The following is a 57671-nucleotide window of genomic DNA, read 5'->3' as shown; positions in this document are numbered from 1 at the left end:
CCGACATCATGGTCAACTCCATGTACGACCCCGTGGACGGCGAGGTCCTGGCGTTCGAGGAGCAGATCGGTTCGCACGGCGGGCTCGGCGGCGCCCAGAGCCGTCCCTTCCTGCTCTCCCCGGCGGAGCTGTCCGAACCGGTGCCGGGCGGCGGTGAGCTGGTCGGCGCCGAACAGGTGCACAAGGTGCTGCGCCGCTGGCTGCGCGAGGAGCACGGCCCGCAGGTCCCGCTGGAAGATCCGGAGGATTCGCTTCCGGAAGTGCCCGGCGTCGCATCTTTTGTCGCCGGACCCCCCGAGGCGCGGGACGATTCCGCCTGATTTGGAGCCCGGTGCCCTCTCGCCGGACCATGGAGTGCCGCCCCGGCGATCCCGTGACGGCGTCAGCACTTCCGAGAGGCGCACCACCCCATGCACGACACCGGGCCCGCACCCCTGACGGCTCCGGCCGAGGACACCGACCACGGCGACCAGGACAGCAGGCACGCCCGCAGGTTCGGACTCCCGATCGCCACCGCCCTGGTCATGGGCAACATCATCGGCGGCGGCATCTTCCTGCTCCCCGCCTCCGTCGCCCCGTTCGGCACCGTCAGCCTCGTCGCGTTCGGCGTCCTGACGGTCGGCGCCATCGCGCTGGCCCTGGTCTTCGGGCGGCTCGCGCACCGGCATCCGCAGACCGGCGGCCCGTACGTCTACGCCCGTGAGGCGTTCGGCGACTTCGCCGGGTTCCTGGCCGCCTGGTCGTACTGGATCACCACCTGGGTCTCCAACGCGGCGCTCGCCGTCGCCGCCGTCGGCTACCTCGACGTGCTCCTGCCGATCCACGGCTCCACGTTCTGGACGATCGTCGCGGCCCTGAGCTGCCAGTGGCTCCCCGCACTCGCCAACCTCGCGGGCACCCGGTACGTGGGCGCGGTGCAGCTGATCTCCACCGTCCTGAAGTTCGCGCCGCTGCTGCTCGTCGCGGTCGGCGGCCTGTTCTTCTTCCACGCCGACAACCTCGGCCCGTTCCGCGCGACGAACGACTCCCCGCTCGGCGCCGTCTCCGCGTCCGCCGCGATCCTGCTCTTCAGCTACCTCGGCGTCGAGTCCGCCTCCGTCAGCGCGGGCGAGGTCCGCGACCCGCAGCGCAACGTCGGCCGCGCCACCGTCCTCGGCACCGGCCTCGCGGCCCTCCTCTACCTCCTCGGCACCGTCTCCGTCTTCGGCACGGTCGCGCACGACAAGCTGGTGGACTCCACCGCCCCGTTCTCCGACGCCGTCAACGCCATGTTCGGCGGCACCTGGGGCGGCACCGCCGTCGCCGTCGCCGCGCTCGTCTCGATGGTCGGCGCGCTCAACGGCTGGACGCTGCTCAGCGCCCAGACCCCGTACGCCGCCGCCCGCGACGGACTGTTCCCGCAGGCGTTCGCGAAGAAGCGGCGCGGGGTGCCGACGGTCGGCGTCCTCGTGGCCGTCGTCCTCGCCTCGCTGCTGACCGTCTACAACTACACGGCGGGGTCGACGGGCGTCTTCGAGACGCTCGTGCTCGTCACGACGTTCACCGCGACCGTGCCCTACCTGCTCGCCACCGCCGCGCAGATCTACTTCCTGCTGTCCGGGCAGGGCGAGCGCGTGAACCGCTCCCGCCTGGCGCGGGACATGGTGCTCGCGGTCGCCGCGTTCGGGTTCTCGATGTGGCTGGTCGGCGGCGCCGGGTACGCGGCCGTCTACCAGGGCGTGCTCTTCCTGTTCGTCGGCGTCCTCGTCTACGCGTGGATGGCAGCCCGCAAGAAGCGGACCGCCACCTCCTGAGCCGCGTCGGTCACCTCGCCAGAGGCGCGACCACCCAGCGCAGCTTCTTGAACATGCTGTCCCGCGAGCCCAGCTCGATCAGCTTGCGGGCGGCCGGGTACGCCTCGTTGCCCTCGATCTCGTAGCCGACCTCAAGGGTGCCGGGGACGTCCCTGACCTCGAGCTGTGCCTCGATGTCGGCGGCCGAGTGCTCGCTGTCGGACGCCATCGCCGTCAGGTGCGCGATCCGCCGCTGCTGCGCCTCGTCGAGCGCCTGGCGCGGGTCGCGCGAGCCCGGCGACGCCAGCGCTTCCTCGCCCTTCCCGGACGGCGGGGCGACCGCCGAACTCGGGGTGCGGACCTCACCGGTCGGCTGCCGCGTCGACAGCGTCGCCTGAACCACGGTGCCGTCGTTGTCCAGCGCCACACGGAACTCGCCGCGCCCCGGCGTGATCACCGGTACGCCGTCGAAGACCTGCCGGAACGTGACGTGCGTCTGCAACGACACCGGCTCACCGATCTGCGAGCCGTCCTTCTTGCCGCTGTTCTGCATCAGGTCGTGCACGCCCTCCACGACCAGTTCGGCGCCGCCCGTCGCGTCGCTGTGCTGCTCGACGAAGGCGCGGGCCAGCTCGACCGCGCGGTCCGTCGGCAGCTGCTCGGTGTTGCGGTGGTTGGCGTCGGCCAGCTTCACCCAGCGCACCGCGCCCGGCGCCGTCGACACGTACTTGTCGCCCGAGCTGGCGCTGAGCACGCCCTGCCGCTCGACGTGCACCTCTTGCAGCGCGGCCTGCGGGAAGTGCGCGAGCTGCCCGAGCTGCGTCAGCTCCTGGCTCGGCTGGCGCGGCGCGAGCTGCACGATCCGCGGCTCGGCGGGCGCCTGCGTCATCGGGTCGCGCAGCCCCTCGCGCGCGTAGTACCAGCGCCAGGCGTACCAGGCGTCGGAGACGTGCTCGCGGAAGAAGTTGCGCTCCTGGTTGAGGCGGTTGGTCGCCTCGGCCTGCGTCGCGCCGGTCGCGGCGACGGAGGGGGCCTGGCCGTGGTAGATGTCCCAGCTCGCGTTGAGCCACGCGTCGCAGTACGTCTGCCCGGCGCGCCACTTCTCCCAGAACTTCTTGCCGTAGTCGCCGCTGTCGATGCTCGTCGTCTCGAAGCCGAAGATCATCCGGGAGCCGAGGTTGGGCCCGGCCCACGTGCGGACGGGGGAGTGGCCGTCGAGGACGCGCAGCGAGTTGCACGTCGACCAGAACACGTAGTTGGCGCGCTCGTTGCCGAACGCCATCCGGTTGGAGACCGCGTCCGAGCGGTTGTCCCACACGGCGCCGAGCGGCGCGAAGAACACCCCGTTGCCGTCCATGCCGCCGTGGCCCGAGTGGTACACGGCGACGACCGCGTCCATCCCGTACCGGTCCTGCCAGTTGTCGTACGTCTCCTCGTACGCCCACACCTGGGCGCCCGCGTCCGCGAACCAGAAGTTGCGGTCGTAGAACTGCTGGAGGTAGGCGAGCCAGCCCGTGGCGTCCTCGTGCGTGTGCGAGAGCGGGTTCTGGTTCACGAACTTCTGGATGCTGAACGCACCCCACCAGCCGAACGTCGAGTCGCGGTCGGCCGCGCCGGGCTTCCCGGTCTCCAGCGGCGACGGGCCGCGCTCCGAATAGATCATGCGCATGGCTGAACCCCCTGCGAAACCCCGTGAGGATCCCCCTGGTCGGGTGGGCCAAAGTGTCACCGTCGTGCCGGTTTGCCCAGCGCGTATTCCGGCCATTGGGCAGTGGCGCGGTCTTCCCCGTACAGCGGGGACGGATGTGGTCGGATAGGGGACAGAGACAATCGGGAACGGTCCCGTCCAGGGGCCGTACGGAAGGGAAACAACGTGGCAACCACGCGCTCCGCACACACCGTGTGGGAAGGCAACCTGCTCGAGGGCAACGGCGTCGTCACCTTCGACTCCTCCGGCATCGGCGAGCAGCCGGTGTCGTGGCCCTCGCGCGCCGAGCAGGCGAACGGCAAGACGAGCCCGGAGGAGCTGATCGCGGCCGCCCACTCGTCCTGCTTCTCGATGGCGCTCTCGCACGGCCTGACCGGCGCGGGCACCCCGCCCACCAGGCTGGTCACCTCCGCCGACGTGACGTTCCAGCCCGGCGAGGGCATCAAGGGCATCCACCTCACCGTCGAGGGCACCGTGCCGGGCCTCGACGAGCAGGGCTTCACCGCGGCCGCCGAGGACGCCAAGAAGAACTGCCCGGTGAGCCAGGCGCTCGCCGGTACGGAGATCACCCTGACGGCCAAGCTGGCCTGACAGCGGGCCTGTTGACGTTCGTCCCCTTGACGCGGGCCCGCTCAAGATTTGTGCTTGATGACTGAGCGGGCCTGCTTCCGCGAGAGCTGCGAGCTGCGAGAGGGGACGCGTCATGGCGCGTGCGGTCGGGATCGATCTCGGTACGACGAACTCGGTGGTGGCCGTCCTCGAGGGCGGTGAGCCCACCGTCGTGGCCAACGCGGAGGGCGCGCGCACCACCCCCTCCGTCGTCGCCTTCGCCAAGAACAAGGAAGTCCTGGTCGGCGAGGTCGCCAAGCGGCAGGCCGTCACCAACGTCGAGCGCACCGCACGCTCCGTCAAGCGCCACATGGGCGACGGCGGTTGGCACTTCCCCGACAGCGGCACCATCGACGGCGCCCGCTACAGCGCCCAGGAGCTGTCCGCCCGCGTCCTGCAGAAGCTCAAGCGCGACGCCGAGTCCTACCTCGGCGAGGACGTCACCGACGCCGTCATCACCGTGCCCGCCTACTTCGACGACGCGCAGCGCCAGGCCACCAAGGAGGCCGGCGAGATCGCGGGCCTGAAGGTGCTGCGGATCATCAACGAGCCGACGGCCGCCGCCCTCGCCTACGGGCTCGACAGGGGCGACGAGCAGACCGTCCTCGTCTTCGACCTGGGCGGCGGCACCTTCGACGTCTCCCTCCTGGAGATCGGCGACGGCGTCATCGAGGTCAAGGCCACCAACGGCGACACCCGGCTCGGCGGCGACGACTGGGACCAGCGCGTCGTCGACCACCTCGTCAAGCAGTTCAGGAACGGGCACGGCATCGACCTCGGCGCCGACAAGATGGCCGTGCAGCGGCTGCGCGAGGCGGCGGAGAAGGCGAAGATCGAGCTGTCCTCGTCGAGCGAGACGACGGTCAACCTGCCGTACATCACCGCGTCCGCCGAGGGACCCCTGCACCTGGACGAGAAGCTGACGCGCGCGCAGTTCCAGGAGCTGACCGCCGACCTCCTGGACCGCTGCAAGAAGCCGTTCCACCAGGCCGTGAAGGACGCGGGCGTGGACCTGTCGGACGTCGACCACGTCATCCTCGTCGGCGGTTCGACGCGCATGCCGGCCGTCACCGAACTCGTACGGGAGCTGACCGGCAAGGACCCGCACAAGGGCGTCAACCCCGACGAGGTCGTCGCGATGGGCGCGGCCCTCCAGGCGGGCGTCATCCGCGGCGACGTCAAGGACGTGCTGCTGCTCGACGTGACGCCGCTGTCCCTCGGCATCGAGACCAAGGGCGGCGTCATGACCAAGCTCATCGAGCGCAACACGACGATCCCGACGCGGCGTTCGGAGACGTTCACCACCGCCACCGACAACCAGCCCTCGGTCGGCATCCAGGTCTTCCAGGGCGAGCGCGACATCGCCGCCTACAACAAGAAGCTCGGCGTCTTCGACCTGACGGGCCTGCCGCCCGCGCCGCGCGGCGTCCCGCAGATCGAGGTCACCTTCGACATCGACGCCGACGGGATCATGCACGTCTCCGCGAAGGACATGGCGACCGGGCGTGAGCAGAAGATGACGGTGACCGGCGGCTCGGCCCTGCCCAAGGACGAGATCGACCGCATGATGCGGGAGGCCGAGGCCCACGCCGAGGAGGACCGCACCCGCCGCGAGGCCGCCGAGGCGCGCAACGAGGCCGAGCAGCTCGTCTACCAGACGGAGCGGTTCCTGCGGGAGAACGAGGAGCGCGTCCCGTCGGGCATCCGCACGGAGGTGGAGGCGGCCATCACCGAGCTGAAGGCGACCCTCGCCGCCGACCCGCCGGACACGCACGCCCTCCGCGAAGGGGTACGGAAACTGGCCACCGTCAGTCAGAAGGTGGGGCAGGCGATGTACCAGGACGCGCAGGCGGGCGGCGCCCCCACCGAACAGGAGGGAACCACGGAGGAGCCCCGGGAGGACGTGGTGGACGCCGAGATCGTGGACGACGACAAGGGTGAGAGGGGCGAGAAGGGCGAGAGGGGGGACAAGGACGCGGGTTCCGCGTCATAGGTCCTCGGCGGAGCCCAGCCGCTCCCGCCACTCGGCCATCAGCTCAAGGGTCCGCTCCGCGCTCGCCGCCTGCGCCACCAGATGGTCCAGCACCTCCAGGTGCGTGCCCACCTCGTCCCGCGAGTCGAGGTACAGGGCCCCGGTGACGTACTCGCTGTAGACCATGTCGGGCAGCTCACGGACGGGGAAGCGGAACAGGGTGAACGGGCCGAACGTGCCGGGGTGCGGCCCGCTGGAGAACTCCGCTATCTGGAGCGTGACGTGCGGCAGCCTGGCCACGTCGAGGAGGTGGTCGAGCTGGTCGCGCAGCACGTCGGGGCCGCCGGGCGGGCGGCGCAGCACCGTCTCGTCCATGACGACCCACAGGTGCGGCGCGTCCTCGCGGGTGAGCAGGGACTGGCGGGCGAGGCGCAGCGAGACGTGCCGCTCGATCTCGTCGGGCTTGGAGCGGCCGACGGTGCCCGCGTCGAAGACGGCCCGCGCGTACGCCTCGGTCTGGAGCAGGCCCGGCACGAAGTGCGGTTCGTAGGCGCGGATCATCTCCGCCGCGCCCTCCAGGCTGACGTAGAGGCTGAACCAGTCGGGCAGCACGTCGTGGAACCGCTGCCACCAGCCGGGCAGGTTGGCCTCCTCGGCGAGCGCCACGAACGCCTCGATCTCGCCCTCGGGGACCTCGTACAGCTCCAGGAGCATCTGGACGTACGGGATCTTCAGGGAGACCTCGGCGGTCTCCATGCGGCGGATCGTGGCGCCGGCCACGTGCAGGGCGCGGGCGGCCTCGTCGCGTTTGAGTCCGGCCGCTTCTCGCAGGTCGCGCAGGCGGCGGCCGAGCACCACCTGGCCCACGGTGGGGGCGGGCCGTCGTTCACTCACGTCACACGTCTCCCCACGTGGCGCTCCTTCACCGCAGCGGCTATGAGCCGGTGCGCTCCCACCCCCGTCGCTCCGGCCGCGCGGTCAGACGCCGCGGATCACGGCTGCGGTAGACCACGTACGGCCGGAACAGATACTGCAACGGCGCGCTGAACATATGCACGAGCCGGGTGAACGGTACCAGCGCGATGAGTGACATGCCCACTACCGCATGGATCTGGTAGAGCACGGGCACGCCCTCCATCCGCCACACGTCCGGGCTCAGCGTGAACAGGCTGCGGGCCCAGGGGCCGATGGTCTCGCGGTAGTTGTAGCCGTCGCCGGAGGAGTGGGCGAGCTTGGCGACCATGCCGAGGACGATCGAGGCGAGCAGGACGACGTACATCAGCTTGTCGTTGCGGGTCGTCGCGAGGAAGACCGGGGCCTTGGTGCGGCGCCGGTAGATCAGCAGCAGGATGCCGGCGACGGCCAGGACGCCCGCGAGGGTGCCGCCGATCAGCGACAGCAGATGGTACGCGTGCTCGCTGACGTGCACCGCGTCCGTCCACGACATCGGGACGAACAGGCCGATGAGGTGGCCCGCGAGGACGAACAGGATGCCGTAGTGGAAGACGGGCGAGGCGATGTTGAGGAGCTTGGACTCGTAGATCTGCGAGGAGCGCGTCGTCCAGCCGAACTTGTCGTAGCGGAACCGCCAGACCGTGCCCGCGACCAGCAGGACGAAGGCGATGTAGGGCAGCGCGCCCCAGATCAGCGTGGTCACGGGGCGTGCTCCTTCACGAACAGCGGCAGGGGGTCGCGGCCCCCGGGACCGCCGAACGGCTCCAGGCCCACCTCCTCGCGCGGCGGGCCCGAGCGGGCGAGCGCGAGCGCCTCGGCCCGGTCCCTGGGGGAGGGCCCCGGCAGGGAGGCGCAGACGGCGTCGAGCACGGTCGCGTACGGGGTCCCGTGCTCGGTCAGGGCGATGCGCAGGAGCTCCAGGCCGCCGCGGTGCTCCTCCAGGAGGAACGGCCCCGCCTGCGCCGAGAACTCCAGGACGGCGGGCAGGAAGTCCGGCAACTCCTCGCCGGTGAACTCCATGCCGTGCTCCCGGTAGACCTCCTTGAAGCGGACCAGGGACATGCCGCGCCGCCGGGTGTCACCGTCGCGCCACCAGGTCAGGTACAGGCTGTGCCGGTTCTTGAAGTCGAAGACCTGGACGTAGTGCGCGGCCAGGTCCTGGAGCGGAGTGCGCTCGGCGTGGTCGACGAAGGGGGCGAGCCGCGGCGCCGCCGCCCGGACCAGCGGAAGCCGCTCGTACAGCTCCTCGTCGGGGTAGGTGAGACAGAGCGCCGCCGCCTGGTGCAGGAGCGCTGAGGGGCCGGTCACGGGCTCTCCTTGGGGGTGTCGGCGGTCTGGCGGCGCCTGGTGAGGTGGAAGTTCTCGACGGAGACGACGGGCAGCAGCTTCCGCCCGCCCGCCATGGTGTTCCCGGAGTCGCCGCCGAAGGGGCCGTCGCCGCCCATGCCGGGCCCGTCGGCGTGGTCGAGGCTGCACGCGTCGGGCACCGCCGTCTCCTCCAGGCGCTTCGCGTCCCCGACGGCCGCCGTCGGGATGACGTACCGCTCCTCGTACTTGGCGATGGCGAGCAGCCGGTACATCTCCTCGACCTCGTGCGCCTCCATGCCCACCGACGCGGCGATGGACGGGTCCGGCTCGTCGCCGAGGTTGATGGCCCGCATGTGCGAGCGCATCGCGGCCAGCTTCTCCAGGGACGCGCGTACGGGACCGGTGTCACCGGCGGTGAAGATCTCCGCCAGGTATTCGAGCGGGATGCGCAGGGTGTCGATCGCGCCGAAGAGGTTGGCATGGTCCTCGCCGTCGTGCCCGGTCTCGGTGAGCGCGTCGACGACGGGGGAGAGCGGCGGGATGTACCAGACCATCGGCATCGTCCGGTACTCCGGATGCAGCGGGAGCGCCACCTTGTACTCGCTGATCAGCGCGTGGACCGGGGAGCGGCGCGCCGCCTCCATCCAGTCGTACGGGATACCGGCCTCCTCGGCGGCCCGCTGCACGGCAGGGTCGTGCGGATCGAGGAACACCCCGAGCTGCGCCTCGTACAACTTCGTGTCGTCCTCGGTCCGCGCCGCCGCCGTCACCTTGTCGGCGTCGTAGAGGATGACACCGAGGTAGCGCAGGCGGCCGACACATGTCTCGGAGCAGACGGTCGGGAGCCCCACCTCGATGCGCGGGTAGCACAGGGTGCACTTCTCGGCCTTGCCGGTGCGGTGGTTGAAGTACACCTTCTTGTACGGGCATCCGGTCACGCACATCCGCCAGCCCCGGCACTGGTCCTGGTCGACGAGGACGATGCCGTCCTCCGCGCGCTTGTACATCGCCCCGGACGGGCACGAGGCGACGCACGACGGGTTCAGGCAGTGCTCGCAGATGCGCGGCAGATAGAACATGAAGGTCTGCTCGAACGCGAACTTCACCTTGTCGGCGGCCTGTTGCCGGGTCTTCTCCACCATCGGGTCGAGGTCGCCGTACTGCGGGGCGCCGCCGAGGTTGTCGTCCCAGTTCGAGGACCACTCGATCTTCATCGGCTTGCCGGAGATCTGCGAGCGCGGCTCCGCCACCGGGAAGTCGTCGCCGAGCGGCGCCTCGGTCAGGTTCTTGTAGTCGTACGTCCAGGGCTCGTAGTAGTCCTTCATCTCGGGCAGCTTCGGGTTGGAGAAGATGCCCGCGAGCTTCTTGAACCGTCCGCCGTTCCTCAGCTTCAGGGCGCCCCTGCGGTTCAGCTCCCAGCCGCCGCGCCACTTCTCCTGGTCCTCGTAGCGGCGCGGATAGCCCTGGCCAGGGCGGGTCTCGACGTTGTTGAACCAGACGTACTCCATGCCGGTGCGGTTGGTCCACGCCTGCTTGCAGGTGACCGAGCAGGTGTGGCAGCCGATGCACTTGTCGAGGTTCATGACCATCGCGATCTGAGCCATGATGCGCATGAATCAGTACTCCACCTTCTGGCTGCGGCGCCGGATCACCGTCACCTCGTCGCGCTGGTTGCCCGTCGGGCCCAAGTAGTTGAACGCCCAGGAGAGCTGGGCGTAGCCGCCGATAAGGTGGGACGGCTTGAGGATGAGCCGAGTCAGCGAGTTGTGGATGCCGCCGCGCTTGCCGGTGGCCTCCGCCTTGGGGACGCTGACGGTGCGTTCCTGCGCGTGGTGCATGTAGACCGTGCCCGCCGGCATCCGGTGGGAGACGACCGCGCGGGCCACGACGACGCCGTTGCGGTTGACCGCCTCGATCCAGTCGTTGTCCTTGACGCCGATGGCGTCGGCGTCCTGCGGGGCCATCCAGATCGACTGGCCGCCGCGCGACAGCGCCAGCATGAACAGGTTGTCCTGGTACTCGGAGTGGATGGACCACTTGTTGTGCGGGGTGAGGTAGCGGACGGTCACCTCCTTCTCCCCGTCCGGGCCGAGGCGCGGTTCGCCGAAGAGGCGGTTCATGTCGAGTGGCGGCCGGTAGACGGGCAGCGCCTCGCCCAGCTCGTGCATCCAGTCGTGGTCGATGAAGAAGTGCTGGCGCCCGGTGAGCGTGTGCCACGGCTTGGCGTGCTCGGTGTTGATCGTGAACGCCGTGTACCTGCGCCCGCCCGACTCGCTGCCCGACCACTCCGGCGAGGTGATCACCGGCACCGGCGCCGCGACGGTGTCCGCGTAGGTGACCCGCTTGCCCTCGTGCTCGGCGGAGAGGTGCGCCATCTCCTGCCCCGTACGGGCTTCGAGTGTGCGGAAGCCCTGGGTGGCGAGGCGGCCGTTGGTGGTCCCGGACAGGGCGAGGATGGTGTTGGCCGCCTTGATCGCCGTGTCGAGGCTGGGCCGTCCGTCGGCGGGTCCGCCGCGCACGACGCCATTGCGCTCGCGCAGCTCGGCGACCTCCTGGTCGGGCTTGAGCGTGATGCCCTTGGCGGGCAGGCCCAGCGTCTCGACCAGCGGCCCGAGGGCGCCGAACTTCGCGCCGATCGCGGTGTAGTCCCGCTCGACCACGACCAGGTTCGGCATCGTCCTCCCCGGAACCGGCTCGCACTCGCCCTTGCGCCAGTCGAGGACGACACCGCCGGGCTGCGCGATCTCCCCGGGCGTGTCGTGCTGGAGCGGCGCCGCCACCAGGTCCTTGCGCACCCCCAGATGACCGACGGCCAGCTCGCTGAGCTTGTGCGCGAGCGCCTTGAACGTGTCGAAGTCGGTCCGCGCCTGCCACGGCGGGTCGACGGCCGGCGAGAACGAGTGCACGTAAGGATGCATGTCCGTGGAGGACAGATCGTGCTTCTCGTACCAGGTCGCGGCGGGCAGCACGACATCCGAAAGGAGCGTGGAGGAGGTCTGCCGGAAGTCGAGCGAGAGCAGCAGATCGAGCTTGCCCTCGGGCGCCTCGTCGCGCCAGGTGACGGTCGTCGGCCGCTCCTCCGGCGCCGCCTCCTCGGCCCGCAGCGAGGAGTGCGTGCCGAGGAGGTGCTTGGTGAAGTACTCGGCGCCCTTCGCGGAGGAGCCGAGCAGGTTGGCGCGCCAGAGGGTGAGGACGCGGGGCCAGTTCCCGGGGGCGTCGGGGTCCTCGCAGGCGAACTTCAGCGTGCCCGCCTTCAGCTCGTCGACCGTGGCCCGGACGTCCTGCTCACCGAGGTCGAGGGAGCTGCGGTCGAAGGTCGGGTACGACGGCATCCACCCCGTCCGCGCGGAGAGGGCGAGGCAGTCGGCGCCGGTCATCCCGCGGAAGGCGCCCTTGCCGAGCGGTGAGGCGAGCACGTCCGCGCCGAACCGGTCGTAGCGCCACTGGTCGGTGTGGGTGAACCAGTACGCGGTGCCGATCATCTGCCGGGGCGGCCGCGACCAGTCATTGGCGGAGGCCAGCGAGGCCCAGCCGGTGTTCGGGCGGCACTTCTCCTGCCCCACGTAGTGCGCCCAGCCGCCGCCGTTCCTGCCCTGGCAGCCGGTGAGCTGGAGCAGGGAGAGGAAGCTGCGGTAGATGGTCTCGGAGTGGAACCAGTGGTTGGTCCCGGCGCCCATGAGGATCATGCACCGGCCGCGCGACTTCTCGGCGGTCGCCGCGAACTCCCGCGCGATCTTCACGCACTTCGCGGCCGGCACCGAGGTGTGGACCTCCTGCCAGGCCGGAGTGCCGACCGCGTCCGCGTCCTCGTACGAGGCGGCCCACGCGCCCGGCAGCCCCTCGCGCCCCACCCCGTACTGGGCGAGCAGCAGGTCGAAGACGGTCGTGACCAGCGGTCCGTCCTGTCCGCCGAGCCGCGTCGCCGGAACCCCGCGCTGAAGGACCTCGCCGCGGCCCTGCCCGTGCGCGCCGCCGTCGGTGTCGAAGCGGGGCAGGAGCACAGGCACCCCGACGGCGACGTCACTCCCGTACAAGGACAACTGAGGGCGCACGTCGCCCAGTTCGAGATTCCACTTCCCCTTGCCGGACTCGGTCCAGCGGAAGCCGAGGGAGCCGTTGGGGACGGCGGCCTGTCCCGTCGCCTCGTCGAGCACGACCGTCTTCCACTCGGCGCCCTCGTCGCTCTGCCCGAGGTCGGCGGCGCGCAGGAACTTCGCCGGGACGAAGCCGCCATCCCGCTCCTCCAGGGTCACCAGGAACGGCAGATCCGTGAACTTCTTGACGTAGTCGGTGAAGAACGGGGTCGGCCGCTCGACGAAGAACTCCTTCAGGATCACGTGCCCCATCGCGAAGGCGAGCGCGCCGTCCGTGCCGGGGTGCGGGTGCAGCCACTCGTCGGCGAACTTCGCGTTGTCCGCGTAGTCCGGCGCCACGACCACGACCTTCTGCCCGCGATAACGCGCCTCGGCCATCCAGTGCGCGTCCGGCGTCCGGGTGACCGGCACGTTCGAGCCCCACATCATCAGATACGCGGCGTCCCACCAGTCACCCGACTCCGGAACGTCCGTCTGGTCGCCGAAGACCTGCGGCGAGGCCACCGGCAGATCCGCGTACCAGTCGTAGAACGACAGCATCGGCGCGCCGATCAGCGACATGAAACGGGCCCCCGCCGCGTGCGACACCATCGACATCGCGGGGATCGGCGAGAACCCGGCGACACGGTCGGGCCCGTACGTCTTGATGGTGTGCACGTGCGCGGCGGCGACGATCTCCACCGCCTCGTCCCACGTGGCCCGCACCAGGCCGCCCTTGCCGCGCGCCCGCTGGTACCGCCTGCGCCGCTCGGGGTCGCCCTGGATGTCGGCCCAGGCCAGCACGGGGTCGTGCAGCCGCGCCTTCGCCTCCCGGTACATCTCCAGGAGCAGCCCCCGGACGTACGGGTAGCGGACCCGGGTGGGGGAGTACGTGTACCAGGAGAACGCCGCACCGCGCGGGCAGCCGCGCGGCTCGTACTCCGGGCGGTCCGGGCCCACGCTCGGATAGTCGGTCTGCTGGGTCTCCCACGTGATGATGCCGTCCTTGACGTACACCTTCCACCGGCACGAGCCCGTGCAGTTCACCCCGTGCGTGGAGTTCACGACCTTGTCGTGGCTCCACCGGTCCCGGTAGAAGACGTCACCGTCCCGGCCGCCCTCGATCCGCACACTGTGCAGGTCCGCGGAGGCGGTCCCCCGCCGGAAGAACCGCCCGGCCCGCAGCAGCGCGGCGTCCGGCTCGGTCGGGCGGTGCGTCGTGTCTGTCACCGTGCGTGCTCCCTCGCTGTGCCGTAACTACGCACGCTAGGGGCGCCGGGGGCCGCCCACCTGCCGGCGGCGGCCGTACGGGTGGGCCCGCGGTTCAGCCGATCTCGGACTGGAGGTACTTGACCGTCGCCGGATCGGCCGGGAGCAGGGTCTCGATGGCCAGTTCGGCGACCGTCACGTCCATCGGTGTGTTGAACGTGGAGATCGACGACACGAACGACAGCACGTGCCCGTCGTGCTCGATCACCATCGGCAGCGCGAGGTACGGCACCGCCTCGTCCGGCTCGTGCCCCGGCGCGTCCTTTGGCACCGGGTACGCCGCGACCTCGTCGTACAGATTCCGCAGCTCCTCGGAGCGGGCCAGCGCGATGTGCCGCTCCATCTGGGCCAGCAGGTGACCGCGCCACTCGCGCAGGTTCCTGATCCGGGGCGCGAGGCCGCGCGGGTGCAGGGTGAGCCGCATTGCGTTCAGCGGCCGCTGGGCGAGCAGCTCCTCGGGGAGCGACGACAGCAGCGCGGCGAGGCCGCGGTTGCTCGCGACCACGTTGTACGTCGCGTCGACGATCAGCGCCGGATACGGTTCGTAGCCGCGCAGCAGCCGCTCCAGACCGTCGCGCAGCGCGCCCATCGACGGGTCGTCGAGCGGCGTCTGCGTGAACCGGGGCGCGTAACCCGCCGCCAGAAGCAGCGAGTTGCGCTCCCGCATCGGTACGTCCAGGTGCTCGGCGAGCCGCAGGATCAGCTCCTCGCTCGGGCGCGAGCGGCCGGTCTCCACGAAACTGATGTGGCGCGCGGACGAGTCCGCGCGCAGCGCGAGCTCCAGTTGGCTGACCCGCCGCTGCTCGCGCCAGTCGCGCAGCAGACGGCCCACCTCGGAAGCGTTTTTGCGCGTCGACGTCGTCATGGGGAGACCGTAACCCGCTACGGGTGGCACGCTGGAGCCATGCCTACGGAACCGCTCTCCCAGAAGGACATCGAGGACCGCCTCGCCGAACTCCCCGGCTGGTCGCTCGACGGCGACCGCATCACCCGTACGTACCGTCTGTCCGGGCACTTCGCGGCGACCGCGCTCGTCGTGCACATCGCGCAGGTCCAGGAGGAGCTGGATCACCACTCCGATCTGACGCTCGGCTACGACACGGTGAGCCTCGCGGTGCACACGCACAGCGCCGGGGGCTCGGTGACGGAGAAGGACTTCGCCCTGGCCGAGCGGGTCGAGGCGCTGGCGCCGGGGCACGGGGCGAGCTGACCCGGTGCCCGCTTGTTAGGGTCCTGCCCGTGCTCGACTACGACGCGGAAGCCGTACGGTACGACGCCACTCGCGGCGGGGAACCCCGCGCACAGGCCGCCGCCGAGGCGGTCCTCGGCCTCGTCCCGGACGGCGCGCGCACACTCTTGGACCTATCCTGCGGCACCGGCATCGTGACGCGCCGCCTGACCCGTCCCGGTCTGCGCCCGTTCGGCGTGGACCTGGCGGACGGGATGCTGCGGGCGGCGGCGCCGCGCCTCGCGGGACGGGTGGCGCGGGCCGACTGCCGACAACTGCCGTTCCGCGACGGCGCGTTCGACGCGGTCACCTCGGTCTGGCTCCTGCACCTCCTGGACGACGCGGCGCCCGTCGTCGCCGAGGCGGCTCGCGTGCTGCGCCCCGGCGGCGTCTACGTCACGACGGTCGACAAGAACGCCGCCCACCTGGTCGGCAGCGACCTGTGCGCCGTGGTCGGGCCGTACCGTCCCCGCCCGCCTGCCGACGCAGCCGACCTCATCACCTCGTACGCGGTCGGGCACGGTCTGCGCCCGTGCGGCCGGGCGACGTTCGTGGGCCATGGGCAGGGCCGCACCCCCGCCCGGGTCGCGCGGGAGGTACGGGCGGGGCGGATCTACGCGGCGGGCGGCGAGAAGCTGGCCCGGCGCCTGGAGCAACTGCCCGACCAGGACGTCTCGCGCCCCGACCCCACGTACACGGTGCTCGCCTACCGCCGCTGACCCCGGACCACCGCCGGATCACACCGCGTCGAGGCGGGCCCGCTCGTCCTCCGTCAGCTCCAGGTCGACGGCGGCCAGACTCTCCTCGATCTGCGCGACCGAGGACGCGCCGACCAGGGGGATCGCCGGAACCTCGTGCCCGATCATCCAGGCGAGGACGACCTGGTTGACGGTGGCCCCCGACGACTTCGCCACCTCGCGCAGCGCGGCGAGCCGGGGCTGCGCGCTGCCGTGGTCGTGCCCGACGCCGAGCGGCTTGTCGGCGCGTACGTAGGCGCCGCCGAGCAGTGGGGAGTAGGCGACGAGCGTGAGGTCCTCCTCGGCGCGGACCATGCTGAGCAGGTTGCCGTCGGCGGTACCCAGCTCGCCGTCCGGGGAGAGCGGGCTGGGGGTGTCGACGCGGTGCCGCAGATAGCTGTGCTGGTACTGGAGCACCTCGTACCCGGGGAGGCCCTCGGCCCGCGCGAGGGCGCGGGCCCGCTCCACCTGCCACGCCCAGTGATTGGAGACGCCGAGCAGACCCACACGTCCCTCGTTCACGAGCGCCCCGAACTCCCGCACCGTCTCGGCGAGTTCGACCTTCGGGTCGGGGATGTGGGCGTAGAGCAGATCGAGCCGCTCCATGCCGAGCCGGGCCGTGCTGCCCGCCACCGCCCTGCGGATCGCGGCGGCGGAGAGCCCCTCGGCGTTGTCGACGTACCCGGTGCCGGGCGCGAGCGGCGCCGCGCCCAGCTTCGTGGCGATGGTGATCTCGTCGCCGACGCCACGGCTGCGCCGCCAGTTGCCGAGCACGGTCTCGCTCTCCCCGCCGACACTGCCGGTCTGCCAGAACGCGTAGTTGTCCGACGTGTCGACGAACGTGCCGCCCGCCTCCACGTACCGGTCGAGGATCGCGAACGCCGTCTTCTCGTCCGTCACCGTGCCGAACAACATGGCGCCCAGGCTGAGCACACTCACCTCACGGCGCGTCGCCGGGTCGGTGCCGATGGTGCGGTACTTCATACGGGACTCCCTCACATCTGTGCCACGGGCGCGGGCCGGGCTGTCGGACAGGAGTCAACGTGTTGAAGCGCACGCGAAGTCAAGAGACCGTACGGCGGGCCCCGGCAACTGACGGCGTGACCTGTCCGCGCGTTCCCACACCCAGGAGCCCCGTACATGCCCGGGACCGGCCTCTGAGCCCGCTTCTGTCGCAACCTGTACAGGGACGGCTGTTCCGGTTCAGACCTGGAAGGAGGACGAGAACTGTGCGTGTACTGCGGTCGGCCGCGCAGGTCGATGCCTGGCTGGGGAGCGCCGGATGGTATCCGGGGCGTCGATGCGACGAACTCGCCGCTACGAAGATCGAGTCCGTTCTGGCGGCGTTCCACGACGACGGGGGCGGTCTTGAGATCATCGACCCCGCCCTTGAGTTCATCCGTGAGCACGTCGGTCTGGAGTTGCCCGTCAACGAGAAGCCCAAGGACATGCTGTTCTTCGAGCCGCTTCTCACGTACACGGGCGCGGCCGAGGACGTCCAGGAACTCGCCGACGGACTCGGCCAGAAGGTGTTTCCCGTCGCACACGACTTGTATGACGCCGCGACGGTCCTGATCGATGAGGCGGGGCGATTCTTCTATGTGCACAGCAGCGGTGAGTACTACCTCGGCGAGGAGAAGTACTCGGCGCTGATGAGTTATTCGCGGGGTTATCCACTTGAGTCCGCGGAGAACTACTACGCCTGAGCACGTACCGATGGCCGCCCGTCCATGCTGGTGCCGCCCCTCAGCCGCTGGTCCAGCGCCAGGCGCTGCCGCTGTACCGGCAGGTGATCGCCGTTCCGGCCGCGGTGGTCGTGGAGGCGCCGTGGTCGCTGTTGCGGCAGTACTGGCCGGCCGCGTAGCAGTTGCCCGCGTTCGAGGTGATGGAGCAGGTGCCGGACGTGGTTCCGCCGCCGGTGCCGTTGCTCGTGGTACCGGAGCCCGAGCGGGGCTTCGCGGTGACAGTGACCTTGACCTTGGCCGTCTTCGTGGTGGTCACCGTCACCGTCGGAGCCGCTTCGGGGGAAGCGGTGGCCGTCGCTGTCGCTGTTGCCGTCGTCGTCGCCGTGACGGTGGTGGTCGGCCGGACCTGGCTCGACTCCACCTTGCTGCTACCGCTGTCGCCACCGTCGCCGCCGGCGGCACCGGCACCCGCTCCCACGGCGAACGCGATCCCGATCGCGGGCAGCACGACGCGCTTGCGCGCCCACTTGGGTCCGGGCCGGGTGGCTGGTCTCGGCGAAGGTGCGGGTGTGTACGGATTGGTCATGGCGTCCCCCTGAGCCGCTGCTGAGGGAGGGAGCGTACGGCGCCGACGGCCTGCAAGTGAAGGTAGCGTGAAGAACCAGTGTCATATTCGTGACCGGGCGGACATCGGAGGATGTCCGCCCGGTCACGCGCCCGCTCCCCGCGTCAGCCCTTCGCACACCCCTTCCCGCCCACCGAGAACGCCCCCGGCACCCCGTTCCCCGAAGCCCGGAAGCCCGTGAAGCCGAAGGCCGCCGAGCTGCCCGGGGCCAGTTTTCCGTTCCAGGCGAGGTTCTTGGCCGTCACCGTCGACCCGGACTGGCTCGCCTCCGCGTTCCACGCCTGCGTCAGCTTCTGGCCGTCGGGGAAGGACCAGGTCAGGGACCAGCCGTCCCAGGGCGCCGTGCTCGTGTTCGTCAGTGTCACGTCCGCCTGGAAGCCGCCGGGCCACTCGTTGGTGACCTTGTACGTGACCTTGCAGGAGGTGTCCCCGGAGCCCCCGTCGCCCGGGTCCGGCGGGGTGCTCGACGTGTCGCCGTAGATCACGCCCCGCCCGTTCGTCGCGACGTACACCCGGCCGTAGACCCGCGGGTCACCCGTGATCGCCGCGCCGGTCCAGCCCCACTGGTGGGCGTCGTCGTTGATCCGGGTCCAGGTCGCGCCCGCGTCCGTGGAGCGGAAGATGCCGCGGACGCCGCCGATCTTCGCACTGGTGAAGAGGGTTTGGTAGTTCGCGCCCGGCGCCGCCTTGCCGAAGCCGATCGTGTCGGCCTGGTCGACGTTGGACAGCTTCGTGAAGGTCGCGCCGCCGTCCTTCGAGTGCCACAGCCCGTACGCGCCCTGCGTCGAACCACCCGCGAGCCAGATGTCCCCCTTCGCCCCCGGCACCGCCTTGAACCGGACCGGCCCGTCCGCCGGCAGCCCGCTCGACGCCTTCGCCGTGAACGTCGCCCCGCCGTCCGAACTCGCGTAGAACGTGCCTGACTTGTACGCGTAGAAGGTCTTCGGGTCCGTGCGGTCCGATTCCACCAGCGCCCCGGCCGGGACTCCGCTCGACGCCGTCCACGACGACCCCGAACCCGTTTGCACCCCCGCGCCTTCAGGGCTCCACACGTACCGCCCGCCGTCCGCCGACACGGCGACCGTGCCGCCGCCCGTGACGCCGGACGGGTCGGTCCCCGCGTACCAGTTCGCCCCGTTGTCGGAGGAGAAGGCGATGTGCGCGCCCGAGTCGGCGTTGCCGGCGCGCACCACCGCGTCGGGCTTCGACTCCGCGAAGTCCAGACTGGTCGTCGTCGTGAAGTTCGGGCTCGTGAACATCATCGGCGGGACCTTCGTCAGGTCCGTGTGGCGGAAGCCGCCGACGTCGCCGAGCGCGCTGAGCAGCGGCGCGCCGGAGGGCGGGGAGGCCAGATCGTTGACGGCCGTCTCCTCCAGGCCCTTCACCATCGGCTTGATGATCACCTTGGACCCGGTGCCGGCCGTGTCCCAGGCGCCGAGGTTCTCCGTCCCGTAGATCGTCGCGCCCGTCCCGTACATCATCCGGTCCGAGTCGAACGGGTCGATCTCCAGGGCCTCGGTCATCCAGCCGAGCTTCGGTGTCTGCTCGGGCGGCGTCGGGTTCGCGCCCCAGGTCAGCCACGGCACGGAGGAGACGTCCATCGTGTAGCGGTTCGCCCGGTCGGGGTACGAGGTGTAGTCCCATGCCCTCGTCCACGTACCGCCGCTGTCCGTCGAGCGGAAGATCAGCGTGTCCGGCCACCAGGAGCTGTACCCGGAGACCATGACCGTGCCGGGGTGCTGCCGGTCGAGTGTCAGACCGCTGAAGCCGTAGTACGTGTCCGCCTCCGCGACCGGGCTGATGTCCTTCCACTCGCCGGTCTTGGTCGCGTACCGCCAGACCTGGCCCTTCGCGCCGTCGTACGGGCCGCCCGTGTCGCTGTACGCGAGGTAGAGGTAGCCGTTCTCCGCGTCCAGGACACCCTTGTGCGGGAGGTGACCCGTGGGCTGGCCCGCGACGCGCTGCCAGGTCGCGCCCGCGTCCGTCGAACGGTAGACGGAGTTCTCCTTGTCGGCGACGCCCGCGTAGATCGTCCGCGTCGGGGACGTGCCCGTGCCCGTCGACTCGTCGAAGGTCACCCAGACCACGCCCTGGATGTCGGAGGCGTACCCCGTCGTGTCGGACGGGTCCTGCCGGTACGTGCCGGGGTTCGGGAACGCCGTGACCTGCGACCATGTCACGCCCGCGTCCGTCGAGCGCCACAGTCCCTTGCCGCTCGGCGCGCCCAGGTACAGGACCTTGTTGTCGTGCGGGTCGATCGCGAGCCGCTCGCCCATGCCGCGGCCGGGCATGTTGCCGCCGAGCTTGAAGGGCAGGTCCGTCTTCTTCCAGGTGGCGCCCCGGTCGGCGGAGCGCAGGATCGCGCCGTTGCCCGGGTCCCAGTCGTTGGTGTACGTGCCGACCGCCGCGTACACCTTGTCCGGATCCACGGAGTCCGACGCGATCGAGGCGACGCCCGTGTGGCCCCAATCGTCCCAGCCGACGGAGTCGAGCAGCGGGGTCCAGGACTTCGTGGCCTGCTCCCAGCGGTAGGCGCCGCCGATGTCGGTCCGGGCGTAGGCGAGGTTCTTCTCGGAGCGGTTGAAGACGATGCCGGGGACGAAGCCGCCGCCGTCGATCCGGGCGTTCTTCCAGGTGTAGGTGTCGGCGGCCACGGAGGTGCGGGGCGCGGGCGACGGTTCGGCCGCCGTCGCCGTCGCCGCGCCTGTCGTCAACAGGCCCGCCACGAGAGCGAGCACGCCTGCCCAGGGCAAGCAGGGTCTGCGCATGAGGTCTCCAGGAAGAGGAGCAAGAGGGGGAACAGGGGGAGGGCCGGGCGAACCCCGGGTGGGGTCCGCCCGGCCCGAACTACGCGGAGCCGTCGCCGGCGGGGCGTCTATTCGAGCAGCTCCGCGTAGGAGCCCATGGCGAGCGCGATGTCCGCCTGGGCCCAGAACCGGTGGTACGTGAAGGTCGGCGCCGCGCCGCCCGCGAGGTACGCCTCGACCTTCGACCAGTTCGGGTCGTTCTTGTAGAAGGAGCGCAGTGAGGTGAAGGTCGACGAGGAGTCGATCTTGTCCCCGTTCGGCATCGTGCCGGTCCAGCCGCTCGGCACGTAGACCGGGTCGCCGAACCGGCTGTAGTCGGCCCGGGTCTCCGGCACGGCGATGCCGAGGGCGTCCTGGTTGTTCGCCCACATGCCGTCGAGCAGCGCCTTCGCGACTGACTTGGCCTGCGTGTCACCGGACTTGGCGGCGTAGTAGGTCAGGGTCTTGGCGTAGGCCGCCGCGACACCGACGTCGTTCGTGTAGTCGGCGACGGTGACGTGGAGATCGGAGTTGGCGCCGGGGCTCGACGCGTTCCAGGTGTCCGGCTTGCCCGACCACTGGAGCGTGGAGGGGATGCGGAAGGTGCCGTCGGGGTTGACGGTCGTCTTGGACAGGGCCCACTTCACCCACTTGTCCAGGACGACCTTCGCGTCGGCGTCGCCCGTCTGCTGGTAGTACTCGGCGACGCGCTCCATCGACCACGCCTGGAAGCCGAACCACTGGTTCGACGGCGGGTCGTGGTAGACCGGCGCCTCGTCGTAGTACATGCCGTAGAAGGTGGGCGTGCCGGACGGCGGGGTGCTGTAGCTGCCGCCCCAGCTGTTGGTCGCGCCGCCCGCGATGGCGCCCTCGTCGGACTGGAGCCAGCGGTAGAACTCCAGTTGCCGGTCGAGGGACTTGGCCCAGTCCGCCTGGCCCGTGGCCGACTTCGGCTTCAGGTCGGCGACGGAGGAGAGGGCGTACGCGGCGAGCGGGTTCTGGTAGCCGCCGTGCGTGTGGCTGGAGCCGATGCGCCAGGCCCAGCCCGCCGAGGTATCGGTGGCACCGCCCCACGCGTAGTACCAGGACATCAGGTAGTGCGAGGCGTCCTTGCCGGAGCCGGCCGGGCAGGTGGAAGGACCGGTGCAGTTCCCGATCTTCTTGAAGTACTTGTCGTACATCGAGTACCGCAGGTAGTCGCCCATCTTGGCGGCCTTGCCGACGGTCGCGGAGACGTCCGAGCCCTTGCCCTGCTGCTTGGCCCACACATCGGCCCAGTACGCGGCCTGCACGGCGCGGGCGTCGGCGTCCGGGGCGTTGGTGAACTTCCACTGCTTGGCGTACGAGGAGTCACCGGTGAACAGGTCCATGTAGCCGTTCTTGCCGCCGTACTTGAACTGGTCGCACGTCGGCTGCGGCACCGTCTCCCACACCGACTCCTGCGCGCCGCGCTGGAAGGTGTTGATGTAGGACGGCCCTGTCGCGGTCGGGCCCGCCTCGCACTTGCCGGGCTCGTTGCCGTAGCCGTAGACGTTGTCGACGTCCTGGAGCCAGTGCATGCCGTAGACGTCGTCCGTGCCGTACGCGCTCTTCAGCTCACCCGCGATCGGGTCGCTGCCGACCGGGACCGACGGGTCGAGCCTCGCCGGGTACTGGGACGGCAGATCGTGCTCGGGCGCGTAGGTGGCGGGCTTGGAGGCGTTGTAGAACGAGTTCGTCGGCTGGTCCGCGTGCGTGGGGATCATGTACTTCTCCATGAGGCCCCACGCCCCGTTGAACTTCGACCAGTCGCCGCTGACCTTGCCGTACATCGCCTGGAGCCACAGCAGGTAGCTGTACGCCTCCGACGTCGTCTCGTGGCCGTGGTCGGGCGCCTCGACGATCAGCGTCTCCACCGAGTGGTACGGGATGCCCTCCGGCGAGAAGTAGCCGTTCGCCGGGTTGGTGATCTTCCCGTACAGGTCGAGGAAGCGGGCGTCGTACGTCTTGGAGGCGGCGAGCTGTGTCACCGTGACCGTCGCCTTGGTGTGGCCCGGCGCGCTCACGGAGAACGTGGCCGCGCCCGTGCCGGAGGAGTCCGCCGCGATGGTCACCTTCTGCGCCGTGTTCCAGTTCGACGGGGTGAAGGTCAGGCTCGCGCCGGAGGAGACGGACAGGCCGGTGTTGCCGCTCGCGCGGGCCGTCGTGACCGTGACGTTCGACGCGGGCTGCGTCGACAGCTTGACGTCGAACGTGCCCGACTTGCCTTGCTGGATGCCGAGTTGGGACGGCGAGGCGACCACGGCGGGGCCCGCCGCGACCGTGATGCCGACCGGCGTCGACTCACCGGACGCGCCCGTGCTGTCGTACGCCTTCGCGTACAGGGAGTGCGTGCCGGAGGCGAGGTTCGACGTGGACAGCTCGTACGGCGCGGTGGTGTCCGTGCCGAGGAGCGTCGTGTCGTCGTAGAACTCGACCTTGCCGATGCTCGCCCCGTCGGCGGCGGCCGCGGTCGCGGCGAGCGGGACGGCGTCGCCCGCCGAGTACACCGCGCCCGCCTTCGGGCTCGTGAGCACGGTGACCGGTGGCTGGTGGGCGCCCGCGCAGGTCGTGCCGTTGATCGCGAAATCGGTCGGGGCGGAATTCGTGCCGCTGTAGGTGAATTGCGCGCCCGCGCTGGTGGCGGCACCTGCCGCGATCTTGGAATTGTACGAAAGGCTCTTCGCGGTGATCGTTTTTCCGGACTGCGACCACGTGGCGTTCCAGCCGTTGGCCAGTTTCTGATTGCCCGCGTAGCTGTAGGTCAGGGTCCAGCCGTCGATCGCGTCGCTGCCGCGGTTGGTGATCGTCAGCTCGGCGGTGAAGCCGGAGCCCCAGTCGTTGGCCTTGTAGTCCACGCTGCACGCAACTGCCGCCGCGTCGGCGGTCGTTGGGAGTGCGACAAGGGTGGCGAGCGGTAGTGCCAGGGTGGCCGCGACAGCGGTCCACAGCCGCCGGGCCCGTCTGATGGGCATGGGCTGGTTCCTCCTTGCGGTTCGGGGGATGCGGGGGGTCAAAGAGGTGCGGCCGTGATGTGGGTGTCACAACCTGTGAACCAGTGGGAGCGCTCCCAAGAATGGGGACGCGGCAATTGGGGGTCAAGAGGCTTGAAGAGTCGAATTGGTTCGACAGCAAGAATTCGCAACTCCTCTGTTGCTTGACGGCAGTTCCTTCTCTACAGTCCTCCAGCAACCAGTGGGAGCGGTTCCATCAGTCGTCGCGCCGGCCTGTGCCGGTCGTGACCGAGCTGCGAGGAGTCGCTCATGCGCCACCCCCGTCACCGCCGCGTCCGCGGCGCCCGCGCCCCTGCCCGGGCGCGCTGAACCGAGCCGCCGCCGGATCCCCGGCAACCTTTCGCGCGCCCCGCGGCAACCTTCACCCGGGCCCACGGCGATCACCCGTGGCCCGTCCGCGACCAGGGCCGTACCCGATCCGCACCACCCCACCCCCCCGGAAAGGGACACCGCACACCATGAGCCGTATCAGATCGCGAGCCGGTACCGCCGTGCTCACCGCTCTCGCCCTCACCGGCGCCGCCTGCGCGGGCAGCGCCGTCGCGGCGCCCGCCGATGTCGCCGTAGGGGCCGCGGCCGCGGGCTGCAGCGTCGACTACAAGGTGCAGAACCAGTGGGACAGCGGCTTCACCACCGCCGTCACCGTCACCAACAACGGCGCCGCGGTCAGCAGTTGGGACGTGACCTGGTCCTACGCCGGGAACCAGAAGGTCACCAGCGGCTGGAACGCGAACATCTCCCAGTCCGGCGCCGCCGTCAGCGCCAAGAGCCTGTCCTACAACGGCTCCCTGGCCACCGGCGCCTCCGCCTCCTTCGGCTTCAACGCCACCTACAGCGGCACCAACGCGCTGCCCACCACGTTCAAGCTGAACGGCGTCACCTGCAACGGCGCCACCGACCCCGGCGACCCGGGGGACCCGGGCGATCCCGGCACCCCGTCGGGCCGCGTCGACAACCCGTACGCCGGCGCCAAGGTGTACGTGAACCCGGAGTGGTCCGCGCATGCCGCCGCCGAACCCGGCGGGACCAGGGTCTCCAACCAGCCGACCGGTGTCTGGCTCGACCGCATCGCCGCGATCAACGGCGCGAACGGCGGCATGGGCGTGCGCGACCACCTCGACGCGGCCCTCGCCCAGAAGGGCAGCGGCGAGGAAGTCGTCCAGTTCGTCGTCTACGACCTCCCGGGCCGTGACTGCTCGGCCCTCGCCTCCAACGGCGAGCTGGGCCCGAACGACATCGACCGGTACAAGAGCGAGTTCATCGACCCGATCGCCAAGATCCTCGCCGACCCCAAGTACGCGAGCCTGCGCATCGTCACCACCATCGAGATCGACTCGCTGCCCAACCTCGTCACCAACGTCAGCGGGCGCCCGACCGCCACGCCCAACTGCGACGTGATGAAGGCCAACGGCAACTACCAGAAGGGCGTCGGCTACGCCCTCGACAAGCTGGGCGACATCCCCAACGTCTACAACTACATCGACGCCGGCCACCACGGCTGGCTGGGCTGGGACGACAACTTCGGCCCCTCCGCGGAACTCTTCAAGACGACCGCCACCAGCAACGGCGCGAAGCTGTCCGACGTCCACGGCTTCATCGTGAACACGGCCAACTACAGCGCCCTGAAGGAGACCAACTTCTCCATCGACGACTCCGTCAACGGCGTCTCGGTCCGCCAGTCCAAGTGGGTCGACTGGAACCGTTACACCGACGAGCTGTCCTACGCCCAGGCCATGCGCGAGAAGCTCATCTCGCTCGGCTTCGACAAGAACCTCGGCATGCTGATCGACACCTCCCGCAACGGCTGGGGCGGCGCGGCCCGGCCCGCCGGACCGGGCGCGAAGACCACCGTCGACACCTACGTCGACGGCGGCCGCATCGACCGCCGCATCCACCTCGGCAACTGGTGCAACCAGGCCGGGGCCGGCCTCGGTGAACGCCCGAAGGCCAACCCGGCCCCCGGGATCGACGCCTACGTGTGGATGAAGCCGCCGGGTGAGTCCGACGGTTCGAGCACCGCCATCGACAACGACGAGGGCAAGGGCTTCGACCGCATGTGCGACCCGACGTACACGGGCAACCCGCGCAACAACAACAACATGTCCGGGGCGCTGCCCAACGCGCCGCTCTCCGGGAAGTGGTTCTCCGCCCAGTTCCAGGAGCTGATGAAGAACGCCTACCCCGCGCTGTAAGGCGCGCCGACCCGGCCCGCCGGGCCCCGGGACACCAGGACCCGGGGCCCGGCGGGCCCCCGCTCGCCCACGCCGTTCTTGCCCCGCTCGCCCCCTCCGCCCGAAATTTCTTGCGCGACCGGCAAACCGGCTTGCCCGCACGCCAGGTGTCCGCACACGGTGGAGGCGCACGCGAAGGCAGCACGAAGGGCGGCGAGCACGCATGGCACACGGCCACCACCAGCAGGGACACACGGACCACGGGGGTCACGCGCGGCACGGCGGGGCGCACCACACCCACCCGGATTGGGTCGAGATGATCCCGCACCTGGAGCGCAACGCCCAGGTGCACACCCCCCTCTACACGCAGGCCCTTGACTGGCTGCGCGCCTCCCGGCCCGGTGGGACGGAGGTGATCGTCGACGCGGGCAGCGGTCCGGGCGCCGTCGCGCTCCAGGTGGCCGCCGCCTTCCCCGGGGCCCGTGTCGTCGCCGCCGACCCGGAGGAGGCGCTGCTCGCGCGCGCCGCCGAACGGGCGGCGGAGGCCGGGCTCGCCGACCGGCTGACCACCCTGCGTGTCGAACTCCCGCAGCCGAGCGCCGAGTTGCCGACGGCCGACCTCATCTGGGCGGCCCGTTCGCTGCACCATGTCGGGGACCAGCGGGCCGCGGTCGCCGCGCTCGCGGACCGGCTCGCGCCGGGCGGCACCCTCGCGCTGGTCGAGGGCGGCCTGCCGTGGCGCTGTCTGCCGCGCGACTTCGGCCTCGGCCGGCCCGGCCTGCAAGCCCGCGCCGACGCCCTGGAGGAGGAGTGGTTCGCTCAGATGCGCGCGGAGCTGCCCGGCGCCAAGCGGGACGTGGACAACTGGACGGCGCTGCTGAGCGACGCGGGCCTGACCGGCGCGGCCAGCCGCACCTTCCTGCTCGACCTGCCCGCGCCGCTCGACGACAATGCCCGCGCGTTCGTCATCGACCTGTGGAAGCGCCGCGCGGACACCTTCCCGGGCAGCATGGCGGACGACGACGCCGAGGTCCTCGCCCGCCTCGTCGACCCCGACGACCCGCGGAGCCTGTACCGGCGCGACGACGTCTTCCTGCTCGCGGCGCAGACCGTGCACATGGCGGTACGGGCCTGAGCACCTGTCTGCGTTCGGCCGGTAAGGCGGCGCGGGTCAGACCAGGTCGAACTCGGCCGGGTCCGCGCCGAGCCGCCGGTCCTCGTTGAGCGCGCTGATCGCGCCGAGGTCCTCGGTGTCCAGCTCGAAGTCGAACACGTCGATGTTCTCCTTGATCCGCGACGGCGTCACGGACTTCGGGATGACGATATTGCCGAGCTGGACGTGCCAGCGCAGGACGACCTGCGCGGGCGTACGGCCGTGCTTCCGCGCGATCGCCACGATCGCCGGGACCTCCAGGAGGCCCTTGCCCTGGCCGAGCGGCGACCACGCCTCGGTCGCGATGCCCAGCTCCGCGTGGATCTCACGGGAGACGTGCTGCTGGAGGTGGGGGTGGAGCTCGATCTGGTTGACGGCGGGGACGACCGAGGTCTCGGCGGTCAGCCTCTCCAGGTGCTCGGGCAGGAAGTTGGAGACGCCGATCGCGCGGGCGCGCCCGTCCTCGTAGATCTTCTCGAACGCCTTGAACGTCTCCACGTACAGGTCCTTGGACGGGAGCGGCCAGTGGATCAGGTACAGGTCCACGTGGTCGAGGCCCAGCTTTTGCAGCGAGGTGTCGAAGGCGCGCAGCGTGGAGTCGTAGCCCTGCTCGGAGTTCCAGAGCTTGGTCGTGACGAAGAGCTCGTCGCGGCTGATGCCGGACGCGGCGATCGCGCGCCCCGTCCCCTCCTCATTGCCGTAGATCGCCGCGGTGTCGATGCTGCGGTACCCGGCCTCCAGGGCGGTCGAGACGGCCTTCTCGGCCTCGTCGTCCGGCACCTGCCACACGCCGAAGCCGAGCTGCGGCATCTCGACGCCGTTGTTCAGGATGATCGGGGGGACCTTGCTCACGAGGTGTCGATCCTTAAGTCGTCGGTTGGTACTCCCCATGATCAACGATCGCGGACGCGGGCGCATTCCGTTGACCGGGAAGGTACGGGGCAGCCCTCTCCTACCCGTTCGACGGCGTGGATCACCGCGCTCATCCGCGGTAGAGGGCGTCGACCTCCGCCGCGTACGCCGCCTCGATGGACTTCCGCTTCAGCTTGAGCGAGGGGGTGAGGAGTCCGTGCTCCTCGGTGAAGGGGTGGGCGAGGATCCGGAACGTACGGATCGACTCCGCCTGGGAGACGAGCGTGTTCGCGGCGACCACGGCGCGCCGCACCTCCATCTCCACGTCCCCGTCGCGGACCAGCTCGGCCGGGGTCATGAGCTGCTTGCCGCGCATGCCGAGCCAGTGCTCGACGGCCTCGGCGTCGAGGGTGACGAGCGCGGCGATGTAGGGCCGGTCGTTGCCGACGACGATGCACTGCGCGACCAGGGGATGGTCGCGGACCCGCTCCTCCAGCTGCTGCGGCGAGACGCTCTTGCCGCCGGAGGTGACGATGATCTCCTTCTTGCGGCCGGTGATGGTGAGGTAGCCGTCGTCGTCGAGGGAGCCCAGGTCACCGGTGGCGAGCCAGCCGTCGTGCAGCGCGGCGTCGGTCGCCTTGGGGTCGTTGAGGTAGCCCTGGAAGATGTTGGGGCCGTGCAGCCATATCTCGCCGTCGTCCGCGATGTGCACCGTGGTGCCGGGGATGGCCTTGCCGACCGTGCCGTAGCGGGTCTGCTCCGGCGGGTTCGCGGCCGCGGCGGCGGTCGACTCGGTCAGCCCGTAGCCCTCGTAGATCGCGACGCCCGCGCCCGCGAAGAACAGGCCGAGGCGCCGGTCCATGCCGGAGCCGCCGGACATGGCCTGGCGGACCCGGCCGCCCATCGCCTCGCGCACCTTGGAGTAGACGAGCTTGTCGAAGAGGGAGTGCTGCATGCGCAGGGACGCGGACGGCCCCGGCCCGGTGCCGAACGCCTTGGCCTCCAGGGCGTCCGCGTACTTCACGGCGCACTCCACGGCCTTGTCGAACGCGGCCGACTTGCCCTCCTTCTCCGCTTTCCTGCGGGCGGCGTTGAAGACCTTCTCGAAGATGTAGGGCACCGCGAGGATGAAGGTGGGCCGGAACGCCTGGAGGTCGGGGAGCAGGGCCGCCGCGTTCAGGCGCGGCTGGTGCCCCATCTTCACGCCGCCGCGCACGGCGGCGATCTGCACCATCCGCCCGAAGACGTGCGCCAGCGGCAGGAAGAGGAGGGTGGAGGCCTCGCTGTCGCGCTTGGAGGCGAAGACCGGCTCCCAGCGGGCGACCATGGTGTCCGCCTCGAACATGAAGTTGGCGTGCGAGATCACACAGCCCTTGGGGCGGCCGGTCGTGCCGGAGGTGTAGATGACGGTGGCGGTGGAGTCCGGGGTGACCGCGCGGCGGTGGCGGTGGACCGTCTCGTCGTCGAGGTGGGCGCCGGAGGCCGACACCTCGCCGACCGCGTCGGCGTCGAGCTGCCACAGGCGCCGCAGGTGCGGCAGCTTGTCGATGACGGTGGCGATGGTCATCGCGTGGTCCTCGTGCTCCACCACGGCCGCCGTGACCTGGGCGTCGTAGAGCATCCAGAAGACCTGCTCGGCGGAGGAGGTCGGGTAGATCGGGACCACCTGCGCGCCGACGGTCCACAGCGCGAAGTCGAACAGCGTCCACTCGTACCGCGTGGGGGCCATGATCGCGACGCGGTCGCCGAACCGGATGCCCTGCGCGAGCAGCCCCTTGGCGAGGGCGAGCACCTCGTCGCGGAACCGGCCCGCGGTGACGTCGTGCCACCGGCCTTCCTTGTCCTTGCGGCCGAACGCGATGCGGGCGGGGTCCTCCAGGGCGTGGTCGAAGACGGCGTCGGCCAGGCCGCCCACCGGCGGCGCCGTCGCCAGAGCGGGGTTGGTGAACTCGCGCAAAGTTGCTCCTTGTGGCGCTCCGCACAGGTCGGTGACGGTACCCGACCGCGGCCCCCGGCGGGAGGGGTGGCAAGGTGCCGGGTGCACATGGAATATGCACAGGTCAGCCGGGTAAATGCGGCCACAAAGGAAGGGCCGGGACAGAATTCTTACGCCCGAGTAAGTTCCGGTGGCGTAATCTCCCGGCCCTCTTCACCACTCTCCACGGAATCTGTACGGAGAGGTCACCGGGGCGTGCCGAGCGCCTCTTTGTGCGGAGCGGTCGGTTCCACTACGGGTGTCCGGGGCGACCGTACCAGCACCAGGACCACGAGCCCCGCGACGACCGCCACACAACCGGCGAGCAGCGACGCGGAGTTCAGACCCTCGGCGAAAGCGGTCCGCAGCGTGCCCTCCGGAACCTGGCCGCGCAGCCCCTGAGCGCCACCGCCCGCGAGCGCGTGCGCGGCCTCGCGCTCCAGCGTGTCCTGCATCCGGGAGATCACCACGGTGCCGAGGACGGCGATGCCGAGCGCGTACCCGAGCTGGCGGAAGGTGTTGAGCGAGCCGCCCGCCATACCGGCCCGCGCCGGTTCGACCGTCGCGAGCGCGGCGCCCGCGATCCCCGGCGACACGAGCCCGACCCCGACGCCGGTGACGAGCAGCCCCGGCACCAGCGCGGTCCACGCCGACCCGGCGTCGAGCACCGCCTGACAGCCCAGACCGACCCCGATGAGCACGAGCCCGCCGCCGACCGTGATCCGCGCGGGCACCCCGTGCAGGAGCTTCCCGCCGGCGATCGCCACCACCATCGACGTCCCCGACAGCGCCACGAAGACCAGACCACCGTGGACCGCGTCCATCCCGAGGAGCGTCTGCAACCACAGCGAGGTGTACGGCAGCACACCGAACGCCGCCCCGTTGAACGCGAACGCGCCCACCATCACCCCGACGAACGCGGGCCTGCGCAACAGCGCCAGATCCAGCATCGGATGCGCCGAGAGCCGCTCCACCACCACGAACGCCACCAGCGCGACCGCCGCCACGGCCAGCGCGACGAGCGCGCCCCGCTCGCCCCAGCCCCGCTCACCGGCCCGGATCACGCCGTACGTCGCCGCGCCCGCGAACGCCGCGAACGCGGCGGTCCCGGCCCAGTCGATCCGGCGCCCGCGCGGCCCGCGCGACTCCGGCACCGCCCGCAGCGTCAGCCACACGGCGGCCACGCTCACCGGCAGATTGACCCAGAAGATCCACCGCCACCCCGGCCCCTCGGTCAGCAGCCCGCCGAGCACCGGACCGATCGCGGCCGCGCCCCCGCTCACCGCGCCGAACACCCCGAGCGCCACCGAGCGCTGCCGCCCCTGGTAGACGGAGCCGAGGAGCGGCAGCGTCGTCGCGAACATCGCCGCGCCGCCCACGCCCTGCACGACCCGCGCCGCGACGAGCGTCTCCGGCCCGCCCGCGAACCCGCACACCAGCGAGGCGACCGCGAACACGACCACCCCCACCACATGCACCCGGCGCCGCCCCAGGATGTCCGCCGCGGCCCCGAGCCCGAGCAGCAGCGCGGCCAGCGCCAGCGCGTATCCGTCCATCACCCACTGAAGATCGCTCAACGAGGCGTGCAGCGCGCCCGCCATGTCCGGCAGCGCCACCACGGCAATGGTCACGTCCAGCAGCAGCATGAACGTCCCCAGGCAGACCGCGGTCAAGGTCCCCCATGTACGCATACGTCGGCCCTCGCCTTTCTCATCTCATCCACGCCGGCCCCTGCGACCGGCCTCCGTACGATGAGCCCACGGCGGCCGAAACCGATGACGGACCGCCCTGATCCGACGGAAACCGACACAAAGGCCGGGACCTTGCAGCTTTCCCCCACGTTCGACGAGCTGGAGCTGAAGATCCTCCAAGCCCTGGAGATCGACGGACGCGCCCCCTTCAGCCGGATCGCCGAGGTCGTCGGCGTCTCCGACCAGACCGTCGCCCGCCGCTACCGCAAACTCGTCACCAGCGGCGGCCTGCGCGTCGTCGGCCTCCAGGACAGCCAGCTGCTCGGCCACGACACCTGGATGCTGCGCCTGCGCTGCGCACCGGAAGGCGCCGAGACCATCTCCGCCGCGCTGGCCCGCCGCCCCGACACGGCGTGGATCGGCCTCACCTCGGGCGGCACCGAGGTGGTCTGCATCACCGTGCCCCGCACCCCCGGCGACCACGACGACCTGCTCCTCGGCAAACTCCCGCGCACCCCGCACATCGTCGAGATCCGGGCCCTGCAATTGCTGCACCGCTACTTCGGCGGCCCCGAGGGCTGGCTTCGCAAACACGGCCTGCTCACCCCGGCCCAGGCCGAGGCGCTCCGGCCGCCGCCCTCCACCGCCGAACCGGCGCTGCCGGGCCCGGCGGACGCCCCGCTCCTCGCCGCCCTCAAGAAGGACGGCCGCGCCACCTACCCCGAACTCCAGCGCGCCACCGGCATGTCGGAGTCCGCCGTCAAACGCCGCCTGGCCCAGCTCCTCGCCTCCGGCGCCTTCTACATCGACATCGAGTACGACACGACCCGCCTCGGCTACGCCCTGGCCGCCGTCCTCTGGATCACGGCGTCCCCGCGCCACCTCCACACGGTCGGCCAGGCCCTCGCCGACCACCAGGAGATCGCCTACGCGGCGGCGACAGCGGGCCCGTCGAACATCGTGGTCACAGCGGTGGCCCGCGACACGGCGGACCTCTACGCCTACGTCAGCGGAAAACTGGGCCACCTGGAGGGGGTGGAACACGTGGAAACGGCCCCGTTCAGCCGCAGAATCAAGCAACTGACATACACACCCCCGACCCGCTGAGACGCCGCGCGGGGGCGCGGGGACTGCGCGAGCAGCGCCCCCAGGGGCGCGGGGAACTGCGCGAGCAACCACGACGTACGGACACCCGGCAACGAAAGCGCAACCCGCAACGGCGCGAGGCCGCTACCGAACCCCCCGATGCAACCGATCCCCGCCCGCCAGAATCGCCCGCGCCAACGCCACCCCGGGCCCCCCGAGATCCCGCCCCCGCCCGGCGGAACCATGCAGCACCACGAAATCGACCTCCCCCAACTCCGGCAACCCCACCCGTTCAGGCACCCGCACAAGCCCCGGAGGAACAAGCCCCCGCGCGTGCGCCATCACCCCGAGCCCCGCCCGCGCCGCCGCGATCAACCCGTTCAGCGACCCACTCGTACAGGCGATACGCCAGGCGCGTCCGTGCCGCTCCAGCGCCTCCAGGGCCATGGCCCGCGAGATCCCGGGCGGCGGATAGACGATCAGCGGCACGGGCCGCTCCGGGTCGATCCGCAGCCGCTCGGAGCCGATCCACACCATCCGGTCCTGCCACACGGACTCCCCGCGCGGGTCCTCGGGCCGCCGCTTGGCGAGGACGAGATCGAGCTTCCCGGCGTCGAGCTGCTCGTGCAGCGTCCCGGAGAGTTCGACGGTCAGCTCCAGATCGACCTCGGGATGCTCGTGCCGAAACGATTCCAGGATCTCGCTGAGCCGCGTCAGCACGAAGTCCTCGGACGCCCCGAACCGCAACCGCCCCCTGAGCCGCGTCCCGGCGAAGAACGCGGCGGCCTGCTCGTGCACCTCCAGGATCCGCCGCGCGAACCCGAGCATCGCCTCCCCGTCCTCGGTCAGCTCGACGGAGTGCGTGTCCCGCGTGAACAGGGTCCGCCCGGCCGCGTCCTCCAGCCTGCGCACGTGCTGACTGACGGTGGACTGCCGCAGCCCGAGCCGCCGCGCGGCCTGCGTGAAGCTCAATGTCTGCGCGACGGCGAGGAAGGTCCGCAACTGCGCGGGTTCGTACATCCTCCGACCCTACCCGCGCTCATCACGCGACGCGATGACAGTCAACGTGGCATACGTGTTTCCCGATCGCGGAGTGCGGGAGGACGATGAGGGGGCACGACCCGAACCGAGAGCAAGGACCCCATGAAACGCCTGCACTGGCCGCGCCGGCTGCCCGTCGACCCGTACATCGTCGCGCTGCTCGCGACGGTGGGCGTCGCCGCGCTCCTCCCGGCGCGCGGCACCGCCGCCGACGTCGCCTCGGGCGCCTCGACCGGGGCGGTCGCCTTCCTCTTCTTCCTCTACGGGGCGCGCCTGTCGACCCGGGAGGCGATGGACGGCCTGCGCCACTGGCGCCTGCACGTGACGGTTCTGGCCTGTACGTTCGTGGTGTTCCCGCTGCTCGGCCTGGCGGCCCGCGGCCTGGTCCCGGCCCTGCTCCCGGAGAACCTGTACGAGGGCCTGCTCTTCCTCACCCTCGTCCCGTCGACCATCCAGTCCTCGATCGCGTTCACCTCCATCGCGCGCGGCAACGTCCCGGCGGCGATCTGCGCGGGCTCCTTCTCCTCCCTCGCCGGTATCGTCCTCACCCCGCTGCTCGCGGCGGCGCTGCTCGGCAACAGCGGGGGCGGCTTCTCCGCCGACTCCCTCGTCAAGATCGTGCTGCAACTGCTCGTGCCGTTCGTCGCGGGGCAACTGCTGCGCCGCTGGGTCGGCGGTTTCCTGGCCCGCCACAAGAAGGTCCTCGGGTACGTGGACCGTGGCTCGATCCTGCTGGTCGTCTACACGGCGTTCAGCGAGGGCATGGTCCAGGGCATCTGGCACCAGGTCAGCGCCGTCCGTCTGATCGGCCTGCTCGGCGTCGAGGCCGTCCTGCTCGCGGTGATGCTGGCCGCGACCTGGTACGGCGCGAAGGCGCTCGGCTTCGGCCGGGCGGACCGGATCGCGATCCAGTTCGCGGGCTCGAAGAAGTCCCTGGCGTCGGGCCTGCCGATGGCGAGCGTCCTGTTCGGCGCGCACGCCTCGCTCGCGGTCCTGCCGCTGATGCTCTTCCACCAGATGCAGTTGATGGTGTGCGCGGTGATCGCCAAGCGCCGCGCGAAGGACCCGGAGGAGCCGGACGGCGAGCGGCCGCTCAACCGAGCCGGAGGGTCACGAACCGCGGCCGGTACAGCGCCACGTTCCGGCTGAGGTGCGCCTGCGCGGTGGCGGGCGCGGCGTCCAGCCAGTTGACGTCATAGCTGAGCACGAGCCGCCCGCCCCCGCTGACGGCCTGGTGCACCTGCGGGTTGTACGCGGCGACCGTCCCGTCCGGCAGCGGTGGCGCGAACCCCTTCGCGGGCCCGTGCCAGGGCCCGGTGGGGGAGCAGGCCCAGTACGAGGTGACAGTGGTCAGACCGGCGGTCCCCGCCGCCATCGTGAACAGGACGTACGTCCCCGAGTCCCGCACCACCCCGAACGCGCTCCCCACCCCGCGCCGCCGCCCGTCCCCGAGTACGGGCGCCGCCCGCGCCCCGGTGCGCCAGCTCTCGCCGTCCCAGTACTCCCAGTCCCGGGGTGAGCCGAGCCGCCCGTGCTCGACCCGGGCCACGTAGGCGCGGCGCACGGGGGCCTGTCCGTCGTCGCCGCCGAACACGTACGTCCACTTCCCCTCGTCGACCATGGTCGTCCCGTACAGGACGCGCCGGCCGGGGTCGGGCACCTGCCGCTGGTCGAGCACCTGGGTGACGGATTCGAGCCGCAGGCCGGGCAGGGTGAGGGTGGCCACCTCGGTGGCGGTGGGCACCCCGTAGATGTACGGCCCGGTCCCGGCGGTCCGCGTCCACAGCAGTACCCGTACGACCTGCTCGTCCGCCCCCGGCGACCGGGGTTCCACGCGCGCCGCGACGGGCCACCGCCACTCACCGGCCCCGGTGTCGGGGAACAGCGGCGCGGCGAGGGTCCGCTCGATCCGCCCCGACGCCCCCATGACCACGGCCGAGTTGCGCACCATCGGCGCGTTGGCGTCCCGCCAGGAATGGGGCTGTCCGGCGGGGTTGGGCGGTGGGTGAACGGCGCCGAGATAGGTGTCGGAGAACAGCCACAGCACCCGCCCGTCGGGCAGCGCCACGGAGTGCGTCCCGTCCCCACCGGTCCAGTCGTCGCCCCGGGAATTGTCGTTCCCGTAGCGGCTGAACTCCTGGTCGAGGGCCGGATCGGGAGCCCAGGACGCCACCGCGCGGGCCGCACACGAGGAGCCGCCCTCGTCACGGTCGACGAGGGCGATCCACACAACGAACCCGCAGACAAGAACGAGGACCAGCCCAATCAGGGGCGCGGGGAACTGCGCGACCAGCCGAAACCGACCGCGAGCCGCCGACGATCCCCCACCACCCCTCACGAACAGCGACGCTAGCCCCGAGAGCCGACACGATCCAGCGGCAACCACAGAACAGGCCGCCCACCGGAGGTGACCCGCACGTCATCGAGGTCCCCGGCGAAGAACGCCCGGCTGTCCATCCGCTGCCCCACATGCACCCCGAACGGCGAGTTCCGGCTGACGGACCCGGGAACGTCCACCGCACTGCGCACCACGTCCCCGTCGATGCTGAGCGTCAACTCACCATCGGCGCGCCGGAGTTCGGCCTGATGCCACGCCCCGTCGTTGTACGCCGAGGAACTGCTCACCGACACACTTCGCGGAGCGGCCGCCCCCTCGCGCACGGTGATCAACCCGGTGATCCGGTGCGACGCGGGCTCCCCGCGCAGCCACACCTGCGGCTGCGTCGTCCCGATGCCGCCCATCCACAGGAACGGCTGCTCCCCGCTGGTGGCGGTGTACCGGAACCGTACGGAGGCTACGAAGTCCCGGTCGCCCAGGGCGAGCGAGCGCCGGAACGGCAACCGCACCGCGTCGTCGACCCCGTCGAACGCGAGCGCCCGCCCGACCGCACCGTCCGTCACCGACGCCCCGCCGAGGACGGCCGCGGGCCGCGCGCCCGGGGCGAGGTCGAGCGTGGCCGGGTCGGGGCCGCGCCGCTCCTTCAGCCAGTCCGGGGTGAACCGGGCGAAGCGGATCTCGTCGCGCGCGTCGACGGCGCCGCCCTCGTACATCAGGCCCACATGGCTCCGGTCGGCCTGCACCAGATCCGAGTAGCCCGACCAGTCCGTGGTCACGACGGTGGAGCGGTCGAAGCTGTCCCAGGTGCGGCCGCCGTCGTAGGAGGACCGGATCGTCATGGTGCGGCGCCGGTCGGGGTCGCCGGGGCAGCCGAGCAGCAGCCGCCGGCCGCCCTTGCCGACGGGCAGCACGGAGCACTGCACCTGTGGCGCGTACAGGTCGGGGATCGCGGTGAAGGGGCGGACGAAGGAGTCGCCGCCGTCCCGGCTGACCGTGTGCGTACGGTGGCCGAGGTCGGTGCCGTCCTGCTCGCGCCCGCTGACGTAGACCGTGCCGTCGGGGAGTTCGGCGAGCGTCATCTCGGACGGCTTCTGACGCCAGATGCCCTCCGGCGGTATCGGCCACGTGTCCTTCGCACCGATCCGCCAGTGCTCGCCGTGGTCGTCGCTGACCATGAGGGTGGCGTGGTTGGCGCTGACGCGGCTGCCGTTCCACGTCTCGGCGTTGACGGTGAAGACGAGGCGCCCGCGGTGGCGGCCCTTGGTGAGCTGGATGCCGTGGACGGGCCCGGTCGCGTACCAGGAGTTGAACTCGGGCGGCAGCAGCTCGTCGCTGAGGTCGCGCGGCGCGGACCAGGTGCGGCCGTCGTCGTCGCTGTACTGGAGGTGCGGGGTGCGGTCGCACGGCACGGGGCAGTTGCCGCCGCCGGGCAGGCCCGTGTTCCAGGTCTCGGCGAGGAGGATGCGGCCGGTGTACCGGTCGACGACCGGCGCCGGGTTGCCGTGGGTGTCTCCGGCGCCCTCGTTGACGACCTGGAGCGGTGACCAGGTCCGGCCGCCGTCCTCGGAACGTTTGACGACGATGTCTATGTCACCGGCGTCGGTGCAGTCATGTGTGCGTCCCTCGGCGAAGGCGAGGAGGGTGCCCTCGACCGTCTTCACGACGGCCGGGATGCGGTAGCAGGCGTAGCCGGGGTCCTGCGACGCCTTGAACAACACCTGCTGCTCGAAGGGGAGTTGGGGTTCGGTCGCCGTGGCGGTGGCGGCGGGGAGTGCCGCGGCGACCGCTATGGAGACGGCCGCGGCCGCCAGCATGGATCTCAGACGTGCGCGTACGGAGTTTCGTCGCATGACGCGACCCACCCTTCAGGTCATACGGACAACAGACCAAGAACCGGACATCCCACGTCCAACGTATGCGTCACAGACGCTACTGGGGCGCCCCGACACCCACAAGAACCGCGCACACGTGGTTCTCACACGTGTTTCTCAAGGGTTCAGGGATCAGGGGGTCAAGGGATCAGCACCACCTTCCCGAGATTCGCCCGCCCCTCGATCACCGCGTGTGCCCGCCCCGCCTCCTCCAGCGCGTACGTGCCGTGCACCACCGGCTTCAGAGCCCCCGTCAGGAACGACCGCCACAGCTCCTCGCGCCACTTCTCGTACGTCTCGGGGCGTCCGCGCGCGATGAGGCCCATCTGAAATCCGATCACCGACTTCGCCCCGACCAGCAGGTCGTACGCGGCCACCGTCCCGCCGCCCGAGCTGTACGCCACGACCCGCCCGTGCGGCGCGAGGGCGCCGACCGCGCGCGGCAGCACCTCGCCGCCGACCGCGTCCAGGACGTAGTCCACAGGCTCACCCCAGGACGGCGCGTCGTAGGTGACGACGGCGTCGGCCCCGAGCCCGCGCGCGAAACCGGCCTTGCCCGCGTCGGACACGGCCGCCACGACCCGGGACGCGCCCTCCAGACGCGCCAGTTGCAGGGCGAGGTGGCCGACGCCGCTCGCCGCCGCCGTCACGAGCGCGGCCTCGCCCGGCTCCGGGCGCGCCGCGCGCAGCGCCCCGTAGGCGACGAGCCCGCTGCGGACGAGCGCCACCGCGTCGACCGCACTCGCCGCGCCGGGCACGGGGGAGGCCATCGCGACGTGCAGCAGCGCGTAGTCGGCGTAGCCGTGGCCGAAGGTCAGACCGGTGACCCGGTCGCCGACGGTGTACGCCGTCACGCCCTCGCCGACCGCCACCACCTCGCCCGCGATCTCGCCGCCCAGTGCGATCGGCTCCCGGTCCTCGCGCACCTTGCGGACGACGGGCAGGGTGACGCCGACCGCCTCGGCGCGCACCAGCAGCTCGCCGGGGCCGGGCTCGGGGACGGGCGCTTCCTCCAGGAACAGGACCTCGGGACCACCGCTGTGGCTGTACCGGACACGACGCATGGCGTGCCACCGCCTTCCGACGACAGAAACCGTTGGGAGCGCCAACGGTAGCCACAAGTTCATTGGGAAGTCCAACGGCTTTCGGTACGCTGACCCCATGAGCAGCACTCCGGTGCCCCCCACCGCCCCCAGCACCATCCGCTCCCTGCCGAGCTGGCTCCTGGGCCGGGCCGCCGCGCGCGGCCGGGCCCTCGTCGCGGACGCGCTCGCCGAACACGGCCTGCGCATGTGGCACCACGTGGTGCTCAGCGCGGTCGCCGACCTGGAACCCGTCGCCCAGGCCGACCTCGTGCGCAGCGTGCAGCTCGACCCCAAGGACATGGTCGGCGTCCTGAACGACCTCCAGGACGCCGGTCTCGTCGAGCGCGCGCCCGACCCCAGGGACCGGCGCAAGAACGCCGTCACCATCACCGCCGACGGCGCCCGCCTCGTCGCCGCGTGCGCCCGCGCCTCCCGCGCCGCCAACGACGCGCTCCTCGCACCGCTCACCGAGGACGAGCGGGAGGTCTTCCTCGACCTGCTGCGCCGGGTGTCGGGGGTGCCGGAGGCGCCGGCGTAGCGGGGCCCGTCAGCCCTGCGGCTGCGGGACGGCCGCCTCCGTCCGCAGGTCGACGCGGTCCTCGCCCGCGTACACGTTCATGGAGGCGCCCCGCAGGAAGCCGATCAGGGTGAGGCCGGTCTCGGCGGCCAGGTCGACGGCGAGCGACGAGGGCGCCGACACCGCCGCGAGCACCGGGATGCCCGCCATGACGGCCTTCTGCGCCAGCTCGAACGAGGCGCGCCCGGAGACCATCAGCACCGAGCGCGACAGCGGCAGGTCCCCGCTCTGCAGGGCGCGCCCGACCAGCTTGTCCACGGCGTTGTGCCGCCCCACGTCCTCCCTGATGTCGACGAGGTTCCCCTCCTCGTCGAAGAGGGCCGCCGCGTGCAGACCGCCCGTGCGGTCGAAGACCCGCTGGGCCTCGCGCAGCCGGTCGGGCAGCGAGGAGAGCAGCTCGGGGGTGAGCCGCAGCGGGGGAGTGTCCGCGATCGGGAAGCGGGCCGTGGTGCGCACCGCGTCGAGGCTCGCCTTGCCGCACAGCCCGCAGGAGGAGGTCGTGTAGACGTTGCGTTCAAGGGTGATGTCGGGCAGGACGACCCCGGGCGCCGTCCGTACGTCGACGACGTTGTACGTGTTCGACCCGTCCTGTGTCGCGCCCGCGCAGTACACGATGTTCTGCAGGTCATCGGCGGCGCCGAGCACGCCCTCGCTGACCAGGAACCCGGCGGCGAGCGCGAAGTCGTCGCCCGGGGTGCGCATGGTGATGGCGAGCGGCTTGCCGTTCAGCCGGATCTCCAGGGGTTCCTCGGCGACGAGGGTGTCCGGCCGGGTCGAGACGCGCCCGTCCCTGATCCGGAGCACCTTGCGCCGTTCGGTGACTCGTCCCATGTCCTGATCAGCCCCGGTTCTGTACGTGTCTCGCGGCCGCAGCGGCCCTGGACGCGGCGGTCGCCGCACGCCACCGGAGCGCCGTGCGGCGACATGGCCCTCGCGCCCCCATTGTCCTGCACGGGCGGCGCGCGGTCGCCGTCGGCTCCGGGTACCCGCGCCGGTGCGTCCGGACCGCGCACGGTCGACGGATTCCGTGTGGACGAGGTCCGGCCCCTTCCCATCGCCGACGCCCCTGCCTACGGTTCTCGATCATGAGGCCCCCCGTCGCACCCCCCGGCTGGAGCCGCTGGCTCGTACCGCCCGCCGCCCTCTCGGTCCATCTCTCCATCGGCCAGGCCTACGCCTGGAGCGTCTTCAAACCACCCCTCGAATCCGCGCTCGGCCTGAGCGGCACCCAGAGCGCGCTGCCGTTCCAGCTCGGCATCGTGATGCTCGGCCTGTCCGCCGCGTTCGGCGGCACGCTCGTCGAGCGCAACGGCCCGCGCTGGGCGATGACCGTCGCCCTCGTCTGCTTCTCCTCCGGCTTCCTGCTCTCCGCGCTCGGCGCCGCCACCGAGCAGTACTGGCTGATCGTGCTCGGCTACGGCTTCGTCGGCGGCATCGGGCTCGGCATCGGCTACATCTCCCCGGTCTCCACCCTGATCAAGTGGTTCCCCGACCGGCCCGGCATGGCCACCGGCATCGCCATCATGGGCTTCGGCGGCGGCGCGCTGATCGCGTCGCCGTGGAGCGCGGAGATGCTGGACGCGTTCGGCACGGACAGCGGCGGCATCGCGCTCGCCTTCCTCGTGCACGGGCTCGTGTACGCGCTCTTCATGACGCTCGGCGTCCTCCTGGTCCGCGTACCGCCGAAGGCCGGGGCGACGGCCCCGGCGGAGAAGCCGGTGGCGGCCGCCCCCGCCGGCCCCCAGGTCTCCGCGAGGCAAGCCATCCGCACCCCGCAGTTCTGGTGCCTCTGGCTCGTGCTGTGCATGAACGTGACCGCGGGCATCGGCATCCTCGAAAAAGCCGCCCCGATGATCACTGACTTCTTCAAGGACTCCAGCACGCCGGTCACGGCGTCCGCGGCGGCCGGTTTCGTCGCGCTGCTCTCCGCCGCCAACATGGCGGGCCGCATCGGCTGGTCCTCCGCATCCGACCTCATGGGCCGCAAGAACGTCTACCGCCTCTACCTCGGCGTGGGCGCCCTGATGTACCTCCTCATCGCCCTCTACGGCGACGCCTCCAAACCCCTGTTCGTCCTCTGCGCGCTGGTGATCCTCTCCTTCTACGGAGGCGGCTTCGCGACCGCGCCCGCGTATCTGAAGGACCTGTTCGGCACCTACCAGGTCGGCGCCATCCACGGCCGGCTGCTCACGGCCTGGTCGCTCGCCGGTGTCCTCGGCCCGCTCATCGTCAACTGGGTCTCCGACAGCCAGGAGAGCGCGGGCAAGCACGGCCCGTCCCTCTACGGCGTCTCCTTCGTCATCATGATCGGCCTGCTCGTCGTCGGCTTCGTCGCCAACGAGCTCATCCGGCCCGTCCACCCCCGCCACCACGTCCCCGCCGCTCCCAGGGAGTCCTCCGATGACACCGCCGACCGCGCCCCCGACCACGACCGCCGGCAGTCCGCCTAGGCGCCGCGGCCTGATCGCCTTCGCCTGGCTGTGGGTGGGCGCGCCGCTCGCCTACGGGCTGTATGAACTGGTGCAGAAGGCGACACAACTGTTCACAGGCTGACCGGTCGGAACTCCGCGGAACTCTCAGGAAGTCTCCAACCGGGACCGCGCAATCCTGTGCTTTACCTCACCTCGTACTCGTCGGTCGCTGGCCAGACTGATACGTCCGCGGCTCGCGCCTGGCGCGAACCGGGCACACGACCAGGCATACGAGGGGACCTCCATGAACGGTTCGCGCATCGTCGGCATCGGCCACCATCAGCCCGCCAGAGTCCTCACCAACGAGGATCTGGCGGGCATGGTCGACACCGACGACGAGTGGATCCGCTCCCGCGTCGGCATCCGCACCCGGCACATCGCCGGGCCCGACGAGCCCGTCGACGAACTGGCCGCGCACGCCGCCGCCAAGGCGCTGGCCGCCGCCGGGCTGACCGCCGACGCGATCGACCTCGTCGTCGTCGCCACGTCCACCGCCGTCGACCGCTCCCCGAACACGGCGGCGCGCGTCGCCCAGCGGCTCGGCGTCCCGTCCCCGGCCGCGCTCGACATGAACGTCGTCTGCGCCGGGTTCACCCACGCCCTCGCCACCGCCGACCACACCCTGCGCGCGGGCGCCGCCACCCGCGCCCTCGTCATCGGCGCGGACAAGATGTCCGCCGTCACCGACTGGACCGACCGCTCCACCTGCGTCCTCGTCGGCGACGGCGCGGGCGCCGTGGTGATCGAACCCTGCGCCGACGGCGAGGAGCCAGGCATCGGCCCCGTCCTGTGGGGCTCGGTCCCGGAGATGGGCAACGCCGTACGGATCGAGGGCGAGCCCGCGCGCTTCGCCCAGGAGGGCCAGTCCGTCTACCGCTGGGCGACCCGGCAGCTGCCGCCGCTGGCCCGGCAGACCTGCGAGAAGGCGGGGTTCGACCCGGCCGACCTCGCCGCGGTCGTCCTGCACCAGGCCAATCTGCGGATCATCGAACCCCTCGCCGAGAAGATCGGCGCGGTCAACGCGGTGGTCGCCCGGGACGTCGTCGACTCCGGCAACACCTCGGCCGCGAGCGTGCCGATGGCCCTCTCCAAGCTGATCGAGCGCGGCGAGGTGCGCAGCGGGGCGCCCGCGCTCCTCTTCGGCTTCGGCGGCAATCTCTCGTACGCGGGCCAGGTCGTGCGCTGCCCGTAGGGCCCCGCCCCATCTTTGTCCTGTGACTGGAGAAAGTCATGGGTAATTCCTGCGCAACTTCTTCCCACACCCGGCAGGCACTGCTACGTTCCCCATCGAAAGAACGGCGAAAGTACCGGAGCCCGAAGAGGCGGGGAGGGGCACGTGAGACGCATGACGGCTCGACCCGCGAACGCGCACCAGGCGCGCCTGTTGCGACTGCTGCGTGACGGAGGGCCCAACTCCCGCGCTCAGCTCGGCGACCAGATCGACCTGTCCCGCTCCAAGCTGGCGGTCGAGGTGGACCGCCTCCTGGAGACCGGACTCGTGGTCGCCGACGGACTCGCCGCCTCGCGCGGCGGCCGCCGGTCCCACAACATCCGGCTCGCCCCCGAGCTCCGCTTCCTCGGCGTCGACATCGGCGCGACCTCGGTCGACGTCGCCGTCACCAACGCCGAACTGGAAGTGCTCGGACACATCACCCAGCCCATGGACGTACGCGAGGGGCCGGTCGCGGTCTTCGAGCAAGTACTCGCCATGGCCGCGAAGTTGCGGGCGTCCGGGCTCGCCGAGGGGTTCGACGGGGCGGGCATCGGCGTGCCGGGCCCGGTCCGCTTCCCCGAAGGCGTCCCGGTCGCCCCGCCGATCATGCCCGGCTGGGACGGCTTCCCGGTCCGCGAGGCGCTCAGCCAGGACCTCGGCTGCCCGGTCATGGTCGACAACGACGTGAACCTGATGGCCGTGGGGGAGCAGCACGCGGGCGTCGCCCGCTCCGCGCGCGACTTCCTCTGCGTCAAGATCGGCACCGGTATCGGCTGCGGCATCGTCGTCGGCGGCGAGGTCTACCGGGGCACGACCGGATCGGCCGGCGACATCGGCCACATCCAGGTCGAGCCCGACGGCAGGCAGTGCGCCTGCGGCAACAAGGGCTGCCTGGAGGCCTACTTCAGCGGCGCGGCGCTCGCCCGCGACGCCGAGGAGGCCGCCCGCGACGGCCGCTCGCCCGAGCTGGCCGGACTCCTGGAGTCGGCCGGGAAGCTCACCGCCGCCGACGTCGCGGTGGCCGCCGCGGCCGGTGACGGCACCGCCCTCGACCTGATCCGGGACGGCGGCAACCGCACCGGCCAGGTCATCGCGTCCCTCGTCTCCTTCTTCAACCCGGGCCTGGTCGTCATCGGCGGCGGTGTCACCGGCCTCGGCCACACGCTCCTCGCCGCCCTGCGCACCCAGGTCTACCGCCAGTCGCTGCCTCTCGCGACCGGCAACCTGCCCATCGTCCTGGGCGAGCTGGGCCAGGCCGCCGGAGTCATCGGCGGCGCCCGCCTCATCAGCGACCACCTGTTCTCACCCGCGTAACACCTCGCAGACACCCCTCACCGCCCTCACCCACCACTTCACCAAGCACAGCGCCCTGCTCTGCCCTGCCCTGAAACCGGCCCGCACCCGCTGCTAGGGGAACCGCCATGGCACTTTCGGCACCAGAACCACCGCTGCTCACGATGTCCGGCATCACCAAGTCGTTCCCCGGCGTCCGCGCCCTCGACGGCGTGGACCTAGAGGTCCAGGCCGGCGAGGTGCACTGCCTGCTCGGCCAGAACGGTGCGGGAAAATCGACGCTCATCAAGGTCCTCGCCGGCGCCCACCAGCCCGACGAGGGGTCCATCACCTGGCGCTCCGAGCCGGTCACCCTGCGCTCGCCGATCGCCGCGATGCGCCTCGGCATCGCCACCATCTACCAGGAACTCGACCTCGTGGAAGGTCTGTCGGTGGCCGAGAACGTCTTCCTCGGACACGAACCGACCTCGGCCGGGTTCGTCGTCCGCGGCAAGGACGCCAAAGCCGCGACGGCCGCCCTGCTCAAGCGGCTCGGCCACGGGGAGATCGACCCGGGCACGCTCGTGGGCGACCTGTCCGCCGCCGGGCAGCAGATCGTCTCGATGGCCCGCGCCCTCTCCCACGACGTACGCCTCATCGTCATGGACGAGCCGTCCGCCGCGCTCGACCCCGACGAGGTCGACAACCTCTTCCGCACCGTCGCGAGCCTCACCGCCGACGGCGTCGCCGTCGTCTACATCTCGCACCGCCTGGAGGAGATCCGCCGCATCGGCGACCGCGTCACCGTCCTCAAGGACGGCCGCGCCGTGGCCGGCGGGCTCCCCGCCAAGGACACGCCGACGCGTGACGTGGTCGCGTTGATGACGGGCCGCAACGTGGAGTACGTCTTCCCGGAGCGCTCGTCGTACGGGGCCGCGTCCCCGGCCTCTGCAGAACCGGTTCTGCAGGCGCGGAACCTCTCCCGCGAGGGCGAGTTCGAGCCACTCGACCTCGAACTCCGCCCCGGCGAGATCGTCGGCCTCGCCGGACTCGTCGGCTCGGGCCGCTCCGAGATCCTGGAGACGATCTACGGCGCCCGCAAACCGACGACCGGCCAGGTCACCGTCGAGGGACGGGTGTTGCGCCCCGGCAGCGTCCGCGCGGCGGTCCGCGCCGGTCTCGGCCTCGCCCCCGAGGAGCGCAAGGCACAGGGCCTCCTCATGCTGGAGTCCGTCACCCGCAACGTCTCCGTCTCCTCCATGTCCCGCTTCTCGTACGGGGGCTGGGTCGACCGAAGCCGCGAGAACGAGGCCGCGCGCAAGGTCACCCGCGAACTCTCCCTGCGCCCCGACAACCCCGCCGTCCCCGTCCGCACCCTGTCCGGCGGCAACCAGCAGAAGGCCGTCCTGGCCCGCTGGCTGCTGCGCGGCTGCAAGGTGCTGCTCCTGGACGAGCCGACCCGCGGCGTCGACGTCGGCGCCCGCGCCGAGCTGTACGCGGTCATCCGCCGCCTCGCCGACGAAGGGCTCGCCGTGCTCCTCGTCTCCAGCGAGGTCCCCGAGGTCCTGGGCCTCGCCGACCGCGTCCTGGTCCTGCGCGAGGGCCGCGTCGTCCACGAGGCCCCGGCGACGGAGCTGACGGAACACCGGGTCCTGGACCTGGTCATGGAAGGCACCCCGGCATGAGCGGCGCGCTCGGTCACACACCACCTGCACCCGACATCCAACAGCCCTCTCACGGCGAGTGGTCGATCTACTCGGAAGGGACCCCGGCGTCATGACGCAGCCCGCCTCACCCGCCCGCCCGGCGGAGCCCAAGACCGCGCCGGCCTCACCCCCGAGCGCCCTGAAGACCCTGCGCCTCGACGTACGGACGCTCTCCCTCCTGGGCGTCCTCGCCGCCCTGATCGTCGTCGGCGGCATCACCCAGCCCGACTCGTTCCTGGACACCGACAACGTCCAGCTGATCCTCACCCAGGCGTCCGTCATCGGCGTCGTCACCGTCGGCATGACCTTCGTGATCATCTCCGGCGGCATCGACCTCTCCGTCGGCGCGATCGTCGCCCTCGCCAGTTGCTGGGCCACCACGGTCGCCACCCAGGAGTACGGGTTCATCGGCATCCTCTTCACCGCGGTCGTCGTCGGCGTGGGCTGCGGCCTCGTCAACGGTGTCCTGATCGCGTACGGCGGCATGGTCCCGTTCATCGCCACCCTCGCGATGCTCGCCGCGGGGCGCGGCCTCGCCGAGCAGATCACCGACGGCAAGACGCAGGTCGTCACCGTCGACAGCGTCCTGAAGCTCGGTGAGCGCGACGCGTACGTGCTCGGCATCCCGCCGCTCGTCCTCGTCTTCGCCGCCGTCACGATCGTCGGCTGGCTGGTCCTCAACCGCACCACGTTCGGCCGCCGCTCGGTCGCCGTCGGCGGCAACGCGGAGGCCGCCCGCCTCGCCGGCATCGACGTACGCCGCCAGCGGCTCTACCTCTACCTGCTGTCGGGCCTGTGCTGCGGCATCGCCGCGTTCCTGCTCATCGTCCTCGCCGGGTCAGGACAGAACACCAACGGCAACCTGTACGAGCTCGACGCCATCGCCGCCGCCATCATCGGCGGCACCCTCCTCACCGGCGGCCGGGGCACCATCGTCGGCTCCGTCCTCGGTGTCCTGATCTTCACCACCATCACCAACATCTTCGCGCTGAACAACCTCCAGAGCGACGTCCAGGAGATCGCCAAGGGCGCGATCATCGTCGCGGCGGTCCTGGTCCAGCGACGTACGGCGAACACGCACTCCTGATGTTCCAGACGCTTTGAAGCCCCGGGAAGGGACGACGCCATGCCAGACTTCACGAGCCGCAGAGGACTCCTGTTCGGCGCGGCAGCAGCCGTCAGCACAGGCGGTCTGCTCACGGCCTGCACCAGCAACGAGCCCAGCGACAAGGGCGGCAGCAGCAAGGCCGCCGACCAGCCGGTCGCCGACGACAAGCCCGGCAAGCAGGTCACCATCGGCTTCGCCGGACCGCAGGCCGACCACGGCTGGCTGAACGCCATCAACGAGAACGCCAAGGAACGGGCGAAGAAGTACTCCGACGTCACCCTCGAAGCCACCGAGGGCTCGAACGACACGGCCGCGCAGATCGGCCAGGTCGAGACGCTGATCAACAAGAAGGTCGACGTCCTCGTCATCCTGCCCGCCGACGGCAAGGCGCTCACCCAGGTCGGCCTCAAGGCGATGCGGGCCGGGATACCCGTCGTCAACCTCGACCGCATCTTCAACACCCCGCAGGCGTACCGCTGCTGGGTCGGCGGCGACAACTACGGCATGGGCCTGAGCGCCGGGAACTACATCGGCGAGAAGCTCAAGGACAAGAAGAACGCCAAGGTCATCGAGCTCGCGGGCATCGACAACCTCGAACTGACCAAGCAGCGCACCCAAGGTTTCGACGACGCGCTGAAGAACTACCCGAACATCGAGAAGGTCGCCCGCCAGGCCGCCGAGTTCACCGTCGAGTCCGGCCAGGCCAAGATGGCCCAGCTCCTCCAGGCGCAGAAGAGCTTCGACGCCGTGTGGAACCACGACGACGACCAGGGCGTCGGCGCCCTGCGCGCCATCAAGCAGGCGGGCCGCGACGACTTCCTGATGGTCGGCGGCGCGGGCGCCCTCTCCGCGATGCAGGCCATCGAGGCCGACAACAGCGTCCTGAAGGCCACCGTCCTCTACCCGCCGACCATGGCCGCCTCCGCCATCGACCTGGCCCGCGCGCTCGGCCAGGGCAAGGGCGTCAGCGGCATGGCCGAGTTCGAGATCCCCGCCCACGTGACCCTGTTCTCCGCCGTCGTAGACAAGGAGAACGTCGCCAAGTACATGCCCACCGGATTCAAGTGACGGGCGCCGGCACGAGGCATCGGGCGATCACGGCGTGGACCAGGAGGACTTCCGCATGGCAGGCAGCAGCACGGGTACGACGGCTCGGGTTACGGGTGCCGGGGACGGCGACGGCGACGGGGAGGTGAAGCCGGTCCTGGGGGTCGGCATGGTCGGCTACGCGTTCATGGGCGCCGCCCACTCGCAGGGGTGGCGCACCGTGGGCCGCGTCTTCGACCTGCCGCTCACCCCCAGACTGGCCGCGGTCTGCGGCCGTGACGGCGCGGCCGTGCGCGCCGCCGCCGACCGGCTCGGCTGGGCCGCCGCCGAGACGGACTGGCGGGCGCTGATCGAACGGGACGACGTCGACCTCATCGACATCTGCACCCCCGGCGACAGCCACGCCGAGATCGCCGTCGCGGCCCTGGAGGCGGGCAAGCACGTGCTGTGCGAGAAGCCCCTCGCCAACTCCGTCGACGAGGCGGAGGCCATGACGGAGGTCGCCGAACTGGCCGCGTCCCGCGGGCAGGTCGCGATGACCGGGTTCAACTACCGGCGCGTCCCCGCCATCGCCCTCGCCCGCCGCATGGTCGCGGAGGGGCGCATCGGCACCCTGCGCCACGTCCGCGTCAGCTACCTCCAGGACTGGCTCGTCGACCCCTCGTTCCCGCTGACGTGGCGGCTCCAGAAGCCGTACGCGGGCTCCGGCGCACTCGGCGACCTCGGCGCGCACGCCGTCGACCTCGCCCAGTACGTGGCGGGGGAGCCGGTCGCGGGCGTCTCCGCGCTCACCGAGACGTTCGTGCGGGAGCGGCCCGTCCTCGAAGGGGCCTCGTCCGGGCTCTCCGGGACCGGGGGAGTCAGGCTCGGCCAGGTCACCGTCGACGACGCGGCCGTCTTCACCGGGCGCTTCGCCTCCGGCGCCCTCGCCTCCTTCGAGGCGACCCGGTTCGCCACGGGCCGCAAGAACGCCCTGAAGGTCGAGCTGAACGGCGAGCGCGGCTCCCTCGCCTTCGACCTCGAACGCCTGAATGAACTGTCCTTCCACGACCAGACGGAGCCCAGCGCCAGCGCGGGCTTCCGCCGCATCCTCGTCACCGAACCCGACCACCCCTACCTGGAGGCGTGGTGGCCGCCGGGCCACGGCCTCGGCTACGAGCACACCTTCGTGCACCAGGCCCGCGACCTCGTCCACGCCATCGCCGAGCGCACCGCGCCCGCGCCGTCGTTCGCCGACGGGCTCCAGGTGCAGCGCGTCCTCGCGGCCGTCGAGGAGAGCGCGGCGAAGAACTCCGTCTACACCCTCGTCCAGGCTTGACCTCGTCCAGACTCAGGAGGCTTGACGACCGTGCCACGCCAGTTCACCCTGTTCACCGGCCAATGGGCGGACCTCCCGCTCGAAGAGGTCTGCCGCCTGGCCCGCGACTTCGGCTACGACGGCCTCGAACTCGCCTGTTGGGGCGACCACTTCGAGGTCGACAAGGCGCTCGCCGACCCCGGCTACCTCGACTCGCGCCACGCCCTGCTCGACAAGTACGGGCTGAAGTGCTTCGCCATCTCCAACCACCTGGTCGGCCAGGCCGTCTGCGACGCCATCATCGACGAGCGGCACGAGGCGATCCTGCCCGCCCGCATCTGGGGCGACGGCGACGGGGAAGGCGTGCGGCAGCGCGCCGCCGCCGAGATCAAGGACACGGCCCGCGCGGCGGCGGCCTTCGGGGTCGACACCGTCATCGGCTTCACGGGCTCCTCGATCTGGCACCTCGTCGCCATGTTCCCGCCGGCCCCCGAGTCGATGATCGAGCGCGGCTACGAGGACTTCGCCACGCGCTGGAACCCGATCCTCGACGTGTTCGACACCGAAGGCGTGCGGTTCGCGCACGAGGTCCACCCGAGCGAGATCGCATACGACTACTGGACGACGCACAAGGCGCTTGAGGCGGTGGACCACCGCCCCGCCTTCGGCCTCAACTTCGACCCCTCGCACTTCGTGTGGCAGGACCTCGACCCGGTCGGCTTCCTGTGGGACTTCCGCGACCGGATCTACCACGTCGACTGCAAGGAGGCCCGGCGCCGCCTCGACGGCCGCAACGGGCGCCTCGGCTCCCACCTGCCCTGGGGCGACCCGCGCCGCGGCTGGGACTTCGTCTCCGCCGGGCACGGGGACGTGCCCTGGGAGGACGTCTTCCGGATGCTGCGCTCGATCGACTACCAGGGGCCGATCTCCGTGGAGTGGGAGGACGCCGGGATGGACCGCCTCCAGGGTGCTCCGGAGGCGCTGAGCCACCTGCGCAAGCTCGACTTCGAGCCGCCGAGCGCGTCGTTCGACGCCGCGTTCAACAGCTGATCCGTCCGATCCGCCCGACCTGTCCGGCCTGTTTGTCCGACGGGCCGAACGTCTTTGTCCTGCACTGGGAGAAAGCTCAACCAGTTGTGACGCAAGGGCTGTTCGGCCCGGACAAACGGAGTTAACGTCCCTGTCACACACGTCTCCGGGGTGACGGCGCACCCCGGCGCCCGCACCGCACGTCTCCGCACCCATTCCGTACGGCCCACCCCGTTCCCGGAGGGACCTCGTGCACAGCAGCAGAACCAGAGACCGCAACGGCACCACCAGGCGCTCCAGACTCCGCACCAGCCTCGCCCTGCTCACGGGCTCCGTCCTCGTCGGCTCCTCGCTCGCCCTCGTGCCGGGCACGGCCGTCGCGCACCCGGACCACCCGGACGCGCCCGCCGCCGAATCCGACTTCCAGCAGGTCACCCTCGCCAAGGGCGCGGACGAGACCGGCGAGCCGATGTCGCTCGCCGTGCTGCCGGACCGCAGCGTCCTGCACACCTCCCGCGACGGCACCCTCCGCCTGACCGACGCGGGCGGCTCCACCTCCGTCGCCGGCAAGCTCGACGTGTACGACCACGACGAGGAGGGCCTCCAGGGCGTCGGCGTCGACCCGGGCTTCAAGGACAACCGGTTCATCTACCTCTACTACGCGCCGCCGCTGAACACCCCGGCCGGTGACGCCCCGGAGACCGGCACCGCCGCCGACTTCGCCAAGTTCGACGGCGTGAACCGGCTCGCCCGCTTCGTCCTCAAGGAGGACGGCACGCTCGACAAGGCGAGCGAGAAGAACATCCTCGAGGTCAAGACCTCGCGCGGCACGTGCTGCCACGTCGGCGGTGACATCGACTTCGACGCCGACGGCAACCTGTACCTGTCGACCGGCGACGACACCAACCCCTTCGCCTCCGACGGCTACACCCCGATCGACGAGCGCGCCGAGCGCAACCCCGCGTTCGACGCGCAGCGCAGCTCGGGCAACACCAACGACCTGCGGGGCAAGGTCCTGCGCATCAAGGTCAAGGCGGACGGCAGCTACGACATCCCCGAGGGCAACCTCTTCGCGCCGGGCACCGCGAAGACCCGCCCCGAGATCTACGCGATGGGCTTCCGCAACCCGTTCCGCATCAGCGTCGACAAGCCGACCGGCACCGTCTACGTGGGTGACTACGGCCCGGACGCCGGCGCGGCCGACCCCAAGCGGGGCCCGGCCGGACAGGTCGAGTTCGCCAAGATCACCAAGGCGGGCAACTTCGGCTGGCCGTACTGCACGGGCGCCAATGACGCCTACGTCGACTACGACTTCGCCACGAAGGCGTCCGGCGCGACGTTCGACTGCAACGCGCCGAAGAACACCTCCCCGAACAACACCGGTCTGACCGATCTGCCGCCGGCCCAGCCCGCCTGGATCCCGTACGACAACGGCTCCGTGCCCGAGTTCGGCTCCGGCTCCGAGTCCCCGATGGCGGGCCCGGTCTACCGCTACGACGCCGACCTCGACTCCCCGGTGAAGTTCCCCGAGGAGTACGACGGCGACTTCTTCGCCACCGAGTTCGGCCGCCAGTGGATCAAGCGGATCGAGCAGGACGGCTCCGGGAACGTCTCGAAGATCAACGACTTCCCGTGGTCCGGCACCCAGGTCATGGACAGCGCCTTCGGTCCCGACGGCGCCCTCTACGTCCTCGACTACGGCCTCTCCTGGTTCGGCGGCGACGAGCACTCGGCGCTGTACCGCATCGAGAACGCCACCGGCGGCCACTCGCCGATCGTCGAGGCGAAGGCGTCCAAGACGTCCGGCCAGTCGCCCCTGCGCACCAACTTCACGGCGACCGGCACCGACGCCGACGACGACCCGATCACCTACACCTGGGACTTCGGCGACGGCACGAAGGGCACAGGACCCAACCCGAGCCACACGTACCGCAAGGACGGCACGTACGTGGTGACGGTCACCGGTGACGACGGCACGGGCCGCACAGGCTCCGCCAACGTCCGCATCGTCGTCGGTAACACGGCCCCGTCGGTGAAGTTCCAGAACCCTCCCAATGGGGCCCTGTTCAAGTTCGGCGACACCATCCCCTTCAAGGTCGCGGTCAGTGACCCCGAGGACGGCGCGATCGACTGCTCCAAGGTCACCGTGCGCTACCTCCTCGGCCACGACAACCACGCCCACGCCATCACCTCGGCCAAGGGCTGCGAAGGCACCATCACCGCGCCCGCCGACGCCGAGCACGACCCGAACGCCAACATCTACGGCGTGCTCGACGCCGAGTACACCGACGGCGGCGGAGGCGGCCAGGCCGCGCTGACCACGCACGACCAGGTCCAGCTCCAGCCGCGCCACCGCCAGGCCGAGCACTACACCAAGCAGCAGGGCACCACGCTGCAGAGCAAGACCCAGGCCAACGGCGGCCGCACCGTCGGCGACATCCACGACGGCGACTGGATCTCCTTCAGCCCCTACAACCTCACCGGGGCCAAGAAGCTCACCGCCCGGATCTCCTCCGGCGGCGCGGGCGGCTTCCTCGAGGTGCGCACCGGCTCGGCGACCGGCACCCTGCTGGGCTCCGCCCCGGTCCCCGTCACCGGAAGCTGGGAGACCTTCCAGAACGTCGACGTGCCGCTGCGCAACGTCCCGAAGAAGACCACCGACCTGTACCTCGTCTTCAAGGGCGGTGACGGCGCGCTCTACGACGTCGACGACTTCGAGATCAGCAACGACGCCCCCGTGAAGGGCGCCAAGCGGGTCCTCGTCTTCTCCAAGACGGGCGGCTTCCGCCACGACGCGATCCCCGAGGGCATCGCCGCCCTGAAGGAGCTCGGCGCCACCAGCAACATCACCGTTGACGCCACCGAGTCCGCCGCCCAGTTCACCAGCAACAACCTCGCCCGCTACGACGCCGTCGTCTTCATGTCGACCACGGGCGACGTCCTGAACGACGCCCAGCAGAAGGCGTTCGAGGGCTTCATCGTGAACGGCGGCGGCTACATGGGCGTCCACGCCGCAGCCGACACCGAGTACGACTGGTCGTACTACGGCGGCCTCGTCGGCGCCTACTTCGACTCGCACCCGGCCATCCAGAAGGCCACCGTCCGCGTCGAGGACACCGCCAACCCGGCCACCGCCCACCTCGGCAAGGCATGGGAGCGCACCGACGAGCTGTACAACTACCGCACCAACCCGCGCGACAAGGTGCACGTCCTCGCCACCCTCGACGAGACGACGTACCAGGGCGGGAACATGAAGGGCGACCACCCGATCGCCTGGTGCCAGAGCTACGGCGGCGGCCGCTCCTTCTACACCGGCCTCGGCCACACGAAGGAGTCCTACGCCGACGACGCCTTCCGCGCCCACCTGCTCGGCGGCCTGAAGTACGCGGCCGGCCAGGTCAAGGCGGACTGCAAGCCGAACAAGGGCTACCGGTCGATCTTCAACGGCCAGTCCCTCGACGGCTGGAAGCAGGCAGGGCCCGGCAAGTTCAGCATCAAGGACGGCACGCTGAACTCCGAGGGCGGCATGGGCCTCCTCTGGTACCAGGCCAAGGAGCTGAAGTCGTACTCCCTGAAGCTCGACTGGAAGATGCGGGGCGACGACAACTCCGGAGTCTTCGTCGGCTTCCCCGCCTCCGACGACCCCTGGTCCGCGGTGAACAAGGGCTACGAGGTCCAGATCGACGCCACCGACGCGGCCGACCGCACGACGGGCTCGATCTACACCTTCAAGGCCGCCAACATCAAGGCCCGCGACCAGGTCCTGCGCCCGCCGGGGCAGTGGAACTCCTACGAGATCAAGGTCCAGGGCGAACGCCTCCAGGTGTTCCTCAACGGAGTCAAGATCAACGACTTCACCAACAAGGACCCCGAGCGGAGCCTGAAGGACGGCTACATCGGCATCCAGAACCACGGTGACGCCGACCATGTCTCCTTCCGCGACATCCAGCTCAAGGAGCTGCCCGCCTCGGAGTAGGCACCACTCACCGCTCGGCTCGGAACAGGTACTGCCTGGCTCGAAGCAGGCACTGTTCCGGACGGTCGAGCACGAACCGTCCGTCCAGGGCGACCAGAACGACGGTGGGCGGAGGACGCCGGACCTCCGCCCACCGTCCCCCACCACCCGACCCGGCCGGGGCGTAGGCACCCCGGCCGGCACCGGCACCCGTGCCGCCCGTACAGGGCACGACCCCGTGCCCCGTACGGGCTTCGGCACCGCTCACTCCGTACCGCGTACGACCCCCGTTCGTGTGCGACCCCGGTTCGTGTTCGACAAGGAGGCTGCCCATGTCCGCCGAACCGTCCATCCCCGCCCCCCTCCCCGCCACGTCCCCCGCGTCCTCCTCCTCGTCATCGGCCCCGCGCTACGGCGTCTGGCTCGTCGGAGCACGCGGCTCCGTCGCCACCACCGCGATCGCGGGATGCGCCGCCGTCGCCGCGGGCCTGCACCCGCCGACCGGCATGGTCACCGAGACCGCCCCCTTCGCCGAAGCGGGCCTGCCAACGTTGTCGTCGCTGGTCTTCGGCGGCCACGACACCGACGACTGCCCGCTGCCCAAACGCGCCGAACACCTCGCCGCGGGCGGCGTCCTGCCCCACGGCCTGCCCTCCGCGATCGCCGCCGAACTGGCCGCCGCCGACCGGGAGATCAAACCCGGCGGCCCCCTGCCCGGCCGCGACGACGGCCGCACCCAGGACGAACTGATCACCACCTTCGCCACCGACCTACGGGACTTCATCCGCACCCAGGGCCTCGCGGGCGCCGTCGTCGTGAACGTCGCCTCCACCGAACCGGCCCCCGCCGACGGCGACGCCCTCCCGGCCAGCTCCCTCTACGCCGCCGCCGCCCTCCGCGCGGGCTGCCCCTACGTCAACTTCACCCCCTCCACCGGCCTGCACCACCCGTCCCTGGCCCCCGAGGCGTCCGCCGCCTCCGTCCCCTACGCCGGCCGCGACGGCAAGACCGGCCAGACCCTGCTGCGCTCCGTGCTCGGCCCGATGTTCCTGCAACGCGCCCTCGCCGTACGCGCCTGGTCCGGCACCAACCTGCTCGGCGGCGGCGACGGCGCCGCCCTCGCCGACCCCACCGCGGCCGCCGCCAAGAACGCCGGCAAGGAACGCGTCCTCGCCGACACCCTCGGCGCCGCCCCCGAGGGCCAGGTCCACATCGACGACGTGCCCGCGCTCGGCGACTGGAAGACCGCCTGGGACCACATCGCCTTCGACGGCTTCCTCGGCGCCCGCATGGTCCTCCAGACCACCTGGCAGGGGTGCGACTCCGCCCTCGCCGCGCCCCTCGTCCTCGACCTGGCCCGGCTGCTGCTCCGCGCCGCCGATCTCGGCCTGACCGGACCGCGCCCGGAACTCGGCTTCTACTTCAAGGACCCGGACGGCGACGCCTCCTCCGCGCTCGGCGACCAGTTCGCCGCGCTGGTGGACTTCGCCCGGCGCCTGCGGGACCCCCGATGAGCGGCAGTGGCAGCGGCGGGCGAGGACGCGCCTGGGCCGAACTCCTGCGCCTGCCCGCCCTCTTCACCGTCCCCGGCGACGCCCTAGCGGGCGCTGCGGCGGTCGGCGCCCGCCCCGGTCGCGGTACCTTCCTCGCCATCGGCGCGTCACTGTGCCTGTACGAGGCGGGCATGGCCCTCAACGACTGGGCCGACCGCAACGAGGACGCCCGCGACCGCCCCCACCGCCCGATCCCGTCGGGCCGGATCCGCCCGGGGGCGGCCCTGGCGGCGGCCACCGCGTTCACGGCAGCGGGCATCGGCCTGGCCTCCCGCGCGGGCCGCACGCCGACCGCCGTGAGCACGGCGCTGGCGGCAACGGTCTGGGCATACGACCTGGGCCTCAAGCGCACCCCCGCGGGCCCAGCGGCAATGGGCGCGGCCCGAGCCCTGGACGTCCTCCTGGGAGCATCGGCCTCCGGCGACGACGAAGCGTCCTTGAACACAGCCCCGGCCACCACCACGGCCAAGCGCCCGGGGTCTGGCACCGGCCGCGACGGGCACCCCGCCCCCGCCGGGCTGACCGCAGCGCTGCCCGCCGCTCTCGCCCTCGGCGTCCACACCGCCGCCGTCACCACCGTCTCCCGCAACGAGACCACCGGCGGTGTCCCCGCCGCCCCCGCCGCGGCGCTGGCCGTCACCGCGCTTCTGACCAGGCATCTCCTCAAGCTCCCGGCGGGCCGAGGCGCCGCAGCCCCCCTCGGTCTGCCGGGTCCCACCGCGTACGCCGTCACCACCGCACGCCCTCTCCTGCACGCCCTCCTCAATCCGTCCCCGCCCCTGACACAGCGCGCCGTCGGCGCCGGGATCCGCGCCATGATTCCGCTCCAGGCCGCCCTGGCCGCCCGCGCGGGAGCCCCCGGGACGGCTCTGGCCACCGCCGCCCTCGCCCCCTTGGCCCGCCGCTTCGCGAAGAAGGTGAGCGTCACATGAACCCCCGAGCGCCGCGGCCCACCCGAAGCGGCACCCCGAGCCCCGCTCCTGCCACCGCTGAGCGCAGCGCCCCGCGCTGGGGCTACGGCACGAACGGCCTGACCGATCTTCGCCTCGATGACGCTCTCGCCCTCCTCTGCGACCTCGGTTACGACGGGGTCGGCCTGACCCTCGACCACATGCACCTGGACCCGCTCACCCCGGACCTCGCGGAGCGCACCCGTCAGGTGGGCCGGCTTCTGGAGCGCTACCGTCTGACGGCCACCGTCGAGACCGGCGCCCGCTATGTCCTCGATCCGCGCCGCAAACACGGCCCCTCCCTCCTCGACCCCGATCCGGAGGCCCGGCAGGCCCGCGCCCGGCTGCTGGTCCGCGCTGTTCAGGTCGCCGCCGATCTGGGCGCCCACGCGGTGCACTGCTTCAGCGGCATCACCCCCGACGGCACGGACCCGGACACCGCCTGGAAGCTGCTCGCGGACGAACTCGGCCC

44 protein-coding genes (1 of these 44 running past the window's edge) are annotated in these 57671 nt (G+C 71.1%); 25 read left to right on the top strand and 19 right to left on the bottom strand.

Annotated features, from left to right (window positions below; genetic code table 11):
* Positions 1 to 320: the 3' end of an alkaline phosphatase family protein gene (locus ABZ877_RS19905; RefSeq protein WP_361072719.1), read on the top strand. The gene continues 1813 nt to the left of window position 1, outside the view; only the last 320 of its 2133 coding nucleotides appear in the window; its start codon lies off the left edge, out of view; it ends in the stop codon at positions 318 to 320.
* A 90-nt stretch (positions 321 to 410) separates the two neighbouring features.
* The gene (locus ABZ877_RS19900; protein WP_361072716.1) at positions 411 to 1793 is read left to right on the top strand and encodes an amino acid permease; all 1383 of its coding nucleotides are present in this window, start codon (positions 411 to 413) and stop codon (positions 1791 to 1793) included.
* Positions 1794 to 1803: 10 nt separating this feature from the next.
* Here the strand turns inward: ABZ877_RS19900 and ABZ877_RS19895 are convergent, their stop codons facing one another.
* Entirely contained in the window at positions 1804 to 3441 is a 1638-nt protein-coding gene (locus ABZ877_RS19895; protein ID WP_361072713.1) for a DUF6345 domain-containing protein, read from the bottom strand.
* Positions 3442 to 3645: 204 nt separating this feature from the next.
* Between ABZ877_RS19895 and ABZ877_RS19890 the strand changes: the two genes are divergently transcribed.
* Together ABZ877_RS19890 and dnaK are read left to right on the top strand one after the other, a co-directional pair.
* Positions 3646 to 4071, top strand: a complete 426-nt coding sequence (locus ABZ877_RS19890) for an OsmC family protein (RefSeq protein WP_361072711.1) — start codon at positions 3646 to 3648, stop codon at positions 4069 to 4071.
* Positions 4072 to 4183: 112 nt separating this feature from the next.
* Positions 4184 to 6082, top strand: a complete 1899-nt coding sequence (dnaK, locus tag ABZ877_RS19885) for a molecular chaperone DnaK (protein WP_361072707.1) — start codon at positions 4184 to 4186, stop codon at positions 6080 to 6082.
* On the opposite strand, the gene ABZ877_RS19880 is transcribed toward dnaK, so the two are convergent.
* The 6 genes from ABZ877_RS19880 to ABZ877_RS19855 all read right to left on the bottom strand — a co-directional run bounded on the left by ABZ877_RS19880 (position 6077) and on the right by ABZ877_RS19855 (position 14530).
* Positions 6077 to 6955 (bottom strand): helix-turn-helix transcriptional regulator, encoded by an 879-nt coding sequence (locus ABZ877_RS19880; RefSeq protein ID WP_361072704.1) that lies wholly within the window; start codon positions 6953 to 6955, stop codon positions 6077 to 6079. The two genes, dnaK and ABZ877_RS19880, sit on opposite strands and share 6 nt — an antisense overlap.
* 40 nt (positions 6956 to 6995) lie before the next feature.
* Positions 6996 to 7718: a respiratory nitrate reductase subunit gamma gene (narI, locus tag ABZ877_RS19875; protein ID WP_361072701.1), complete on the bottom strand. Its 723-nt coding sequence runs from the start codon at positions 7716 to 7718 to the stop codon at positions 6996 to 6998.
* Positions 7715 to 8323, bottom strand: a complete 609-nt coding sequence (narJ, locus tag ABZ877_RS19870; RefSeq protein ID WP_361072698.1) for a nitrate reductase molybdenum cofactor assembly chaperone — start codon at positions 8321 to 8323, stop codon at positions 7715 to 7717. The genes narI and narJ overlap by 4 nt, the downstream gene beginning before the upstream one ends.
* On the bottom strand, positions 8320 to 9936 hold the full coding sequence (narH, locus tag ABZ877_RS19865; protein ID WP_361072695.1) for a nitrate reductase subunit beta: 1617 nt from the start codon (positions 9934 to 9936) through the stop codon (positions 8320 to 8322). The genes narJ and narH overlap by 4 nt, the downstream gene beginning before the upstream one ends.
* Before the next feature lie 3 nt (positions 9937 to 9939).
* Positions 9940 to 13626 (bottom strand): nitrate reductase subunit alpha, encoded by a 3687-nt coding sequence (locus tag ABZ877_RS19860; protein ID WP_361072693.1) that lies wholly within the window; start codon positions 13624 to 13626, stop codon positions 9940 to 9942.
* A gap of 94 nt (positions 13627 to 13720) precedes the next feature.
* Positions 13721 to 14530 carry a helix-turn-helix transcriptional regulator gene (locus tag ABZ877_RS19855; protein ID WP_361072690.1) on the bottom strand — a complete coding sequence of 270 codons (810 nt, stop codon included), beginning with the start codon at positions 14528 to 14530 and terminating at the stop codon, positions 13721 to 13723.
* 39 nt (positions 14531 to 14569) lie between these two features.
* Between ABZ877_RS19855 and ABZ877_RS19850 the strand changes: the two genes are divergently transcribed.
* Complete coding sequence (locus ABZ877_RS19850) at positions 14570 to 14875, top strand: 4a-hydroxytetrahydrobiopterin dehydratase (protein WP_361072687.1); 306 nt, start codon at positions 14570 to 14572, stop codon at positions 14873 to 14875.
* Between the two features lie 29 nt (positions 14876 to 14904).
* Entirely contained in the window at positions 14905 to 15612 is a 708-nt protein-coding gene (locus ABZ877_RS19845) for a class I SAM-dependent methyltransferase (protein ID WP_361072684.1), read from the top strand.
* Between the two features lie 18 nt (positions 15613 to 15630).
* On the opposite strand, the gene ABZ877_RS19840 is transcribed toward ABZ877_RS19845, so the two are convergent.
* Positions 15631 to 16614 (bottom strand): aldo/keto reductase, encoded by a 984-nt coding sequence (locus ABZ877_RS19840; RefSeq protein WP_361072681.1) that lies wholly within the window; start codon positions 16612 to 16614, stop codon positions 15631 to 15633.
* Between the two features lie 245 nt (positions 16615 to 16859).
* On the opposite strand from ABZ877_RS19840, the gene ABZ877_RS19835 reads away from it, so the two are divergent.
* On the top strand, positions 16860 to 17336 hold the full coding sequence (locus ABZ877_RS19835) for an SUKH-3 domain-containing protein (RefSeq protein WP_361072678.1): 477 nt from the start codon (positions 16860 to 16862) through the stop codon (positions 17334 to 17336).
* Positions 17337 to 17376: 40 nt separating this feature from the next.
* On the opposite strand, the gene ABZ877_RS19830 is transcribed toward ABZ877_RS19835, so the two are convergent.
* The 3 genes from ABZ877_RS19830 to ABZ877_RS19820 form a co-directional block, all read right to left on the bottom strand.
* Positions 17377 to 17901 carry a hypothetical protein gene (locus tag ABZ877_RS19830; RefSeq protein ID WP_361072675.1) on the bottom strand — a complete coding sequence of 175 codons (525 nt, stop codon included), beginning with the start codon at positions 17899 to 17901 and terminating at the stop codon, positions 17377 to 17379.
* Between the two features lie 143 nt (positions 17902 to 18044).
* On the bottom strand, positions 18045 to 20708 hold the full coding sequence (locus tag ABZ877_RS19825) for a cellulose binding domain-containing protein (protein WP_361072672.1): 2664 nt from the start codon (positions 20706 to 20708) through the stop codon (positions 18045 to 18047).
* Positions 20709 to 20815: 107 nt separating this feature from the next.
* Positions 20816 to 23719, bottom strand: coding sequence for a glycoside hydrolase family 48 protein (locus ABZ877_RS19820; RefSeq protein ID WP_361072669.1), 2904 nt, complete (start codon positions 23717 to 23719; stop codon positions 20816 to 20818).
* 497 nt (positions 23720 to 24216) lie between these two features.
* Here ABZ877_RS19820 and ABZ877_RS19815 point away from each other — a divergent pair, with 497 nt between their 5' ends.
* Both ABZ877_RS19815 and ABZ877_RS19810 read left to right on the top strand, forming a co-directional pair.
* Positions 24217 to 25950 (top strand): glycoside hydrolase family 6 protein, encoded by a 1734-nt coding sequence (locus ABZ877_RS19815; protein ID WP_361072666.1) that lies wholly within the window; start codon positions 24217 to 24219, stop codon positions 25948 to 25950.
* Between the two features lie 202 nt (positions 25951 to 26152).
* Complete coding sequence (locus ABZ877_RS19810; protein ID WP_361072662.1) at positions 26153 to 27064, top strand: methyltransferase; 912 nt, start codon at positions 26153 to 26155, stop codon at positions 27062 to 27064.
* 36 nt (positions 27065 to 27100) lie between these two features.
* On the opposite strand, the gene ABZ877_RS19805 is transcribed toward ABZ877_RS19810, so the two are convergent.
* From ABZ877_RS19805 to ABZ877_RS19795, 3 genes are all read right to left on the bottom strand, one after another.
* On the bottom strand, positions 27101 to 27973 hold the full coding sequence (locus ABZ877_RS19805; protein WP_361072659.1) for an aldo/keto reductase: 873 nt from the start codon (positions 27971 to 27973) through the stop codon (positions 27101 to 27103).
* Positions 27974 to 28064: 91 nt separating this feature from the next.
* Positions 28065 to 29891 carry a long-chain fatty acid--CoA ligase gene (locus ABZ877_RS19800; protein WP_361072656.1) on the bottom strand — a complete coding sequence of 609 codons (1827 nt, stop codon included), beginning with the start codon at positions 29889 to 29891 and terminating at the stop codon, positions 28065 to 28067.
* 224 nt (positions 29892 to 30115) lie between these two features.
* The gene (locus ABZ877_RS19795) at positions 30116 to 31600 is read right to left on the bottom strand and encodes an MFS transporter (RefSeq protein WP_361072654.1); all 1485 of its coding nucleotides are present in this window, start codon (positions 31598 to 31600) and stop codon (positions 30116 to 30118) included.
* A gap of 132 nt (positions 31601 to 31732) precedes the next feature.
* Between ABZ877_RS19795 and ABZ877_RS19790 the strand changes: the two genes are divergently transcribed.
* The gene (locus tag ABZ877_RS19790; RefSeq protein WP_361072651.1) at positions 31733 to 32707 is read left to right on the top strand and encodes an Lrp/AsnC family transcriptional regulator; all 975 of its coding nucleotides are present in this window, start codon (positions 31733 to 31735) and stop codon (positions 32705 to 32707) included.
* A gap of 123 nt (positions 32708 to 32830) precedes the next feature.
* Here the strand turns inward: ABZ877_RS19790 and ABZ877_RS19785 are convergent, their stop codons facing one another.
* Positions 32831 to 33706, bottom strand: coding sequence for a LysR substrate-binding domain-containing protein (locus ABZ877_RS19785; protein WP_361072648.1), 876 nt, complete (start codon positions 33704 to 33706; stop codon positions 32831 to 32833).
* A 123-nt stretch (positions 33707 to 33829) separates the two neighbouring features.
* On the opposite strand from ABZ877_RS19785, the gene ABZ877_RS19780 reads away from it, so the two are divergent.
* Positions 33830 to 34876 carry a bile acid:sodium symporter family protein gene (locus ABZ877_RS19780; protein WP_361072646.1) on the top strand — a complete coding sequence of 349 codons (1047 nt, stop codon included), beginning with the start codon at positions 33830 to 33832 and terminating at the stop codon, positions 34874 to 34876.
* Here the strand turns inward: ABZ877_RS19780 and ABZ877_RS19775 are convergent.
* From ABZ877_RS19775 to ABZ877_RS19765, 3 genes are all read right to left on the bottom strand, one after another.
* A complete protein-coding gene (locus tag ABZ877_RS19775; protein ID WP_361072643.1) occupies positions 34821 to 35957 on the bottom strand; it encodes a hypothetical protein in 1137 nt (378 codons plus the stop codon). The two genes, ABZ877_RS19780 and ABZ877_RS19775, sit on opposite strands and share 56 nt — an antisense overlap.
* A gap of 119 nt (positions 35958 to 36076) precedes the next feature.
* Positions 36077 to 37915 carry an exo-alpha-sialidase gene (locus ABZ877_RS19770; protein ID WP_361072640.1) on the bottom strand — a complete coding sequence of 613 codons (1839 nt, stop codon included), beginning with the start codon at positions 37913 to 37915 and terminating at the stop codon, positions 36077 to 36079.
* A 161-nt stretch (positions 37916 to 38076) separates the two neighbouring features.
* Positions 38077 to 39000: a zinc-binding dehydrogenase gene (locus tag ABZ877_RS19765; RefSeq protein ID WP_361072636.1), complete on the bottom strand. Its 924-nt coding sequence runs from the start codon at positions 38998 to 39000 to the stop codon at positions 38077 to 38079.
* Positions 39001 to 39097: 97 nt separating this feature from the next.
* Here ABZ877_RS19765 and ABZ877_RS19760 point away from each other — a divergent pair, with 97 nt between their 5' ends.
* Positions 39098 to 39559, top strand: coding sequence for a MarR family winged helix-turn-helix transcriptional regulator (locus tag ABZ877_RS19760; RefSeq protein ID WP_361072634.1), 462 nt, complete (start codon positions 39098 to 39100; stop codon positions 39557 to 39559).
* 9 nt (positions 39560 to 39568) lie between these two features.
* On the opposite strand, the gene fdhD is transcribed toward ABZ877_RS19760, so the two are convergent.
* Entirely contained in the window at positions 39569 to 40429 is an 861-nt protein-coding gene (gene fdhD / locus ABZ877_RS19755) for a formate dehydrogenase accessory sulfurtransferase FdhD (protein ID WP_361072631.1), read from the bottom strand.
* A gap of 254 nt (positions 40430 to 40683) precedes the next feature.
* Between fdhD and ABZ877_RS19750 the strand changes: the two genes are divergently transcribed.
* The 13 genes from ABZ877_RS19750 to ABZ877_RS19690 all read left to right on the top strand — a co-directional run.
* Positions 40684 to 42048, top strand: a complete 1365-nt coding sequence (locus tag ABZ877_RS19750) for an OFA family MFS transporter (RefSeq protein WP_361072628.1) — start codon at positions 40684 to 40686, stop codon at positions 42046 to 42048.
* Positions 41999 to 42151, top strand: coding sequence for a hypothetical protein (locus ABZ877_RS19745; protein ID WP_361072625.1), 153 nt, complete (start codon positions 41999 to 42001; stop codon positions 42149 to 42151). The genes ABZ877_RS19750 and ABZ877_RS19745 overlap by 50 nt, the downstream gene beginning before the upstream one ends.
* 162 nt (positions 42152 to 42313) lie before the next feature.
* On the top strand, positions 42314 to 43261 hold the full coding sequence (locus ABZ877_RS19740) for a beta-ketoacyl-ACP synthase III (protein ID WP_361072623.1): 948 nt from the start codon (positions 42314 to 42316) through the stop codon (positions 43259 to 43261).
* 153 nt (positions 43262 to 43414) lie between these two features.
* Positions 43415 to 44596, top strand: coding sequence for an ROK family transcriptional regulator (locus ABZ877_RS19735; RefSeq protein WP_361072619.1), 1182 nt, complete (start codon positions 43415 to 43417; stop codon positions 44594 to 44596).
* 107 nt (positions 44597 to 44703) lie between these two features.
* Positions 44704 to 46239 (top strand): sugar ABC transporter ATP-binding protein, encoded by a 1536-nt coding sequence (locus ABZ877_RS19730; RefSeq protein WP_361072616.1) that lies wholly within the window; start codon positions 44704 to 44706, stop codon positions 46237 to 46239.
* A gap of 91 nt (positions 46240 to 46330) precedes the next feature.
* Positions 46331 to 47347: an ABC transporter permease gene (locus ABZ877_RS19725; RefSeq protein ID WP_361072613.1), complete on the top strand. Its 1017-nt coding sequence runs from the start codon at positions 46331 to 46333 to the stop codon at positions 47345 to 47347.
* Between the two features lie 39 nt (positions 47348 to 47386).
* Positions 47387 to 48436 carry a substrate-binding domain-containing protein gene (locus tag ABZ877_RS19720; protein ID WP_361072610.1) on the top strand — a complete coding sequence of 350 codons (1050 nt, stop codon included), beginning with the start codon at positions 47387 to 47389 and terminating at the stop codon, positions 48434 to 48436.
* Positions 48437 to 48491: 55 nt separating this feature from the next.
* Positions 48492 to 49733 carry a Gfo/Idh/MocA family oxidoreductase gene (locus ABZ877_RS19715; RefSeq protein ID WP_361072607.1) on the top strand — a complete coding sequence of 414 codons (1242 nt, stop codon included), beginning with the start codon at positions 48492 to 48494 and terminating at the stop codon, positions 49731 to 49733.
* Between the two features lie 30 nt (positions 49734 to 49763).
* Entirely contained in the window at positions 49764 to 50762 is a 999-nt protein-coding gene (locus ABZ877_RS19710; protein ID WP_361073053.1) for a sugar phosphate isomerase/epimerase family protein, read from the top strand.
* Positions 50763 to 50991: 229 nt separating this feature from the next.
* A complete protein-coding gene (locus ABZ877_RS19705; RefSeq protein ID WP_361072604.1) occupies positions 50992 to 54717 on the top strand; it encodes a ThuA domain-containing protein in 3726 nt (1241 codons plus the stop codon).
* 311 nt (positions 54718 to 55028) lie between these two features.
* On the top strand, positions 55029 to 56210 hold the full coding sequence (locus ABZ877_RS19700; protein WP_361072601.1) for an inositol-3-phosphate synthase: 1182 nt from the start codon (positions 55029 to 55031) through the stop codon (positions 56208 to 56210).
* Positions 56207 to 57181, top strand: a complete 975-nt coding sequence (locus ABZ877_RS19695) for an SCO3242 family prenyltransferase (protein ID WP_361072598.1) — start codon at positions 56207 to 56209, stop codon at positions 57179 to 57181. Before ABZ877_RS19700 ends, ABZ877_RS19695 begins: the two co-directional genes overlap by 4 nt.
* On the top strand, positions 57178 to 57671 hold a 494-nt coding region (locus ABZ877_RS19690), incomplete at its 3' end, for a TIM barrel protein (RefSeq protein WP_361072595.1). The genes ABZ877_RS19695 and ABZ877_RS19690, both read left to right, overlap by 4 nt.

The sequence above is a fragment of the Streptomyces sp. NPDC046939 genome, assembly GCF_040644575.1.
In the GTDB taxonomy this organism is placed as follows: Bacteria; Actinomycetota; Actinomycetes; order Streptomycetales; family Streptomycetaceae; genus Streptomyces.
Note: the sequence above shows the minus strand (reverse complement) of the source record. Positions and strands in the feature narration are given on the sequence as shown.

What these genes read in the sequence shown, in the direction of transcription:
- ABZ877_RS19745 (WP_361072625.1), top strand. Translation starts at nt 41,999, where the DNA reads ATGACACCGCCGACCGCGCCCCCGACCACGACCGCCGGCAGTCCGCCT.
- ABZ877_RS19830 (WP_361072675.1), bottom strand. Translation starts at nt 17,901, where the DNA reads ATGACCAATCCGTACACACCCGCACCTTCGCCGAGACCAGCCACCCGG.
- ABZ877_RS19735 (WP_361072619.1), top strand. Translation starts at nt 43,415, where the DNA reads ATGACGGCTCGACCCGCGAACGCGCACCAGGCGCGCCTGTTGCGACTG.
- ABZ877_RS19760 (WP_361072634.1), top strand. Translation starts at nt 39,098, where the DNA reads ATGAGCAGCACTCCGGTGCCCCCCACCGCCCCCAGCACCATCCGCTCC.
- dnaK (WP_361072707.1), top strand. Translation starts at nt 4,184, where the DNA reads ATGGCGCGTGCGGTCGGGATCGATCTCGGTACGACGAACTCGGTGGTG.
- ABZ877_RS19810 (WP_361072662.1), top strand. Translation starts at nt 26,153, where the DNA reads ATGGCACACGGCCACCACCAGCAGGGACACACGGACCACGGGGGTCAC.
- ABZ877_RS19900 (WP_361072716.1), top strand. Translation starts at nt 411, where the DNA reads ATGCACGACACCGGGCCCGCACCCCTGACGGCTCCGGCCGAGGACACC.
- ABZ877_RS19730 (WP_361072616.1), top strand. Translation starts at nt 44,704, where the DNA reads ATGGCACTTTCGGCACCAGAACCACCGCTGCTCACGATGTCCGGCATC.
- ABZ877_RS19815 (WP_361072666.1), top strand. Translation starts at nt 24,217, where the DNA reads ATGAGCCGTATCAGATCGCGAGCCGGTACCGCCGTGCTCACCGCTCTC.
- ABZ877_RS19855 (WP_361072690.1), bottom strand. Translation starts at nt 14,530, where the DNA reads ATGACGACGTCGACGCGCAAAAACGCTTCCGAGGTGGGCCGTCTGCTG.
- ABZ877_RS19740 (WP_361072623.1), top strand. Translation starts at nt 42,314, where the DNA reads ATGAACGGTTCGCGCATCGTCGGCATCGGCCACCATCAGCCCGCCAGA.
- ABZ877_RS19795 (WP_361072654.1), bottom strand. Translation starts at nt 31,600, where the DNA reads ATGCGTACATGGGGGACCTTGACCGCGGTCTGCCTGGGGACGTTCATG.
- ABZ877_RS19770 (WP_361072640.1), bottom strand. Translation starts at nt 37,915, where the DNA reads ATGCGACGAAACTCCGTACGCGCACGTCTGAGATCCATGCTGGCGGCC.
- ABZ877_RS19720 (WP_361072610.1), top strand. Translation starts at nt 47,387, where the DNA reads ATGCCAGACTTCACGAGCCGCAGAGGACTCCTGTTCGGCGCGGCAGCA.
- ABZ877_RS19840 (WP_361072681.1), bottom strand. Translation starts at nt 16,614, where the DNA reads ATGAAGTACCGCACCATCGGCACCGACCCGGCGACGCGCCGTGAGGTG.
- ABZ877_RS19850 (WP_361072687.1), top strand. Translation starts at nt 14,570, where the DNA reads ATGCCTACGGAACCGCTCTCCCAGAAGGACATCGAGGACCGCCTCGCC.
- ABZ877_RS19785 (WP_361072648.1), bottom strand. Translation starts at nt 33,706, where the DNA reads ATGTACGAACCCGCGCAGTTGCGGACCTTCCTCGCCGTCGCGCAGACA.
- narH (WP_361072695.1), bottom strand. Translation starts at nt 9,936, where the DNA reads ATGCGCATCATGGCTCAGATCGCGATGGTCATGAACCTCGACAAGTGC.
- fdhD (WP_361072631.1), bottom strand. Translation starts at nt 40,429, where the DNA reads ATGGGACGAGTCACCGAACGGCGCAAGGTGCTCCGGATCAGGGACGGG.
- ABZ877_RS19750 (WP_361072628.1), top strand. Translation starts at nt 40,684, where the DNA reads ATGAGGCCCCCCGTCGCACCCCCCGGCTGGAGCCGCTGGCTCGTACCG.
- ABZ877_RS19700 (WP_361072601.1), top strand. Translation starts at nt 55,029, where the DNA reads ATGTCCGCCGAACCGTCCATCCCCGCCCCCCTCCCCGCCACGTCCCCC.
- ABZ877_RS19780 (WP_361072646.1), top strand. Translation starts at nt 33,830, where the DNA reads ATGAAACGCCTGCACTGGCCGCGCCGGCTGCCCGTCGACCCGTACATC.
- ABZ877_RS19805 (WP_361072659.1), bottom strand. Translation starts at nt 27,973, where the DNA reads ATGGGGAGTACCAACCGACGACTTAAGGATCGACACCTCGTGAGCAAG.
- ABZ877_RS19895 (WP_361072713.1), bottom strand. Translation starts at nt 3,441, where the DNA reads ATGCGCATGATCTATTCGGAGCGCGGCCCGTCGCCGCTGGAGACCGGG.
- ABZ877_RS19820 (WP_361072669.1), bottom strand. Translation starts at nt 23,719, where the DNA reads ATGCCCATCAGACGGGCCCGGCGGCTGTGGACCGCTGTCGCGGCCACC.
- ABZ877_RS19825 (WP_361072672.1), bottom strand. Translation starts at nt 20,708, where the DNA reads ATGCGCAGACCCTGCTTGCCCTGGGCAGGCGTGCTCGCTCTCGTGGCG.
- ABZ877_RS19725 (WP_361072613.1), top strand. Translation starts at nt 46,331, where the DNA reads ATGACGCAGCCCGCCTCACCCGCCCGCCCGGCGGAGCCCAAGACCGCG.
- ABZ877_RS19695 (WP_361072598.1), top strand. Translation starts at nt 56,207, where the DNA reads ATGAGCGGCAGTGGCAGCGGCGGGCGAGGACGCGCCTGGGCCGAACTC.
- ABZ877_RS19765 (WP_361072636.1), bottom strand. Translation starts at nt 39,000, where the DNA reads ATGCGTCGTGTCCGGTACAGCCACAGCGGTGGTCCCGAGGTCCTGTTC.
- ABZ877_RS19715 (WP_361072607.1), top strand. Translation starts at nt 48,492, where the DNA reads ATGGCAGGCAGCAGCACGGGTACGACGGCTCGGGTTACGGGTGCCGGG.